The sequence below is a fragment of the Bradyrhizobium nivariense genome (assembly GCF_029846695.2).
Classification (GTDB): Bacteria; Pseudomonadota; Alphaproteobacteria; order Rhizobiales; family Xanthobacteraceae; genus Bradyrhizobium.
This window is the reverse complement of sequence record NZ_JARWCR020000050.1, coordinates 1-57,164: the sequence shown is the minus strand read 5'-3', so window position 1 is coordinate 57,164 and position 57,164 is coordinate 1. Positions and strand designations below refer to the sequence as shown.

The window sequence follows — 57,164 nt, the reverse complement described above, 5'->3', positions numbered from 1 at the left end:
ATCGGTTGCGAAATGAATTTGCGTTTCTGGCTTTTCTCCACGCTGTTGTCGGCCACCTTATGCGCGGCGCCTTGCGCGCAGGCGCAGACGCGCGTCGGTGAAGCTGTCGTGATTCAGAACGACGTGGTGCGCGTGGCCGCGACCTCGACGCCGATCAGCGTCGGCGACAGCATGCTGCGCGACGAGACCGTGCGCACCGGCGCCGACAGCGCGGCACGCTTCGTGATGGCCGACAGCACCAATCTGTCGCTCGGCCCGAGCGCCACGCTCAAGCTCGACCGCACCGTCTTCAACGACGAGCACAGTTATCGCGACGTCGCGATCCGCATGACGACCGGCGCATTCCGTTTCGTCACCGGACATTCCGAGAAGACCGCCTACAAGATCACGACGCCGCTCGCGACCATCGGCGTGCGCGGCACCACGCTCGATATCCTGTCCCAGCGCGGCCGCTCGGTCGTCGTACTGCAGGACGGCGCCGCCAGCGTCTGCACGCTGAGCTTCCAGTGCGTGCAGCTCACCCAGCCCGGCGACACCGCAATCATCACCTCGACCGGCGGCAAGGTCGGCATCACCAAGGCCAATACGCCGCCCTGGACCTTTGCCGCGACCTGCGCCGCGAACGCGGGGCTGTGCGCGGTCAACCAATATGCGGACGCGTCGCCGACCATCACGCCCACCGTCAATGACGACGGTATGCTGTGCGGGCGCTGATGATGGAGATATTCAACGTCAGGCGCTTCGTCCTCGTGAGCGTGCTGACCATCGTGGCTGCGTTTGCGTTTGTCGCGTTCGATGCCCGTCCGGCGGCAGCCCAGGCGGCGACGTGCGAATCCGGGTGCGGAGAGCCGACGCCCTCCCCGTCGCCGACCTATTCACCCTCGCCGACGCCAACCCCCTCGCCCTCGCCCAGCCCCTACCCGTCATCGTCGCCGAGCCCTTATCCGTCCTCCTCGCCGAGCCCGACGCCGACGCCGACCGGCGCGGATTCCAGCGGCAACTCGATCGGTGGCCTCGCCAACCAGCGCTTCAACCAGATGATCACCAACCGGGTGCTCGGCACGGTGCTGCTCGGCGTCAACGAGCAGGTCAATTGCAGCGACTGCATCAGCGCGTTCGGCTCCGCCGGCTCGTTCTCGGCCGGCATCCACGGCCGCAAGGAGCTGACCAACAATCTGTCGCTGCTCGCCGGCATTGCCTACACGCAGTACAGCGAGGGCGGCTACAACATCACCAGCGCACCGATCGGCGCATTCGCGCTGCGCTATGACTTCACCGACTGGGGCTCATCGCGCCCGTTCTTCGACATCGGCACGATCCTGACGCCGTGGGAGAGGGCACGCTACACCCGCAGCTACAATACCAGCCTCGGCCCGGTGAGCGTCACGAGTTCGACCAATGCCGCGAACTACGCCGTCTACGGTCGCGCCGGCTGGATGAGCCGCGTGTCGCCCCGCGACGAGGTCGCCGCCTCGATCGAGGTCTGGCAGCTTTGGCAGCGCGTCTCGGGCTATACCGACAGCGCGGTGGCATTCAACCCGTTCGATGCCAGCATCGCGACCGGCACCGACCGCACCAGCCTGGTCAAGATCGGCGGCCAGTGGACGCATCTCTACGGCAGCAATATCGAGGCCAACATCAACGGCGGCTGGGTGCAGTCATTCGCTGGCCATAGCGGCATCGTCGCCACCGTGACCGGCGATGGCATGGTGGTACCGACCATGGGCAATCAGGGCTGGTTCGAATATGGCGGCCGGCTCGGCTTCCGCGTGCAGAAGGGCTGGATCGTGGACCTCTTTGCCAACGGCACGCTCGGCCCGCAGCCGGTCGGCAATACCATCCATGGCGGCGTGGGGCTGCGGATCAATTATTAGCGCGAGATCTCGCCTCGAATTCCGCCGTCATGCCCCGGCTTGACATTGGCATCCAGTACGCCGCGGCGTCTCGGCTCGATTGCGAGCGTCTCTGGATACTGGATCGCCCGGTTCAAGCCGGGCGATGACAGCGAGTGTGTGGCAAGGCCCTAGGCATCACGCCGCCGACTTGCCCTCGAACGCCCGGCGCAAGATTTCCGCATCCAGCTTGACCATCTTCATCATGGCCTGCATCGCGCGTGCGGCAGCCGCCTTGTCGGGGCTCGAGAGGAATTCGAACATCACCTTCGGCACGACTTGCCATGACACGCCGTAACGGTCGTGCAGCCAGCCGCACTGCTCTTCCTTGCCGCCATGGGCCAGGAAGGCATTCCAGACGCTGTCGACCTGGGCCTGATCGTCGCAATGGATCATGAGCGAGAGCGCATGGGTGTATTCCATCTTCATGCCGCCGTTGAGCGCGACGAGAGGCTGTCCGGCCACCGTAAATTCGACGACGAGCACGGAGCCTTCCTTGCCGGATGGATTATCTGAAACGTTGCGTTGAACGTGCGTGATCGCCGAATTCGGAACGAGCGAGACGTAGAAGCTCGCGGCTTCCTCGGCGTCGCCATTGAACCACATGCAGGGCACGAGCTTGGACATCGTGAATACTCCTCTTCAGATTCTTGGTGTCGTGGGCTTAGATCAGGCGTTCGCCACGTCGGACTGCGCCGCGAAGGCTGCCATGTCCATCCAGTTCACACCCCACATGTGGCCATCCGGATCTTCGAAGCTGCGGCCGTACATGAAACTGTATTCGTCCTTCGGGCCGGGATCGGCCGCCCCGCCCGCTGCCGCGGCCCTATCGACGATATCATCGACCTCGTTGCGGCTGTCCGCGGACAGGCAGAACAGCGCCTGGTTCGATATCCTGGCATCCGAGATCGGCTTCGGTGTGAACTGGCGGAATTTGTCGTGGGTCAGCAGCATGGCGAAGATGGTCTCGGAAAAGACCATGCAGCTCGCCGTATCGTCGCTGAATTGCGGATTCCTGACCGCGCCGACCGCCTCGTAAAAGGCGGTGGCGCGCTTGAGGTCGGTTACCGGAAGATTAACGAAAATCATCTTGGGCATCGAAAGCTCCTTGGGCGGGGTTCTGCCCAAGGACGGATGGCTGGGCAGCCACCCGACATCGCTTCCGGATATTTTTCACCCCCTAACCTGCGGGGTTCTGTCGCATCGCCCCCCGCGCGGTCTTGGGCAGCCTTACTTCTTCTCGTTCGGATCGCGGTGAATGGGATCGACCCACAGCACGGTCTCGGGCTTCTCGACCGGTTCGATGTCGAGGTTGATCGCGACCGCCTCGCCGTCGCTGCGCACCAGCACGCATTCCAGCACCTCGTCCGGGCTGGCGTTGATCTCCTGATGCGGCACGTAGGGCGGCACGAAAATGAAGTCGCCGGGGCCGGCCTCCGCAGTGAATTGGAGGCTCTCGCCCCAGCGCATCCGCGCCTTGCCCTTCACCACGTAGATGACGCTTTCGAGATGGCCGTGGTGATGCGCGCCGGTCTTGGCGTCGGGCTTGATGCTGACAGTGCCCGCCCACAATTTCTGCGCGCCGACGCGCGCGAAATTGATCGCGGCCGCGCGGTCCATGCCCGCCGTCGACGGCACGTTGGTATCGAGCTGGTTGCCGGGAATGACGCGCACGCCGTCATGTTTCCAGCGATCGGCGTGATCGTGGTCATGGTGGGAATGCGAATGGTCATGGCCGGTCATGGGACTTGCTTTCTGTTGGTTCCGTGCGCGGCAAACTACCCCAAAGCCGCGTGCGCGAGCCATACCAAAATCGGAACCCTCATAGCCATCGGACGTTGTCTCAGCAAGCAAACCGCCAGGAGAGTTTCATGGGTAGCACGGCCGACAAAATCAAGGGCACCGCCAATGAGGCAATGGGCAAGGCCAAGCAGGGCATCGGCGAAGCCACCGGGTCCGACCGCATGAAGGGCGAAGGCGCAGTCCAGGAAGTGAAGGGCAAGGGCCAGCAGGCCATGGGCGATGCCAAGGAGGCCGCAAAGGACGCGGTCGATCGCGCCGCGGCTGCGGCCAAGCGCGGGACGGAATAACACGTCCAGGCATCGAGACAAACACGACTGAAAGCGAAAAGACCGGCCGAGAGGCCGGTCTTTTTGTTTGCGGGCTTACTTCACCCCGAGCAATTCCACGTCGAACATCAGCGTCGCGTTCGGCGGGATCACGCCGCCCGCACCGCGGGCGCCATAGCCGAGCTGCGGCGGAATGATCAGCGTGCGCTTGCCGCCGACCTTCATGGAGGCAACACCCTCGTCCCAGCCGGCGATGACGCGACCCTTGCCGATCGGGAATTCGAACGGCTCGTTGCGGTCGACCGACGAGTCGAATTTCTTGCCCTTCTGGCCGTTCTCGTAGAGCCATCCGGTGTAGTGCATCACGCAGATCTGGCCGGGCTTGGGCGAAGCGCCAGTGCCGGCGACGCTGTCGGTGATCTGCAAACCTGAAGCTGTGGTCATGGTCTTTCCTGCGGTCTGGGCCGAGGCCGTGGTGGAAACGAAATCGGACACGCCGGCGATCACGGTGATCGCGAGGGCCGACATGATGGCGAGGAGCACGCGCTGTAAACGCTGCATAAGACACCTTACGTTTGAGGCGGAAGGGGTCTAGCGCAACGTCGACGCCGTTTCCACCCCTCAGGCCTCGATATTTTCCAGCCGCACGGGCAGCTTGCGGATGCGCTGGCCCGTGGCGTGATAGATCGCATTGCAGATCGCCGCATTGGTGCCGACATTGGCAAGCTCGCCGAGGCCCTTCACGCCTGCCGGGTTGATGTGATCGTCCTGCTCGGAGAGCAGGATCACTTCGACACCGGGCACGTCGGCATTCACTGGCACGAGATAGTCGGCAAGATTGTCGTTGACGTAGCGCGCGTTGCGCTCGTCGATCTCGGTGGCCTCCAGCAGCGCCGAGGACATGCCCCAGATCAGGCCGCCCATGAGCTGGCTGCGCGCCGTGCGCGGATTCACGATGCGGCCCGCCGCAAAGGCGCCGACCAGCCGCGGCGCGCGGATTTCATGCGTGAAGCGGTTGACGCGGACCTCGACGAACTCGGCACCGAAAGCATAGGCGATCTTGTCCTGCATGGCGTGACCGCCGACGAGCCGCGCGTGCCCGCTGTGCATGGCCTTGAACGAATCCAGCGGCGCGCCTTCCGGCTTCCACTCGCCATATTCCTCGACGACGCCGACACCGAGCGCGTCGAAGGCCTTCTCGAGATCGAGCGGACGATCGCTCTTCGCCGCCTGCGTGCTCGGCGTCTGACTGATGCCGACAGTCTCCTTGGCCTTGTCGGCGAGGCTGTCGCTCGGCATCACGGCCTTGAACAGCCTTTGTCGAATCTGATCGCATACCATCATCACCGCCGAGCAGGTGCTGGCGGTCGAATTCGAGCCGCCGGCAACCGGCGCGGGCGGCAGGTCGCTGTCACCCATGAAGACCGCGACTTTCTCCAGAGGCACGCCGAGCCGCTCCGCCGCGGTCTGGGCGATGACGGTATACGCACCGGTGCCGATCTCGTGACCGGCGATCTCGACCCGGGTACGCCCGTCGCGCTGGAGGCGGACGCGCACGGCAGACGGCGCCATCTGCGTCGGATAACAGGTGGCGGCGCAGCCATAGCCGACCAACCAGTCGCCGTCCGACATCGATTTCGGCTGCGGTGAACGCTGCGACCAGCCGAACGCCTTGGCGGCCTCATCGAAGCACGCCATCAATGACCGCGACGTATAGGGCTTGCCGCCGATCGGCTCTTTGGTGGTGTCGTTGATGCGGCGGAGCTCGACCGGGTCCATGTTCAGCTTCACCGCGAGCTCGTCCATCGCGCTCTCCAGCGCGAAGAGATACGGCACCTCCGGCGGTGAGCGCATGAAGCCCGGCGTGTTGCGGTCGGCGCGCACGATCGACACCAGACTGGCGACGTTTGGGCAGGCATAGAGCCGCGTCGTCGTCTTGGTCCCGCCGACGCAATAGGCATCCGGACGCGACGAAACCTCCGCGCCGTCATGCCTCAAAGCCATCAGCTTGCCGTCCCGACCAGCACCAAGCCTGATCTCATGGCGCGTTTCGGCCCGGTAGGTCGCGATGGTGAAACCCTGATCGCGGGTCGGCACCAGCTTGATCGGCCGGTTCAGGTGTTTGGCGATGCCGGCGATGATGGCGGTGCGGGGCGTCATCGAGCCGCGCGAACCAAAGCCGCCGCCGACATAGGGATTGACGACACGGACCTTGTCGGCGTCGATACCGAGCTGCTCGGCGACGCCGTTCTTCAGGCCATAGACATACTGGCTGCCCTCGTAGATGACGAGGTTGTCGCCCATCCACGCGCAGCTCGTCGTAAACAGCTCCATGGGGTTGTGGTGCTGGGTCGGCGTGTCATAGGAGGCGGTGAGCTTGACCTCGGCCTCGTCGAACGCCTTGGCGAAATCGCCGACCGCCGGGTCTTCCTTGAACTGCGCGTTCTGCCCTTTCGCCGCGGCTGTGGTCGTTCCCGGCGATTCGAAGCTCGCGCTCGGCGCCATGGGCGTGTAGCTGACCTTGACGCGATTGGCGGCCTCGCGCGCCGCCTCGTAGCTCTCGGCGATGACCACAGCGATGATCTGGCCGTCATGGGCGATGTCGGCCGATTTCAGCGGCTGGATCGTGGTGCCGGCATAGCCGCCATTGCTGAACAGCTTCGACTCCTTCAGCTTCGGAGCGTTCTCGTGCGTGACGATGTCGATCACGCCGCGGACACCTCTGGCATCGTCGAGGTCGAAACCGTCGATGCGGCCCTTGGCGATGGCACTGGTGACCAGGAATGCATAGGCCGGATTGTCGAGCGGCATGTCGGACGCATATGTCGCGCGGCCCGTGACCTTTGCGGCGGCGTCATAGCGCGGCACGGGCTGGCCCATGTTTGCTTTCGGCTCGGGAGCTGCAGCGGTCATGATCAAATCTCCATCGTTGCGGCCTGCTGGAGCGCGCGCGCCACCACGCGCTTGCCGAGCGCGATCTTGAAGCCGTTGTGCTGGCGGCCTTTGGCGTCGGCGAAGGCGGCATCGGCCACACGCTGCGCCAGACCGTCATCGAATTTCTGTCCCTTCAGCAGCGCCTCCGCCTCGCGCGCCCGCCACGGCACGGTGGCGACACCGCCGAGCGCGACACGCGCGTCCCTGATCGTGCCATCCTGCACGTCGAGCGCGACCGCAGCCGACGACAGCGCGAACTCGTAGGACTGACGGTCGCGTGCCTTGAGATACACCGAGCGCGGCCAGCGGCCGGGGATGGAGAAGGCGGAGATCAGCTCACCCGGCCGAAGCGTGGTCTCGATGTCGGGCGTCCTGCCGGGTGCCTTGTGCAAGCCTGCGAACGGCATGTTGCGCGCGCCGGTCCTGCCGGTGATCTCGACCACTGCATCCAGCGCGATCAGCGCCTGGGCAAAATCGCCGGGATAGGCTGCGATGCACTGATCGGACGTGCCGAGCACCGCATGCATGCGATTGACGCCATCCATTGCGGCACAGCCCGAGCCAGGATTGCGCTTGTTGCAATTCTCATAGGAGACATCGCGGAAATAGCTGCAACGCGTTCGCTGCATCACGTTGCCGCCGAGCGTCGCCATGTTGCGCAGCTGGGCGCTGGCGGCGAGCTTCAGGGAATTCGCGATCACCGGATAGTTGCGCTGGATCTCGGCATGCACGGCCACGTCGGACATCTTCGCGAGAGCGCCGAGCCGCAAGCCGTCACTGCCCGGCTCGATCGCCGACCAGCCGCGCGCAAGCGGATTGATATCGACGATCGCGGTGGGCCGCATCACGTCCAGCTTCATCAGGTCGATCAGCGTGGTGCCGCCGGCGAGCGGCTGCGCCGTAGCCTGCGTCAGCGGATTGTTTGCAGCCGCGGCAGCGCTGAGCGCCTGCACGGCCATGTCAGGGTCTGTTGCCTTTTGATACGAAAACGGTCGCATGCGCCTAACCTTTCATGATCTCGGGCGCGGCCTGCTTCACGGCGGCGACGATGTTGGGATAGGCGGCGCAGCGGCAGATGTTGCCGCTCATATATTCGCGGATGTCGGCCTCGCTGCCCGCATGCCCCTCCTTGACGCAGGCCACGGCGGACATGATCTGGCCCGGCGTACAATAGCCGCATTGAAACGCGTCGTTATCGACAAAGGCCTGCTGCATCGGATGCAGGTGATCGTCGGTGGCAAGGCCCTCGATCGTCGTGATCTCCAGCCCTTCGGCCGCGAGCGCGAGCGTCAGGCACGACACCACGCGCCGATCGTCGATCAGTACCGTGCAGGCACCGCACTGGCCGTGGTCGCAGCCCTTTTTGCTGCCGGTGAGCTTGAGATGCTCACGCAGCGCGTCAAGCACCGTCGTGCGGGCGTCGATGTGCAGGCGCTTGTCCTTGCCGTTGACGCGTAGCGTGACATCGACGGGAAGCGCCGGATCCTGTGCACCGGGCGCTCTTGCATCCTGCGCGGCCGCACGCGCTGTCATTGGAACAAGCGCCGTGCCTGCGGCGCCCGCCATGAAGGCGCGCCGATCGAATCCGGATGATCGGGAACTTGAATTGTCGGACATGGGACGGCCTCCGCCACTTCAAAACAAAGCAGCGCACGCCTGCACCGCTCACCGCCGTCAACTTGGGGCAATGAGCTCCGTTCCGACCGGAAAGGGGCGACGCAGCAATTGCCGCGTCGCCGCTTCGTCAACTTTTCCTGATCCTGTGAGCGGAACTTCGTCCCGCGCCAAGATCAATGGCTAAGATCAATAGCCCAGCGCGCAACCGTCCTTGCGCGGATCGGAACCGCCGGTGAGCGTGCCCTTGTCCCAGTCGATCCAGATCGCCTGGGCGCCGCCGAGCGGACCGACCACGCTGGTGGTCTTGTGGCCGAGCTTCTTCAGGCCTTCGACGATATCGGCCGGCACGCTGTCCTCGAGCTGGTATTTGCCCTCGTAGTGCAGGCCGCGCGGCATGTCGATCGCCTCCTGCACGTCGCAGCCATAATCGAGGATGTTGGTCACCAGATGGGTCTGGCCGACCGGCTGATACTGTCCGCCCATCACGGCGAACGGCATCACGGACCGGCCGCCCTTGGTGAGCAGGCTCGGCATGATCGTGTGCAGCGGGCGCTTGCCGCCGGCGATGCAATTCGGGTGGCCGGGCTGGATGCGAAAGCCGCCGGCACGGTTCTGGAGCAGGACGCCGGTCTTGTTGGAGACGATGGCCGAGCCGAACGAATGCGCGATCGAGTTGATGAAGGAGCAGACGTTGCGGTCCTTGTCCACGACCGTGATGTAGATGGTCGAGGGATTCATCGGCGGCGCGACGTTCGGCAGGTCGAGCATGCCGTCCATGCGGATCTTGTCGATGTGCTCGTTGCAGAATTCCTTGGCGAGAATCTTCGAGACCTCGACCTGCATATGATCAGGGTCGGCGACATGCAGCTCGCGATGCATGTAGGCGATGCGCGCGGCTTCGGCCTCGAGGTGGAAACGCTCGATGCTAAGCGGCGCGTATTTCGTCAGGTCGAACCGCGACAGGATGTTCAACATCAGCAGCATGGTGAGGCCGGGTCCGTTCGGCGGGCACTGCCAGACGTCGTAGCCCTTGTACATCGCGCCGATCGGCGTCGTCGTCTCGGTGGTATGCGCGGCGAAATCGTCGAGCGTCTGCAGGCCGCCGATTCCGCGCAGGGTCTCCACCATGTCTTCCGCGATCGGGCCCTTGTAGAAGGCGTCGCGGCCGTCCTTGGCGATCGCCCGCAGCGTCTTGCCGAGCTCGGCCTGGCGGATGACGTCGCCGGCCACCGGCGGCTTGCCGTGCGGCAGCAGGTAACGCTCGGTGTTGGTGCCGCCCTTCAGCTTCTCGAACTGGTTCTTCCAGTCGAAGGCGATGCGGGGGGCAACGACATAGCCCTCTTCGGCCGCCTTGATTGCGGGCTGGAGCAGCCGGTCGAAGCCGAACTTGCCGTGATCGCGCAAGACGGTTGCAAAGGCGTCGATCACGCCGGGGATCGAGACCGCATGCGCCGAGGTCAGCGGCACGGAGTTGATCTTGCGTTCGAGATACCAGTCGGCGTTGGCAGCTTTCGGCGCCCGCCCGGAGCCGTTATAGGCGATGATCCTGCCCTCGCCGCGCGGCTGGATCAGCGCAAAGCAGTCGCCGCCGATGCCGGTCGATTGCGGCTCGATCACGCCGAGAATGGCTGAGCCGGCGACTGCCGCGTCCACCGCCGTGCCGCCCTCGCGCAGCACCTCGATCGCGGCGAGCGACGCCTGCGGATGCGAGGTCGCCACCATCGCGTTGGTGGCGTGGACCGTGGACCTGCCGGGGAAATGGAAGTTTCTCATCGAATTCTTGCTCTCGTTGGGCGTCTCGCGCGGATGGCGCGCCGGGGTCGGAAAAACCGGGCCTACATGACACATTCCGGTCCGCCGGGGCAATGCTGGCATACCAGGGAAATGGCAGCCATCCGCTGGGCGTATAGAGTTTTTGCTGCCCGAAACCATGCGGGTTTTCTGGGCGCCGGCCGCCTGCTAAACGAGCGCCATGCCGGACAAGAATTCGCTCACCCGAGTCGCCGCCTTCTACCAATTCGCGGCCCTGCCCGATTACCGCGAACTGCGCGAGCCGCTGCGCGCATTCTGCGCCGGCCTGGCGCTGAAGGGCAGCGTGCTGCTCGCGCAGGAGGGCATCAACGGCACGGTCGCGGGCGCGGGCGCGGCGATCGACGCTCTCACTCATGAGCTCGCGCACGGCGACATGTTCGGCGGCAGGTTGGACAATCTCGAATTAAAGTTCTCGACCGCCGAGGCGATGCCATTCGGCCGGCTCAAGGTGCGGCTGAAGAAGGAGATCGTCACGCTCGGCGACGAAGCCGCCGATCCGACCCGGCAGGTCGGCACCTATGTCGATGCGGCCGAATGGAACGCGCTGATCGCGGCCCCCGACACGCTGGTGCTCGACACCAGGAACGCCTTCGAGGTGGCGATGGGGACGTTCGACGGCGCGCTCGACCCCGGCATTAAGAGCTTTGGCCAGTTCAAGGATTTTGCCGCAATTGAACTCGACCCGGCAAAGCATCGCAGGATCGCGATGTTCTGCACAGGCGGCATCCGCTGCGAGAAGGCGAGCGCGCACCTGCTCGCCCGCGGCTTTGCCGAGGTCTATCACCTCAAGGGCGGCATTCTCAAATATCTGGAAGAGGTGCCGGAGGCGCAGAGCCGCTGGCGCGGCGAATGCTTCGTGTTCGACGAGCGCGTCGCGCTCGGCCATGGTTTGCAAGAACTTGGTTTACAAGAACTTGGCTTGCGCGAATTTGGATTGCGCGAACGGGACAAGGACACGGCACGTGACGAATGAGATCAAGATGCTCGGCGAGCGCATCGACACGTTGGAGACGCGCCTCGCCTATCAGGACGACGCGATCGAGACGCTGAACCAGACCATCACCGCGCAGTGGAAGCAGATCGACGCGCTGACGCGGAAGATCGCAGAGCTCGGCGAGCGGCTGCAGGAGGCCGAGGCGAATGCGCCGGGGGCGGCCAATGAGCGCCCGCCGCATTATTGAGCGGCGTTACTGACCGGACGCCCTGCGCAGGAGGTTGGTCACCTCGCCCGACATCATCAGCCGGTTGCGCCCGGCCTCCTTCGCGGCGTAGAGCGCCTGGTCGGCGGCCTCGACGAGCGAGGTCACGCCGGCCGTGCGCTCCAGCGCCGGCCGGCAGGCTGCACCGCCGAGCGAAGCGGTGACGCAGCCGGACGCATGGTTGCTGGTGTGGACGAGGCCCGCATCGCGGATCGCCCGTCGAATCCGGTCGCCGATCCGGGCGCAGCCCGCGGCGTCCGTGTTCGGCAACAGCACGGCGAACTCCTCGCCGCCGTAGCGCGCCGCCAGATCGCCGGAACGCTGCATCTCGGCGGCGATGATCTGCGCCACCAGCCGGAGGCAGGCATCGCCCGCGGGATGGCCGTATTCGTCGTTGTAGGACTTGAAGTGGTCGACGTCGATCATCAGCAAAGAGAGACTGGAGCGGTCGCGATAGGCACGCGCCCATTCCTCCTTCAGTCGTTCGTCGAAGCGGCGGCGATTGGCGAGCCCGGTGAGACTGTCCTCGATCGCGAGCGTTTCGAGCCTGGTCTCCAGCATCTTCTGCTCGGTGATGTCGCGCGAGATCGCGACCACGCCGTCGACGCGGCCATTGTCCTTGCGGGTCACCCGCATGGTCGATTCGAGCCAGACTTCGGCATTCTGCCGGTGCGCGTTGCGATAGGTGACGCGCGCCTCCTCCTTCTCGCCGCGTTTCATGGCATCAACGAGAGCCTGGACCTGCGGCCGGTCGTCCGCGTGAATGCCGGCGAGCGCAGGCGTTCCGATCAGTTGATTGGCGCGCCAGCCGACGACGCGAATCGACGACGGCGAGACATAGCGCAGCCGCTCGTCGAGCCCGATACGCGTCACCATGTCGCTGGAGCCTTCGGCAAGCAGTCGGAAATGCGCTTCCTTCTCGACCAGCGCGGCGGCCATGCGCTGGCCCCGCTGCAACTGCCGCACCAGCACGGCTCCGATGACTGCGATCAGAACGACCAGCGCGAGCACGTAGAGCATCCGGGAGATCGCGTCCGCGCGCCAAGGCGCGAGCAGCTCCGCCTTGTCGACGGTGGCAAGCAACATGAGAGGGTAACGGCTGCTGCGCTTGAAGAAGCTGACGCGTTCGGCGCCGTCCAACGGGGACTTGAAATGATAGGCGCCTCCCGGCCGCTGCAGGCTCGGGTCGCGAAGCAGCGGCGTGTCGGCGACGCTACGCCCGACGAACTTGTCGTTGCTGGGGTCGCGCGCGATGATCATGCCGTCGCCGTGCACGAGCGCCACCGAGCTGTTGCGTCCGATCTCGAACTGTTCGTAGAAGTGCGAGAGATAGTTGGCGCTGATGGTCGCGAGCACCACGCCGCCGAAGCTGCCGTCCAGCTTGTTGAAGCGCCGCGACAAGGTGACGACCCATTCGCCATCCAGCAGGCTCTTCACGGGACGGCCGACATGGGGCTCTCGTTTCGGGGAGAGCTGGTGATAGCGGAAAAACGCGTCGTCGTTGAACGTCGAGCTGATCGTTCCGGGCGAGGTCAACCAGTTGCCGTGGTCGTCGATGATGGCGAGGCTGTGCACGCGCTCCATCGCCGTCTTGCGCGCCTCCAGCAGGTTTCTGAGCTTGGCGATCGTGGCCGGCTCGGTGCCGTCCATCTCCAGCCGGCTGACGACGCCGACGACGCCTGAATCCAAGAGATCGAGGCTGTCCTCGGCATGCTGCGTCAGCGAGCGCGCAACGTTCGCCATCTCGGTTTCGGCACCCTTGAGCACCGCGTCGCGTGCCGCCCATTCGCGCCAGCCGCTGACGCCGAGGATGGTCACGCAGGTCAGCACGACGAACGCAGCCGCCCGCAGCGGCAGGCGGCTCCATCCGGCTCTTTGGGTCACAGCACTCATGCGGCAGAATTCTCCGATGACCGGAAACTCTGCTGCTTCTGTTATTGAACTCTGAAACGCCCGCAGGAATATGCGGTGATGTCCCCGGTTTCCCGTAGTCGTACGGATGCCGGGATCAGCGCATTGCTAACAAGGCATTAGCAAACCTATCGGAATCCGGCGCTCCGCACCGCTAGCCGAAGATGGCCTTAACCTTGTCCCAGAGCGAGAGATTGTCGGCATCCGCATCGGCCTTCGAGGGCGTCGGCTGGGCGGCGCTCACGGGATCGGAAGCCGGGAAGGTATCCCTCAGCCCGGCATCGAGCTTGGCGTGGCGGTCGGCAGCGAGCGCTTCGTGCAGATCGTCGGCGTGCTTGTCATGCGGGGCGGGGTTGAATGTCTCAGCCATGATCTCTCCTCCGTGTTGGCTGGTCAACGCGGTCCAATTGCGCTGGTTCCCCTGTTCCGCTCGGGGCCGCGGCGGTGTATCAGGAGCCGTAACAATCTTCAGGACCGTTCGTGCCCCAGTCTGCGACAAAACCCTTCATCGACGTCCTCTCCGGCCAGCGGCAAGTCATTCCCCCGGTCTGGATGATGCGGCAGGCCGGCCGTTACTTGCCGGAATATCGTGAGGTACGCGCCAAGGCCGGCGGCTTCCTCGATCTCTGCTTCAACCCGGAACTTGCCGCCGAAGTGACGCTGCAACCGATCCGGAGGTTCGGCTTCGATGCGGCGATCATCTTCTCCGACATTCTGGTGATCCCCTATGCGCTCGGACGTTCCGTGCGCTTCGAGGTCGGCGAGGGCCCGCGGCTCGAACCGCTGGATGATCCCGCCAAGGTCGCAACACTGGCGAAGCACGCCGATTTCGGCAAGCTCGCGTCCGTGTTCGAGGCACTGCGGATCGTGCGCGGCGCGCTCGATTCCAAGATCGCGCTGATCGGCTTCTGCGGCGCGCCATGGACGGTGGCGACCTACATGGTCGCCGGCCACGGCACGCCCGACCAGGCGCCGGCGCGGATGATGGCCTACCGGCATCCGGAGGCGTTCGCAGAGATCATCGACGTGCTGGTCGAGAACTCGATCGAATATCTGCTGGCGCAGCTCGCGGCCGGCGCCAACGCCTTGCAGATCTTCGATACCTGGGCCGGCGTGCTGCCGCCTGCCGAGTTCGCGCGCTGGTCGGTCGAGCCGACGCGCCGCATCATCGAAGGCGTGCGCGCCAAGGTGCCGGACGCAAGGATCATCGGCTTTCCGCGCGGGGCCGGTGCACAATTGCCCGGTTTCGTCGAGGCGACCGGTGTCAACGCCGTCAGCATCGACTGGACCGCGGAGCCGGCCTTCATCCGCGAGCGCGTGCAAAGCAAAGTCGCCGTGCAGGGCAATCTCGATCCGCTGGCGCTGATATCGGGCGGCGCCGCGCTCGACCGCGCGGTCGACAACGTGCTGGCGAACTTTTCGCAAGGGCGGCTGATCTTCAATCTCGGCCACGGCATCCAGCCGGAGACACCGATCGCCCATGTCGAGCAGATGCTGAAGCGCGTACGCGGCTGATTTATTTTGCGCCTGGGGGAGCGGAAAAACAAAAAACGCGAAAACAACCCCATGCACAGTAGACAAGTCATTGAAAAAGTTAGGCTGGCATGGCTCGAGCGCCCGCCACGAGGCCGTTTGACCCGTCGGGCAAAACAGGCGCATGATACCATCATCGCCCCCATGAGAATTTCGGTAAGAGCTTAGCGCGGCCGGCTACGCTCGATGATTTCCGCGGCGCCCTTGGCCAACAGATCCAGCCCTACCGCACGGCCGAGTTCGCGGGGGCGGTTGGCGGGACCCACTCGCGAAGCCTCGATGATGGTGTTTCCGGAGAGATCGAGCACGGACGCGGTCAGTGACATCTGATCGCCTGCGATGGTCGAGAAGCCCGCCACCGGCGAATTGCAATGGCCGTTGAGCACCCACAGCACCTCGCGCTCGGCATCGGCAGAGGCGTGCGCGGCGGGATCGTCGATCGATGCCAGGATCTGCCTTGTCTGCCAGTCCTGCACGGCGCACTCGACCGCGACGATGCCCTGGCCCGCCGCCGGCAACATCTCCGTCGCGGGAAATTCGTAGGCGATGCGCTGCGAAAGGCCGACGCGGTCGAGGCCGGACCGCGCCATGATCAGCGCATCGGCGGGACCGACCGCGCCGCCATCCGGCAGCTTCTGCTTCTCGCCATTGTCGAGTTTTCGCACGCGCGTGTCCGCGGCGCCGCGGAAGTGGATCACCTCAATCTCAGGAAACAACCGCCGCGCATAGGCGGCACGGCGCACGGCGTTGGTGCCGACTTTAAAACCCTTGCCGCGGGACTGGCGCAACGCGTCCAGCGTCACGCCGTCACGCAGCACCAGCGCGTCATTGGGAGGATCGCGCGAGAGCGTCGCACCAATCACGAGGCCCGGCGTGTCTTCGTTGCCGGGCATGTCCTTCAGCGAATGCATCGCCGCCTGGAGTTCGCCCGACAGCACGGCGGCGCGGATCTGCGCCACGAAGGCACCGCCTTTGCCGCCATGGGGCAACAGCTTGCTGGTCTGGTCGAGATCGCCCGTGGTGTCGAACTTGACGATCTCGACGTCGAGATCGGGCATGGCGGCGGTCAGGCGGCGCGCAATCTCTTCCGTCTGTGCCAGCGCCATCGCGCTCTTGCGTGTGCCGATCTTGAATCGCGTAGCCAAGCCCTGGTCCCTTTCAACGCGCGAATTACCGCGCATCCTCCAATATCATGTCGGAGGCCTTTTCGGCGATCATGATGATCGGCGCGTTGGTGTTCCCCGACACGAGGTCCGGCATGATCGAACCGTCGACCACGCGAAGGCCTTCGAGCCCCCTCACCTTCAGCCGCTGATCGACCACCGCGAGCGCATCATTGCCCATACGACAGGTCGAGGTCGGATGGTAGATGGTGCTACCCCGCTCACGGCAATAATCCAACAGCTCGGCATCCGTGGATACCTTCGCCCCGGGATCGTACTCGCCGGCCACGAACGGCTTCATCGCCGGCGCGTTCAATATCTTGCGCAGGATCTTCAGAGCTTCGACGTTGGTGGTGCGGTCGGTCTCGGTCGACATGTAGTTGATGCGGATCTCCGGCGGCACCGTCGGGTCGGCGCTTCTGATACGCAAGGTCCCGCGGCTTTCGGGACGGAGTTGGCACACCGACGCCGTGAAGCCGGAAAAATCATGCAGCTTCTCGCCCATCTTGTCGGTCGAGAACGGCAGGAAGTGGACCTGGATGTCGGGCGAAGCCAGCCGCGGACTGGTCTTGAAGAAGGCGCCCGCCGTGCCGGCCGCGATCGTCAGCCAGCCCTTCCGGAACAGCGCATAGCGCGCGCCAGCGAGCGTGCGGCGGAGCGGATGATTGACGGTGTCGTTCAGCGTGATCTTCTGCGAGCAGCGCATCACGATGCGGACCTGCATGTGGTCCTGGAGGTCGTGGCCGACGCCCGGCGCGTCCAGCACGATGTCGATGCCGTGCTTGCGCAGCAGGTCGGCGGGACCGACGCCGGAGAGCTGCAGCAGCTGCGGCGAGTTGTAGGCGCCGCTCGACAGCACGATCTCCTTGCGCGCGCGGGCGCGGCGTACATTCGCGCCCTGACGGTATTCGACGCCGACAGCGCGACGGCCCTCGAACAGCACGCGCTGGCCAAGCGCGCCAGTTTCGATCTTGAGATTGCCGCGCGTCTTGGCGGGGCCGAGATAGGCCACCGCCGTCGAGGCACGGCGACCGTTGCGCGTCGTGGTCTGGAACAGGCCCACGCCTTCCTGCGTGGCGCCGTTGAAATCAGCGTTGTAGGGCAATCCGTTCTCGACCGCGGCGTCGATGAAGGCTTTCGACAACGGATCGGTCACGACCATGTTGGACACCGGGAGCGGACCCCCGCTTCCGTGATATTGATCGGCGCCGCGCGACTGGTTCTCGGCCTTCTTGAAATAGGGCAGCACGTCGTCATAGCCCCAGCCGGTGTTACCGCGCTGACGCCAGCGGTCGTAGTCCTCGTGCTGGCCGCGGACATAGAGCAGGCCGTTGATCGAGCTCGACCCGCCCAGCGTCTTGCCGCGCGGCTGGAACACCCGACGGCCCTTCAGCTCGGGCTCCGGCTCGGTCTGGTACATCCAATTGACGGTCTTTTCCTTGAACAGCTTTCCGTAACCGAGCGGCACGTGGATCCAGATGTTGGAATCCTTCGGGCCGGCTTCGAGCAGCAGCACGCTGTGCGTGCCGTTCGCGGACAGCCGGTTGGCGAGCACGCAGCCGGCAGAACCGGCGCCGACGATGACGTAGTCGAACTCAGGGTCGGAGGGCGTAAGGGAGGAAGTTGCGGTCATCTGTTGCCAGGGCCTGTACTTGTAAACGTGACATGTCTCTGCTTCCAAGGTCAAGCAGACTTAGGCTGATCATTCCAGCCATTTCGCCTTTTTGACCCACACGCGACATTGGCTAGTTGTACGTAAAGTCGGCCACTCAGCCCATTGAATGCGGGATTCGTCCTGGCCGCGCCAGCCTGATCAGGAAGGCCCAAGAAAAAACGGCACTCAAGTTGAGTGCCGTTCTCTCGATCCCGCATAGTTCAACACCAATGCCACCGGCTCTCACGAGGCGAATGTTGCCGTGATACTCTCGAATATCATCTGCGTTGGAGTCCATCGCGAAAGGCAATCGCTTCAAGTTCGACCCGGACAGCGTCCATGACGGGAACCACGGGTCGTGCCTGGAATTCGAACGCAGGCAACATCGAGCAGAACTTGTGAACCGCCAACGGATCCTCGCAGTCCAACAGCATATATCCACCCCAGTCGCCTACTCGTACAACGAACGACTCGATCTTGAAATTGTCAGGCGCCTTCCATTGAGTGAAAACCTCCAGTATCCGCTTCTGGGCATTCTCGTACTCCATAGGCGATCCTTGCGGACGCTCGAACCAGCTGATCATGTACTTCATCGGCATCCTCCATTATTTGCGCTGAAATCCGAAGAATGACTTTTTCTTGTTGTTGAATAACAGCGTTGCGCGATTGGGCTTCGTTGACAAGTCAGCTCCTGGCTCTTGGCGCTTTGCACTTGGGGCATCGAGTAAGACGGGCCGGGCAAATGCGAGTTAAGGGTACGCGCCCGCGTGCGGATAGGTCAGGGCAGCTGCAGATACCGCTCAAGAAGAGACCAGTGGCGTCAGTGCAATTGCAGCGGAAGTTACTCCAGCGCGCCGTTGCGAGCGATGGAGCCGGCCGCAATTTGAAGCGAAGAACCAATCGCCCAACAGCATGCGATCAGAATGATCGAACCTTCGGACAGGACCTGATCAACGACAATCATGCTGACAGACAGAAATGCCGCAATCGCGGCAACGAATGTGCCTGCTGCACTGAAGATCTCAGCCGCATCCGTGCCGCGGTTTCGCTCTTCCGGTGGTCTCGAAGCCGATCCGTCAGCAGGACGCCCAGGCAAATCGATGCCGATATAGAAGCTGAAGGCTCCGTAGAGCATCATCAACAAGATGAACCAGCCGCTTCCAAACATTTGGTTTTCCAGGCGCATCAATGCTGCGGCCACATACAGGCCGCACGAGCCCCCAACCGCAGCAAGTCCGATCCTTTCAAGGAGATGTGCTGATTTGATGAGAGTGGAAGGAGCGACCCATATGGTAGCCGCGACATAAGTGGATTTTGCCACAGCTAATGCGCTGAGAACTGCATTGCTCGTCTTCATGTGGTTTCCTCTACAAAAGGTAACCCGCCGCGCGCGACGCCGTCAGCAGGCTGTGCTTGGCTGCATTTCATGACGTGTTTGGAGCAGCAATTTTTGAAAGAGTTTGCCTACCGACGGCACTGTGCTGCCATTTAAATGGAGGCGGTGACTTCGGTGCATCGCCGTCTTGCAGCTGTCAGGCAAGCGATCCGCTTGCCTGCTATAAAGAGTCCTACTCCGCTTCAGGTCCAACGCCTAATGAATAGCGACTGCTCATCAAGGCGGTGTGCAAATTCTGCCGGTGTTGTAATGCCACCCTATCGACGAAACTCTCTTCAAGGCATCGCGCCGCGAGTTCGCTCGCTTTGCACCCAGCGGCCGATCTGTAGGCTCGCTGCAATCCCCACGAGCGACATTGCCGCCCTTTGGCCTGCGGAATGGCAATACGGCTAGGCGGCTCAATCGCGCATTGACGCAATCGAGTCCCCGGCGTTGAATGCTCTTCTGGAGTGAGGCCGGAGAAGTTGCGGCGTCCGTCGCCTCGCGAGCCCGTTAAGGTCGCCGCCTCCGATCTTCGTCTTTGGAAAGAACAATTTGGCTTCCCCGACACGCACGGAGGTCGAGAGCCATGAGACTTTGCAATGCGCCTTTGGCGCTTTCGTTCGTATTGCTTGCCGCAGCGGCGTCGTCCGCCCACAGCGAAGACAGCCCACCGGCATGGGCCTATCCGGTGAACCCGCCGAATTTTCAACGCGCACCCGATGATGGCACGATCAGGCAAGTCCCGGACAGCACCGCCGGTTTTACCCTTACGCAACTGCGCGATCTGTTCGCCGCGCCCGATTGGCATCCCGAAGATCATCCGCCAATGCCGGCGATCGTGGCGACGGGCAGAAGGCCTGACGTGTTCGCCTGCGGCGTCTGTCACCGGGTGGACGGACCGGGCGGCCCTGAGAATGCCAGCCTGTTTGGTCTTTCCTCAGAATACATTATCCGGCAAACGATGGAGTTCAAGACGGGCGCGCGCACGAACTCGGTGCCGCGCGTCGCCACCGACCTAATGACCAAGGCGTCGAAAGGGCTGACCGATCAGGAACTCAGGGAAGCCGCGGACTATTTTGCGTCAATCAAGCCAAGATCGAATCTTGCGGTCACAGAAACCGATACCGTCCCGAAGACACATGTCAGGGACTTGTTTCTGGCTCGGATCGATGACGGCGAGAAGGAGCCAATCGGCCAGCGTATCATCGAGATTCCGGAGAACGTCGAACATTTTGTCAGCCGGGACTCGCGCGCTCGCTTCATCGCCTATGTCCCGCTGGGCAGCATTGAGAAAGGGCGGGCGTTGGCGGCAAGCAGCGATCTGCGCGTCCAGTGCGCGGCCTGTCACGGTCCTGACCTCAAAGGGACCGCCGCCGCGCCTGGGATTGCGGCCCGTTCGCCAACGTACATGTTTCGGCAGCTCTACGATTTCAGATCGGGTGCGCGGAAAGGGGCCAACAGCGAACTTATGAAACCGGTCGTTGAAAATCTCAGCATCGGAGACATGATTGCGCTGGTCGCCTATTCGGCGTCGCTTATGCCCTGACGTTGTCCACGCGTGCCGGATCGCGCGCCGCTATGTCTAAGATGTTGGCTGACTGTGAAGTACCTTACACGCCCGTGTTCCTGGCCCGGGCTAAGATGGCAACGGCTTCTTACTTTGAAGGAGGCATCCGATGCTCGCGATAATCAAATGGAACTCCCGATATAGGGCTCGCGAATGGGTGACGACAGCTGGGGCACTGGTCGTCCAGCTCAGCGCACTGAATGCAAAACGACAGAAGGGTGTAAGCGAGCCAGGGCGGCCGCCCTGGAAACACTTCGACGACACCCATCATTGGGACCCAACCGCGGAGGAATGGGTCCCCAACCATGACGTGATCGTGCAACGCACTATGCGTCCCGCAGGCCGAATTTAGAAAGCCGTTTGAAGGACGCGGATGAGAAGCGCGACCCTCTTTGCCCTTGGCTTGCTGTCTGTTGGTGTTTGGCTGCTGGGCAGCGCAAGAGGCCAGTCGGTTGCTCCGCCGATTTCGCTTGCTCCGCCGTCGACTGAACAAGGTGCGGCCAACAGCGCTTGGCCGCCAATGGCTGCGCCAAAAGCTCCGCCGCCACGAGCGACCGCCAAAAATTCCAGGCCCCCGGCAAAGCCCAATGGCGAGCCGTCATCAGCGACGAACAATGCTCTCCCGTCGGGGGCGTCCGAGGTTTCATCTGCACCGTTGATGAGCGGGCCTCCGCCGTCGCCCAAACCGGTCACCGACTACGATGGATTTAGTGCCGGCACCGTCGACGACGCTGACACGTCAGGCCAGGTAGCGCGCCCCATCAGGTCACGCGCAGCAAAAGCCTCCAAGCCCAGTGTGGAGACAAGCGGCGCCACGGGGCAGAAATCGGTCGACCAAGAAGATGAGGTCTTAAAGCGCAAGCTGACCATCTGCCGCGACTGCAAGTAGGAAAAGAGCGGAAAACTTGGGCCTCTTGCCCGCGGAAGCTACGCGCGACCTGGACGCTCAAAACCAAATAAGCTCGGCGACCACCGACAGGACAGTTGATGAGGCGCAAAACCAGGCTTGCGACTGCGATGGCCACGAGCAAGAGGCCATGGCGGGAGGCTGGTGGACTGCGCACAATCATGCGCGCAGGCGCAGCGCCTCGACCAGCGATTTGAACGCACGGGCATATTCCGCGCCTGCCCTTGCGATATCCGTGCGTCCGGCGCAGGCGACCGCGGCCTCCGTGACCGCGCCGAGCAGCAGCCGCGCCAGCGGCTCGACCGGCTGCCGCGCGATCAGGCCGGCCTCCATCGCGGCGGCAATCGCGCGCGGCAGCTTGCCACCGAAATGTTTGGCGTCGATCTCGCGCCAGCGCTCCCAGCCGAGCACCGCCGGGCCGTCGCGCAGGATGATCTGGCCGGTCGGGCCCTTGGCGGTCGCGGCGAAATAATGCTGGGTGCCGGCGACCATCGCAGCCAGCACATCCTTCTCGGCGCGTGCGGTGCGGTCGATCTCGGCGACGAGGTCGTGCGAGACCTGGTCGAACACCGCTTCGAACACCGCCTCCTTGGTTTTGAAGTGATGATAGACTGCGCCCTTGGCGACGTGGGCGGCTTCGGCGATCTCGTCCATCGTCGTCGCGGCAAAGCCCTGCGTCCCGAACAGGCGGCGCGCCGCCGTCAGGATCGCCTCAGATGTCGCTGCCCGCCGCTCCGCCTGTTTCGCCATGTCTCTGCTGTAGTCGAAATGGATGAGGGCAGCCAGTTGACTTTTCGACCAACGGTCGGTATTTACCGACTAATAGTCGGTTTTATTCGAGAGGTGTGCCATGCCGAGCCGTGATGTCGTCGAAGCTTTTGCGAAGCGGCTGGAGGACGGGGATTTCGTCGGAGCGATCCTCGACTACTACACCCCGGACGCCGCGACCCATGAAAACCAGGCCGAACCCATGGTCGGGCGCGACAAGCTCGCGGCCAAGGAGCGCGGCGTGCTCGCAGCCTTCAAGGAGGTCAAGGCGATGCGGATCGGGCCGAGCCTGATCGAGGGCGACAACGTCGCCACAGGCTGGAAATTCAGCTTTACCAATGCCGAAGGCGTCACGCGGACGCTGGAAGAGATTGCCTGGCAGACCTGGCGCGGCGATGAGCTCGTCGAGGAACGCTTCTATTACGACCCCAAGCAGTTGGGACGCTGAGCCGCGGACTGTCTCTACGAGACCAGCTTCACGCCCGGCGGCTGCCACGTCCCTTCGCCCGGAGGCAGGATCGACGGTGCTTCGGTCCTGGGCGAGTGGAGCCGCATCGCCATTGTGCTCGTGCGGTCGAACGCCGGCGCCAAAGCGCCGGCGCTCAAATCAACTTTATTGAGCCAAGCCCACCGTTCCGGCCTGCGTCTTCACGACCGGCGGCGGATTCCACTTTCCGGTCAGCGCATCGGACTTCGGGCTATAGAGGCGCATGGTCAGATTAAAGGCTCCCTTCGGCGCCGGAAGCCAGTTCGCATCCTTGTCCTTGCCCGGACTATCATTCTGGAAGAATATACCGAGCGACCCGTCTGCGTTGTACTTGAACGGCATCCAGCTGCTCACGGCAAAACGGTTCAGCGCATTGCCGACCTGGAAACCTTCCGGGTCGTATAGCGTGATCGACCAGAAGGCATCGACCGGCGGGGCAGCGACCTTCTCGAACGCAATTGTGTACTTGTTGGCTCCATCCAGCGGCTTGCCGGTCTCGTCGCCGAGATTGAGCGGATAGATGGCATCCTCAGGCAGGTTCGCGCCCAGCCCAAGTTGGGCGACGATGGCCCGCTTCAAATAGTAGTTGCCGTAGACACCCATCGTATCGGTGTTCATCGACCAGCCATTTGCGACCCGCGCCACTGTCGGCACTTTCCAGGCCATCAGCTTCTGGCCGTCCTGTGGGGCGGTCTCCACCGCCCGTTGCAACACCGGATCGAGCTTGCCGATGTCAAAACTCTTGCCGGGCTCGATGCCGATTTTCTTCATCTGCGCGATGATCGGCTCATCGGTAGCGTGCGGCGGGTGAAGCTTGAGCAGTTCTGCGGCGCCGGCGAAGTACACGCCGGCCGACATGGTATCGACCTGGACCTTCGGCGGCGTCTTCATGTCGACGCTTGGGTCCGGCTTGAACTCGACCGGCTTCGGTGTCTTGCCGTACTCGGAAAGCAGCGTGACCTTGTAACCGGCCTGAATCTTATGGACGGCATAGTAATCCGGCGGGCCATCCGTCTTGGTGCGGCCGATCACCCAGACATAGGGCGTCGGCGCTTCGATGCGCTGGGTGTCGCTCGGAAGCTTGAATTCTTCCGCGAACCTGTCGCGCAGATCGGGCCGCCAGCCCGCGGGCGTGATCAGGAACGTGCCGGCCTTGGTGCCCGTCGTTCGCCAGCCGGGCGATGCGAAGACGTCGGTCCACATGTCGAGCATCGGCAGCAGATAGTTGCGCCCACTTGTATCTGGTGCGGAGATGACGACGGGCTCCTTGGTCATGTTCAGCCAGGAGACGGAATACAGCGTGTCGAAGTTCGACCGCACCACGCCCTTGAAATTGGCCGGGGGGTATTCCGGCACGTTGACAAAAGTATTCATCGGACCTCTGAAATCGGTCGTGCCGTTGGTGAATTGCTTTCTCGAGATGTCCATCGACAGTAGACATAGGCATCCACTGCGATGGCATGCGCCTCTTGTTCGGTGATGGCCGGTGCAGCGCCCTGCGCCCGCGCGGCAGGCACGGCCGCCGCACCGAGGCAAAGAGAAATTGTCAGCGTCAGTATTCCCCGAAACATGTCGAATCCCCCTCTTCTGATTTGGTGACCTCTGATTTGCGACTTCGTTCAATTCACCTTGTTACCGTCGGAATGATCGCGTTCGAGGGTCTGAACATTGAAGGTCTCAGCGTATTGCCTTGCAGCGTGGCGCCACGGGAATTCAACACGAAGAGAAGAATGGCAGCAAAGCCGATGCCAGATGCGTTCACACCGCTCGCGGCGGTATTAATTGAAGCATTCTCGATCCAACGCGAGGGGTGCGTATTGCTTGCAAGAGAACGTGCATCACCGACCGCATCAAACGCCGCACGGCGTCTGCAGAACTCGAAACAGATTGCTAGAAACAGAGCTATAAAGCCTAGCAGTCTGCTGAAAAACTATGAAGTCGAGAGTTTTCTTGTCTTTGTTCGGTCGCTGTCGGGGCGGAGCGCTGGAGGTTGGATGTCGTGTTCGGCTTGGCGCCGGGTTACCCCGGCGCGGGGTGGCTATGTGGCAAGTAGTTTGGGAATGCGGATCAGGTTGTAGGCGATCAGATTGAGCAGGAAGTCGGCGGCGACCCGAGCGATGCCGCGATGTTTGGTCTTGCGCATTGTCCCGTGCTGCTTGCCCCAGCCGAAGATGCACTCGACCATGGCTCGGCGTGATTGCGACATGCCATAACCCTGATGCCGCGTGGTTCGTTCGTCGATCGCGCTGTTGCGGGTCTTGCCGGTCTTGGTGACGGCCCGGTTCTGTGTCACATGCGGCGTCACGCCGATGGCGCGAAGATTGGCGACATGATCGGCGGTATCGTACGCCTTGTCCTCACCGGCCGTGATGCGGCGGCCCGCGGCTTTGCGTCTTGCCTTCAGCATGGTCTCCGAAGCCCGGCGTTCGGCGGTGCCATTGGCATGCGTGACCCTGCCGCCCACCGCCAGCCCATGCCGATTCTCCATGGTGGCGTGGCCCATATAGCAAAGCTTGGCCTCCCGTCCGGCTGCCTTGCGATAAAGCCTGCTGTCCGGATCGCTGGTCAGTGTGTTTACTCGCGCAATATGGAGAGACAATCTCCTTCGTTCCCCTTGATTCAGATCAATACGATGCCCGCTCGGTTGTCGCCTGATGAAATTGCTTCAGTGAGATCTCAACCGGGGAGTTCTGCATGAAGATTGTATTACTGACCTTGGCGATGATAGGCGGCCAAACAACAATTCCAGTCAGCGAACGCGTCCCTCAACTCAATGTCGAGGCGACCTGCAAGGCAACCGTAGCCACTGATAAGGCGATGGGCCTGGATCTGGCGCAGTCCTACGACGATTGCATGCGCGACGAAAATTCCGCGCTGCAACAACTTCATTCCGTATGGCTCACGAATTCCGACAGCCTTCGAAACCGATGCGAAGGCGAAGCGACGGCTGGCGGCAGTGACAGCTATGTCGACCTGCTTACCTGCATGCAAATGGCAGATTGGGCGAAATCGACGCCGGACGCTCCAAAATTGAAGGGAGCGAGCAAGAACCGAAACAAGCTGTGAGATGGCGCCCCCGGAGATCCCAGTTTCCGACGAGGTCTAGCGGCGCCCTGATCATCACAGCTGATAGGCGGACTTTGGTGCCCATGAAATCTGCGCTGCGACGCCAGCTAAGCCCGGCCAGGACCCTGTGAAAGCCTCAGCGCCCCGAGTTCCGCGACCGCGGTAACGCCGGCGCTGCGCGTTTGTATCGATTTGTTATCGATATCGCGGCTTGGACACGCAGAAGTGGCCGCGGCGCGCCGTGCCAATGGGGATAATTCATAGTTCGTCAAAGGTTTGCAGCGAATTCTCAGGTCCGAGCCGGACGAACGGCCGATGCTGCTGCAGGCACTGGAATGCGGACCCAACTGACCTCCTATTTCGCGCGGCTGTTCGCCGGCGATCTGTCGGCCTTTGGCGGTCCAGCAACCGACGAAGCGGTGGCCGGCCATATCCGCGCCGAACAGATGTCGCTGGTGCTCGGCTATTCCGTCGGCATCATGCTCGCCAATGCCTGCAACGCCGCCGTGCTCGCCATCGCGCTGTGGCAGTCACCCGACCGGATGTTCGCCCTGATCTGGGCGGTCACTGTAGCCGGCGCCGCGATCGCGTTCGGCCTGCAATCCCACGCCGCGCGCCGCATCACCAAGCCGCAATTCGTCTCGCGCCGCGCCATGCATCGGCTGGTGCGGAATGCCTTTCTGCTCGGCGCCGCCTGGGGCATCGTCCCGGTCGCCTTCTTCGGAGACGCTTCGACCGGCGGCCAGCTCGTCATCACCTGCCTCTGCTCGGGAATGCTGGCCGGCGGCGCGCTCGCCTTCGCCACGATCCCGATCGCAGCGATCGCCTTCACGGCGCCCATCTTCGTCGGGATCGCCATCTGCCTCGGCAGGAACGGCGATCTCGCCTTTCTGCTGATCGCCTTTCTCGTCGTCGTCTACGGAAGTGTGTTGTTGCGCGGCGTATTCGTCAATTCGTTCGTGTTCGCACGGCGCGTGATGCGGCAGATCGAGGCGGAGCGCACGGTCCGGCAGGACCCGCTGACCCACCTGCCCAACCGCTTCGCCTTCAACGAGACGCTCGATGCCGCGCTGAAGCGACTGGCCCTGTCCGGCGAGGAATTCGCGGTGCTTCTGCTCGACCTCGATCGCTTCAAGGAGGTCAATGACAAGTTCGGCCACCCGGCCGGGGACGAACTCCTGGTCCAGATCGCAGGCCGGCTGCAACGCTGCACCCGCGCGGCCGAGCACGTCGCGCGCATCGGCGGCGACGAGTTCGCGCTGGTCATGGCCAATCTGGCACGGCCGGAGGATGCGCTGGAGATCGCCGAGCGCTTCGTCGCGGCTTTTGCCGAACCGTTCCCGATCGAGGGCCGACAGATCGTCGGCGCAACAAGCGTCGGCATCGTGCTGGCGCCGCGGGACGGCACCACGCCGCTCGACGTCATGAAGAATGCCGACGCCGCGCTCTACCGCGCCAAGAAGGCCGGGCCGGGCACGGTCTGCTTCTTCGAGGAAGCCGACGACCGCTCGTCCCGCGATCGCAAGGCGCTGCAATCGGACCTGGCCGGTGCCATCGCGCGCAACGAGCTGTTTCTGGTGTTCCAGCCATTCCTCGATCCCGGCGACAACCGGATCACCGGCTTCGAGGCGCTTTTGCGCTGGCAGCACCCGCAGCGCGGATTGGTGCCGCCAAGCGAATTCATTCCGATCGCCGAGGAGACCGGGCTGATCCACGAGATCGGCGAATGGGTGATCCGGCGCGCCTGCGCGACGCTGGCGGACTGGCCGGAGGAAATCCGCGTCGCCGTGAATTTCTCCGCCGCGCAGTTTCACAACAACGGCATCCTTCAGATCATCGTGCAGGCGCTTGCGGACGCGAAGATCGCCCCACACCGGCTCGAGATCGAGATCACGGAATCGATGCTGCTGTCGAAATACGGCTCGGCCGCGTCGGTCCTCAATGCGCTGCTGCAACTCGGCGTCACCGTGGCGCTCGACGATTTCGGGACGGGCTTCTCGTCGCTGACTTATCTGCGCAAGCTGCCGTTCAGCCGCATCAAGATCGACCAGTCCTTCATCCGCGACATGCTGGTGCAGCCGGACTGCGCCGCGATCGTGAAATCGGTGATCTCGCTGGCACGGGACCTGCGCATCGGCGTGGTCGCCGAAGGCGTCGAGACTGCCGACGAGCTCGAATATCTGCGCCAGATCAGTTGCGACGAAGTGCAGGGCTATCTCGTCAGCCGGCCGGTGCCGGCCGAGCAGGTTCTGGCGCTGCTGGACCGGAAGAAGCTCCGGGCGATCCACGCGGCGTAGGGCCTGTACTCATAAACACGGCTTCCAAGGGTAAAGCGGGAGCCGCCCCGCTTGGTCGTCATCGACCGCTTATGACCCTGATTGCGCGGTCGCCCCTAACTCCTGCCCTACTGGGTTTGATCGTAGGCCTGCAGGATCCGGACAAAATCAGCCATGCTGGATCGATCTCGGTTTTCAGCCATAACCGCAACCTGAGTATTGGACGCGGGCTGGCTTCCCTGCCAGAACCGCATTACGAGATCGGCGATGTTTCTCATGGCGTACTCTCTGCACCAACCGTGGCAGTAAGCATCAGTTGAGCGGCAAAGCGCCGCTAGATCGGAAAAAAGGCCGGTGGGCGCTACGCCGCCGGCCCTATCCCGCAACTGCCGGCTCGGAGGGCCGGTTCCGTCGCTTTTTCACTCTGGATTTATTGGTAACACCAAGCCCTTGGTCGCCGCCATCGCGCGCAGGTATGAAGTGACATACTTAGGTAGGCTAGGACACGCCTCGTTTGGTCAGACCGCATCCGCGCGCAGCAGCGTATCCACGGTGATGGTGCCGCGGGCGCGGGAGACGCAGGCGCAGATCTTCTGGTTGCTTTGCTTCTGATGGTCGCTGAAGAAGACGTCGCGATGGTCGATCTCGCCATCGACCTCGACGACGTCGATGGCGCACAGGCCGCATTCGCCGCGCTTGCAATCGTACATCACGTCATGGCCGCTGGCATTGAGCACGTCAAGCATCGAGCGCTCGCGCGGGATCTCGAGCTCGACATTGGAGCCCTTCAGGCGCACGCGAAACGTCTCGGTCGGCAGCGTGCCGCTGGAGCCGAAGGTCTCGTAACGGAGATCGGGAAGCGGATGGCCGGCGCCGATCCAGGCGTGGCGCGCGGCATCCAGCATCCGCATCGGGCCGCAGAACAGCGTGAGCGCATCTTTGGGCAGCGCGGCAAACAGCGCATCAAGATCGAGCCGCTGGCCTTCGTCGCCAGCATGAACGACGAGGCGCTCACCGAGCATGGAAGCGAGATCGTCGAGGTAAGCGGCTTCTCCACGCGAGCGCACGGCATAATGCAGCGTGACGTCAGCGCCGCGCCGGGCCAACGCCTGCGCGGCGCCGAGGATGGGGGTAATGCCGATGCCGCCGGCGATCAGGCAATAATGTTGGCGCGCCCAATCAACTGCGAGCAGCGAGGCGGGCTGGGTGATGTCGAGCCGCGCGCCCGGTGCGAGCTGCCACATGTAACGCGAGCCGCCGCGCGAATCCTCGGCGCGGCGCACCGCGATCTTCAAGCCGCGTGACGAGGCTTCGCCGACCAGCGAATAGGACCGCGTCTCGGGCTGCCCGTCGATGGTCACGCTGACATTGATGTGGCTGCCGACCGGATAGGCGGCGCCGTCGAACTGGTCCGGCCGGATCAGGAATTCGCGGATGCCCGGCGCAAGATCGCGCGTCGAGACGAGCGTGGCCGGAATCCAGGTTTCGATGAAGCGCATGGCACTCCCCTCAATCGGTTGCGGACTTGATCAGCGCGAGCGCCGGCAGGAGGTCGAGATGGGTCCGGTTGCGCAGCGCAAGCCGCAAATTGCGGACCGCGAGCCGCGCATGCTCGCGCATGATCGCTTCGGCGCGGGCGCCTTCGCGGTTCTCGATGGCGTCGATCACGACGCGATGATGCTCCTGCCCTATGATCAGGATCTGCTGCGCCTCAGGCAAGGCCGACTGCGCCATCACAAAACCGCTCGGGGACGCGAAAGGCAGCGCCGAGGCGCGGTCGATCTGGCGGATCAAAGGCGGACTGCGCGACAATTCCGTGAGCAGCGCGTGGAAGCGCGCGTTCAGCGTGACATAGGACGAGAAGGCGTCGACCGAGATCGGGACCTGGCGCAGCAACTCGTCGATCGCGGCAAGGCACTCCTTCAGCGGCTCGAGCTCGCGCGCGGAAACGCCGCGCTCGGCGGCAAAGCGCGCGGCGAGGCCTTCCAGCGTGCCACGCAGCTCGATCGAATCGGAGATGTCGCGCTCCGAAAATGCCTTCACCATGAAGCCGCCGGACGGGATCGCCTCCAAGAGGCCCTCCTCCTCCAGCCGCACCAGCGCCATGCGCACCGGGGTGCGCGAGGCGCCGGTCGTCTCCACCGCCTGGAGCTCGGAGATGCGCTCGCCCGGGCGCAACGAGCCCGACAGGAGCTGGTCACGCAGCGCGAGCTGCGCCTTCACGGTCTGCGAGACGGAGCGGTCGACCTCGCGCTCGGCCATATCGCTACTCCGCGGCCTGGAGGTGCTGCGGCGGGTTTTCCTTCGCCACCATCTTGTCGATCAGCTTGCGCGTCCACATCGCGCCGGCGTCGATGTTGAGGTTGTAGAAGATGCGATCGGGGTTCTCGTCCATCGCGCGCTGCTGCGCTTCGAGGATCAGCTCGTCCTCGTGGAAGATGCCGGTGACGCCCTCGCGGATCTCGGTGGTGATGCGCTGCTCGCCGATCTGATAGTTGCGCACGAAGGCCCAGAAATAATGGCAGGTCTTCTCCGTCTCCGGCGTGACGGTGTTGAGCACGAAGCCGTTGACGCCCTGCGAGCGGTCGCCTTCGGGCGCACCGGTGCCGGTCGGAGCGACACCGACGTCGATCGCGATGGTGCAGGGAGCCTCGAAACGGATGATCTGCCAGCGGTCGACGAGGCCGGATTTGCCGAGCTGCTTGGCCCAGAACGGCGGCGCCTCGATGCCGCGCATCCAGCGCGTCACCGTCACCGTCTTCTCGCCATGGGTGACGTCGAACGGCGCCTCTGCAACCGCCTCGTTGCCGATGGACGAGCCGTGCACGAACGTCTCGTGGGTGAGATCCATGAGATTGTCGAGCACGAGGCGGTAGTCGCAATTGACGTGGATGGTCTTGCCGTCGCCGGCCCAGGCCGGATCGTAGTTCCAGTGCATGTCGGGTACCAGCGCGGGATCGGCGAGCGCGGGATCGCCCATCCAGAGCCAGATGTAGCGGTGACGCTCGACCACGGGATAGGCGCGGACGCATGCCGACGGGTTGATGGTCTCCTGCGAGGGCATGAAGGTGCAGCGCCCTTGCGCATTGTACTTCAGGCCGTGATAGCCGCAGACGACGGTGTCGCCTTCGAGCCGGCCCTTGGACAGCGGCACCAGGCGGTGCCAGCAGGCATCCTCCAACGCGGCCACCGAGCCATCAGCCTTGCGATACATCACGACATGCTTGCCGCAGATCGTCCGCGGCAGCAGCGCCGGCTTGACGTCGGCATCCCAGGCGGCGGCGTACCAGGCGTTCATGGGGAAGGGCTTTGTCACCGGTCTCACTCCCAAGGCTTGCTGAATACGTTATGTATACAATAGCTGAGGGATGGAATCGTTCAAGGCCAGATGTTGCGTATTATAATACCTTAATGCTGGATCGTGTATACATGCTTGCTCCGCTGCCATTCCCCGCGAAGGCGGGGAATCCAGTACGCCGCGGCGATCATTGGTTCACTTAACTGACGCCACGGCGTACTGGATCACCCGCTTTCGCGGGTGATGACACCTGTTGATGCGGCGAGTCCCTCCCCTGGAGGGACGGCGGGAGCGGTGCTTTGGCTCGACGACTACGCCCCGAACACCTTCGCCAACCCTGCCTGAGCCTCCTGCTGAATCCGCTTCAGGTGCTCGGTGCTCCTAAAACTCTCCGCGTAGATCTTGTAGACGTCCTCGGTGCCCGACGGCCTGGCGGCGAACCAGCCGAAATCGGTCTCGACCTTGATGCCGCCGAAGGGCTGGCCGTTGCCGGGCGCCTTGCTGAGCGTGGCGCGGACCGGGTCGCCGGCGAGATCCTTCAGGCCGAGCTGCTCCGGCGTGACGGACTTCAGGATGTTCTTCTGCGGCGTGGTCGCGGCGACGTCGATGCGCGCATAATGGGGCACGCCGAGTTCGGCGGTGAGGTCGTTGAAGAGCTGGCTCGGATCGCGGCCGGTCTTCGCCATGATCTCGGCGGCGAGCAGGCCGAGGATGATGCCGTCCTTGTCGGTGGTCCAGACCGTGCCGTCACGGCGCAGGAACGAGGCCCCTGCACTCTCCTCGCCGCCGAAGCCGAAGCCGCCGCTCACGAGCCCATCGACGAACCATTTGAAGCCGACCGGCGTCTCGACCAGCTTGCGGCCGAGCTTCTTGGCGACGCGGTCGATGATCGAGCTCGACACCACAGTCTTGCCGATCGCGGCATCCTTGCCCCAGTTCGGGCGGTGCGCGAACAGATAGGCGATCGCGGTCGCGAGATAATGGTTCGGGTTCATCAGGCCGCCGGTGCGCGTCACGATACCGTGGCGATCGGCGTCGGTGTCGTTGGCGAAAGCGACGTCGAAACGGTCGCGCATCGCGATCAGGCTCGCCATCGCGTAAGGCGAGGAGCAGTCCATGCGGATCTTGCCGTCCCAGTCCACCGTCATGAAGCGGAAGGTCGGGTCGATCGCCTCGTTCACGACCGTCGCCTTCAGGCCGTAGCGCTCGATGATCGGATGCCAGTAGTGTACGGCGGCGCCGCCGAGCGGATCGATGCCGATATTGATTCCGGCGGATTTGACGAGGTCGAGATCGACGACATTGCCGAGATCGGCGACGTAGGGCGTAATGAAGTCGTAGGCGTGGACGTTCGCAGATTTGCGCGCCCTGGCGTAGTCGATGCGCTTCACGCCCTTGAGGCCATCGGCGAGATAGGCATTGGCGCGCTTCTCGACCACGGAGGTCGCGTCGGTGTCGGCCGGCCCGCCATGCGGCGGATTGTATTTGTAACCGCCGTCCTCCGGCGGATTATGTGACGGCGTGACGACGATGCCGTCGGCGAGGCCTGATGTGCGGCCCTTGTTGTAGGTCAGGATCGCATGCGAGATCACCGGCGTCGGCGTATAGCCGCCGTCCTTGTCGATCATGATGTCGACGCCGTTGGCCGCGAACACCTCGACGGCGCTGACCAGCGCCGGCTCGGCCAGCGCATGGGTGTCGATGCCGATGAAGAGCGGACCGGTCAGCCCCTTTTCTCGTCGGTAATCACAAATTGCCTGCGTCGTCGCGAGGATATGGCCCTCGTTGAAGCTGCTCTTGAACGAGGTGCCGCGATGGCCGGAGGTGCCGAACGCCACCCTCTGCGCGGGATCGGCGACGTCGGGCTTGCCAGCGAAATAGGCGGTCACCAGCCGCGGAATGTTGGTGAGCGCGTCCGGCGAGGCCTGCTTGCCCGCCGCGGGATGAACATCAGCCACTGAAATATCCTCGTTCTGTCGCAGAGATTGCAGAGCATCATAGCATCGGCCGGGCGTCCGCCAAACCTCAAGACGGGCGATGGGGACGGCGTTCCTTGGGCGGCGAGGAGCGTTCACGACATCAAGTCAGGCGGTCATGCTATGGTCGGCGCGATCGGGGTCTTTCGAATCATCCCATGGCTGTTTCGCGCAAGCTGCTTCTGCTGATCGCAGGTCTCGTTATGGCCGGCGCGCCGGCGCGCGCCGCGGAGTTCTACACCGAGGATCTGCGCATCCCGATGGCGGAGGCCGGGCCGCAAGGGCTGGAGGCGTTCCTGGTGCGCCCGGCGGGAACCAGGCGCTATCCGCTCGCGCTGCTCAGCCACGGCTCGCCGCGCAAATTTGACGACCGCGCGGCGATGTCCGCGCACAAATATTACGGTATCGCGCTCGAATACGCCCGGCGCGGCTTTGCCGCGCTGATCGTGATGCGACGCGGCTATGGCACCTCGCCAGGCGAGCGCGTCGACCGCGTCGGCGGTTGCGCCAATGCCGCTTATCTGCCCGCGGCGGCCGTTGCAGTCGCGGATTTGCACGCGGCGATCGATACGATGGCACGAAGGCCCGACGTCACGACATCAGGCATGATCGCGGCCGGCCATTCATCCGGCGGGCTCGCCACGGTCGCGCTGACCGCGCAGGCGCCGGCGGGTCTCGTCGCCGCGGTCAGCTTTGCCGGCGGTCGCGGCTCGCGCGACGACGATGACGTCTGCAATCCCGATGGGCTGGTACAGGCCTTCGCCACCTTCGGCAAGACTTCGCGCGTGCCGATGCTGTGGGTCTATGCCACCAACGATTCGTACTTCGGTCCCGATCTCGCGCGCCGCCTCCATGACGGATTTCGCACCAGTGGCGGCAATGCCAAATTCGTCGCAGCGCCGCCTTACGGCGACGACGGCCACTATCTCTATTCGGTGGTGGGCCGCCCGCAATGGACGCCGTATCTCGACGCCTTCCTGCGCGAGCGCTCCCTCGGCCATGATATCCTGAACCCGCCCGATCCGCTGCCGCCACCGAGCCAGCTCAATGAGGCCGCGAGGGGCGAGTTCGCGCGCTATCTCGCCAGCACGATGCCGCACAAGGCCTTTGCGGTGTCGCCGAACGGCGGTTACGGCTGGCGTTCGGGGCGCGCGACGGCCGACGACGCCCAGCGCGATTCGCTCGGCGCCTGCATGAAATGGTCGCCCGCCTGCACGCTCTATGCGATCGACGACAAATTGGCCGGCGCTGCGCAAAGGACATTGACGGACCAGAGCGCCCGCGCGCGATAGGCGCGAGGGCGATCAGATCTTTCGATGAAGCTAGAGCCGCTCGCTGAGCGCGAGCTTGTAGCCGACACCGGTGACGGTGGTGATGACAGGCGTGCCGCTGCCGACGAGCTTGCGTCGCAGCCTCGCCACCAAGGCATCGACGGTGCGGATGTCGACCTCGGCCTGGCGGTTGCTGACGACCTCGATCAGATAGTCGCGGCTGAGCGGCCTGCCGTCGGCACCGACGAGGGCCGCGAGCAGGTCGAATTCGGCGCGCGTGAGTGCCACCGGCTTGCCGTCGCTGCCGAGCAGCTCGCGCCGCGTCAGGTCGATGATCCAGTCGCCGAAGGCGATCGAATTGTGGTTGCGCGCCGCCTTGCGGTCGATCGAGCGCCGCCGCAGCACGCTGCGCGCGCGCGCGAGCAGGTCGCGCAAATTGATCGGCTTGGTGACGTAATGGTCGCCCGCGATCTCGAGGCCGAGGATGCGATCGACGTCGGTGTCGCGGCGCGTCACGAAGATGATGCCCGCGTTGCTGGTCGCCTGGATCTCCTTGGCGAGATCGAAGCCGTCGCCATCAGGCAACTGCACGTCGAGGAAGACGAGATCGGTCCGCGCCCGCAGCGCCTGGCGGCATTCCGCGCAGGAGCCGGCGCCGACCACGTCGAAATTGTTCTCGCTGAAATAACCGACCAGCATCGTCCGCGTCACCGGATCGTCTTCGACGACGATCAGCCGCTCGCGGCCAGCGGCACGCAATTCCTGAAGTGCGGAATCAGCCACGACCTTGGATGTCCCGTGTGCCTGCGGCCCGACCTGAAAATTCAAGTCGTCGCGCAATGCGATGTCCTGTGAACGAACATTCACGACCTATTCGAGCCCCCCCGAAATTGCCTGCCGGAAATACTAGGCGTGTTGTGACGCCCAAACAATATTGGTCACGTTCTTGACGCATTAAGTATGAATTGGCCCACAATTCTCATCCCGCGCATTATGTGCGGCGCCATGCAGTACAAGCGGAAGTTGTGTGCGGGACAGCGTCCCGCGCCTCGGTGGCCGCACGGCGGCTTGCCCCGCCAACAGCTTCAAATCTACTGTGCGGCCCGAAAAGTCCGCACCAGGAGTAGGCGCCATGGAAGTCATACTGCTCGGCACCGGCGGCCCCCGCCCGGACCCGCGCCGCATGGCGACGACCACGCTGATCAGGCTCGGCGAAGAAAATATCCTGATCGACGCAGGCCGCGGCGTCATGCTGCAGCTCAGCAAGGCCGGCGTGCCGCTTGGCTCCATCAACACGGTCTTTCTCACCCATCACCATTTCGACCACATCGGCGACCTCTACGACGTGATGCTCAATTCATGGTTGCATGGGCGCAAGGACGATCTGCGCATCTATGGACCGCCGGATACCGAACGGCTCGTCAATACGCTGGTCACGCAGGTCTACGACAAGGACATCACTTGGCGCGATCAGGGCGAGCCGAGCTTCGGCGGCTGGAAACCGGTCGTGGCGACGGACATTATACCGGGCCCCGTTCTCGACACCGGGCGCTGGAAGATCAGCGCCGAGCTCGTCTCGCATGGCGACGGTCTCGACCTGCCGCCGGCCTTCCTCGCACGCTGGATGTGTCTCGGCTACCGCTTCGAGGCTGAGGGCAAGGTCATTGCGATTTCCGGCGACACGGTGCCCTGCCCTGGTCTCGAGCGGCTGGCAGAGGGAGCTGACCTGCTGGTCCAGTGCTGCTTTCTCGCAACGCCGGAGATCAACAACGAGCACTTGCGACGGCTTGCGAAATTCACGATCGCCTGCGGCGATACGGTCGGCAAGGTCGCGGCCAAGGCCGGCGTCAAGAAGCTCGCGCTGACCCATCACCGGCCGCGCACCAACGATTCCATGCTGAGCGCGCTGCTCGCGGACGTCAGGCGGGACTACTCGGGTCCTGTCGTGCTCGGCGAGGACCTCACGCGGATCGAGGTCTGAGAACTATAGATGCGCGAAGGCCGTCCGGCCTCAGGACGATCCGACCTCGATCCGGAATGACAAAAGCTCTTCTGCGCCGGCTGCGATGTGCATCAGGCCCGGCTTGTCGCTGAACTCGCCATCGAAGCCGGCGGGACTGGCATAGCCGCGCCAGGGCTCGATGCAGAGGAACGGCGCGCCTGTCGGTTTCGACCAGACGCCCAGCTCGCGAAAACCGCGCCATGACATTTTGAGCCACGGTCCGGCGTCCGGCCCGGCCGCATAGCGGACCGCATGGCTGTTGATGCGATCGAAGATCACGGCGTCGATGGTGAATAGGGATTCCGACAGAGGAAGCACAGCGCCTCGGACGGGGCTCGGATCCGTTGCCGCAAGCAGCAGCCCGCCGTCGATACGGCGAACCGGAGATGACTCCTCGTTGTCAAAGGTCAGCGCGTAGCTCTCCTTCGGCAATCCAGCCTGAAGCGGCCAGTTGAAGGCGGGATGGCCGCCGACCGACGCCGGCAGCGTCTCCTCGCCGGTGTTGACGATCTTCAGCGCCAAGTCGAGTCCGGCCTCGTCGAGCGTGTAGGTCACAACCAGGCGGAACGCGAAGGGGTAGAGCGCGCGCGTCGTCTCGCTGTCTTCGAGCACCAGGACACAGCGACTTTCGCCGCGTTCCGCCCACGCAAAGCGGCTGTCACGCGCGAAGCCGTGCTGGGTCATCCGGTAGGTCCTGCCCCGGTGCCGCAATTCGTCGTTGGCGAGACGCCCGACGATCGGAAACAGCAGCGGCGCATGGCGCGGCCAGGCCGGCTCCGCCTGCCAGACGAATTCGATGCCGGCATCGCTCGTCAGCGAACACATCTCGGCGCCTTGCGCCTTGATGGTCGCGGTAAGCCCGCCGCTGCGGATCGTGTGCGTGTCATCGGTCATGACCGTCCTCATCGCGTAAATCGAGGCTAACGGGCGAAGTGCCGCCGCCTCGTGCGAGCAGACCATACCGCATTGGAGAAGATTTCGCCCGCCCCGGGATGGGGCGAGCGAAGCTCAGCTCCGCATTGCCGCGCCAGGCTTAGCTGTCGGGCTTGCCTGTCAAGCTTGGGACGACCGTCCAATGCTCTCATAGACGAAGCCGGCCGCAGCCATGTCCTCGGGGCGGTAGATGTTGCGGAGGTCGACGACGACGGGCTGCGCCATGGTCGCCTTCAGCCGGTCGAGGTCGAGCGCGCGGAACTGCACCCATTCGGTGACGATGACGATCGCATCGGCGCCTTCCGCGCAGGAATAGGCATCCTCGCAATAGGTGATGTTGGGAAGCTCGCCCTTGGCCTGCTCCATGCCGACGGGATCGAACGCCTTCACCTTCGCGCCCATGTCGAGCAGGCCGGTGACCAGCGGGATCGACGGCGCATCGCGCATGTCGTCGGTGTCGGGCTTGAAGGTGAGACCGAGCACGGCGATGGTCTTGCCGCGCAGCGAGCCGCCGAGCGCCTGGCTGACCTTGCGGGCCATCGCCCGCTTGCGGTTCTCGTTGACCGCCAGCACGGATTCGACGATGCGCAAGCTCACGTCGTAGTCCTGCGCGATCTTGATCAGCGCCTTGGTGTCCTTCGGAAAGCACGAGCCGCCGAAGCCGGGACCAGCGTGCAGGAATTTGGTGCCGATGCGGTTGTCCAGGCCAATGCCGCGCGCGACCTCCTGCACGTTGGCGCCGACTTTCTCCGACAGATCCGCGATCTCGTTGATGAAGGTGATCTTGGTCGCGAGGAAGGCGTTGGCGGCGTATTTGATCATCTCGGCGGTGCGGCGCTCCGTGAACATCAGCGGCGCCTGGTTCAGCGACAGCGGCCGATAGATGTCGCCCATCACCTTGCGGCCGCGCTCGTCGGAGGTGCCGACGACGACGCGATCGGGGAACTTGAAGTCGCGGATCGCAGCGCCCTCGCGCAGGAATTCGGGGTTCGAGGCGACGACGATTTCGGCCTTGGGGTTGGTCTCGCGGATGATGCGCTCGACCTCGTCGCCGGTGCCGACCGGAACGGTCGACTTGGTCACGACGACGGTGAAGCCGGACAGCGACTGCGCGATCTCGCGCGCCGCGGCGTAGACGTAGGACAGATCGGCGTGGCCGTCGCCGCGGCGCGACGGCGTGCCGACCGCGATGAACACGGCATCGGCATCCGCGACCGGCTTCGACAGGTCGGTGGTGAACTCAAGCCGCTTGGCCTTGACGTTGGTCGCAACGAGTTCGTCGAGCCCGGGCTCGTAGATCGGGATCTCGCCGCGATGAAGTGCAGCGATCTTCTTCTCGTCCTTGTCGACGCAGGTGACGTCGTGACCGAAATCCGCAAAGCAGGCTCCGGACACCAGTCCCACATAGCCCGTTCCGATCATCGCGATTCGCATGAAAAACTCTTTCCGTTGAAGACGGATGTTCCACTGAACACCCTAGACATTTCTCTATCCGGCCGCACGCCCAACATTAGGGCAGGTTGCTTCTCGAACCGAATAAACCTTAGCCGCCGCGCGTGACAGGCGTTGCGGACAATTCCTGAAACCCGCGACATGCATTTGCTGCATTCTACGTATGCGACAGATACGCCGCGTAGGCACACTTCAAGCCATCGTGAAGCGATGTCGTCGCGCGCCAGCCGAGCCTGGCGAGGCGGCTGACGTCGAGCAGCTTGCGTGGCGTGCCATCGGGCCGCGAGCTGTCGAAACCGATCTCGCCGCTGTAGCCGACGATTTCGGCCACCACGCGCGCGAACTCGGCGATGGTGATGTCCTCGCCGGTGCCGATGTTGACCAGCTCGGCGCTCGAATAGGTCTTCATCAGGTGCACGCAGGCATCCGCCATGTCGTCGACATAAAGGAACTCGCGCCGCGGCGTGCCGGTGCCCCACACAATGACACGCTTCGCGCCCGAAACCTTCGCCTCGTGGAAGCGGCGGATCAGGGCCGCGACCACGTGGCTCATTTCGGGATGATAATTGTCGCCGGGGCCGTAGAGATTGGTCGGCATCACGCTGATGAAGTCGCACCCATACTGGCTGCGATAGGCCTCCGCCATCTTGATGCCGGCGATTTTTGCAATTGCATAGGGCTCGTTGGTCGGCTCCAGCGGGCCGGTCAGCACGGAATGTTCGCGCAGCGGCTGTGGTGCCAGCTTCGGGTAGATGCAGGACGAGCCCAGAAACATCAGCTTCTCGGCGCCGTTCTGATGCGCGGCCTGGATCACATTGGCCGCGATTGCGATGTTGTCGTAGATGAACTCGGCGCGCAGCGTGTTATTGGCGACGATGCCGCCGACCTTTGCCGCGGCGAGGAAGATCACCTGCGGCCGCACGCGCGCGAACCAGTCGAACACCGCGGCCTGGTTGCAGAGATCGACCTCGCGCCGGTCCACGGTGACGAGCTTGACGTCTTCCCGTTCGAGCCGGCGCGCAATCGCGCTGCCGACCATGCCGCGATGGCCGGCGACGTAGACGCTTTTGCCTGTCAGCTCAAACGGTGCGTTTGCCATGGCCCGCGTCCCGCTTTGCCTCCGCCAGATCGCTCGCCATCATCTCCGCGACGAGCTCTGCGAAGCTCCGCTTCGGCTTCCAGCCAAGCACCTCGCGCGCCTTGCTGGCGTCGCCGACGAGGAGATCGACTTCAGTCGGACGGAAATAGGTCGGATCGATCTTCACCACGGTCTTGCCGCTCGTCTCATCGACGCCGGTCTCGTCGACGCCCTTGCCGCGCCATGCGATGCGGCGGCCGACTTGCGCGAACGACAACTCGACCATCTCACGCACCGAGTGCATCTCGCCGGTGGCGAGCACGAAGTCGTCGGGCTTGTCGGCCTGCAGGATCTTGTGCATGCCCTCGACATAGTCGCGCGCATGACCCCAGTCGCGCCTGGCGGAGAGATTGCCGAGATAGAGCGTCTCCTCCAGCCCGACCTCGATGCGGGCGACGCCGCGCGTGATCTTGCGGGTGACGAAGGTCTCGCCGCGGATCGGGCTCTCATGGTTGAACAGGATGCCGTTGCTCGCGAACATGCCGTAGGCTTCGCGGTAGTTCACCGTGATCCAGTAGCCGTAGAGCTTTGCGACGCCGTAAGGCGAGCGCGGATAGAACGGCGTGGTCTCCTTCTGCGGGATCTCCTGCACGAGCCCATAGAGCTCGGAGGTCGAGGCCTGGTAGAACCGCGTCTCCTTCTCCATGCCGAGGATGCGGACCGCTTCCAGCAGGCGCAGGACGCCGATGCCGTCGGCATTGGCGGTGTATTCCGGGCTTTCGAAGGAGACGGCGACGTGGCTCTGGGCTGCGAGATTGTAGATCTCGGTCGGCCGGATCTGCTGCACCAGCCGGATCAGATTGGTCGAGTCCGTCATGTCGCCGTAATGCATCAGGAACGGCACGTTGCCGACATGCGGGTCCTGGTAGAGATGATCGACCCGCGCGGTGTTGAACGAGGACGAGCGCCGCTTGATGCCGTGCACGACATAGCCGAGCGACAACAGATATTCGGCGAGATAGGCGCCGTCCTGGCCCGTAATGCCGGTGATGAGAGCGATCCGCTCAGCCATGGGCCTGCGCCTGGTTCCCGTGAAAGTGGTTCAGAAGACGGGATAACCACCGTTCGCGCCAGCTGACAAGGTCACCGGCGGCCAAAAGCGCACGAACCAGCGCAAGAACCAGTGTAAGAACCGGCCTTCCCGGGCAACACGCATGTGTCGCCGGTCGCGGCATCACACGCCGTGGTACTTTCGATACCATTCGACGAAGCGGCCGAGACCGTCCGCGAGCGGGGTCGATGGCGCGAAACCGACGTCGCGCTGGAGGGCGGAAATGTCGGCGCGCGTCTCCAGGACGTCTCCGGCCTGCATCGGCAAGAGCTGGCGGATCGCCGGCTTGCCGATGATCTTCTCAAGCGTTTCGACAAACTCGATCAGTTTGACTGACCTGTTGTTGCCGATGTTGTAGACGCGATAGGGCGCATAGCTCGTCGAGTTTTCCGGCTGCTCGGCGTTCCACGCGGGATTCGGCGTCGCAGGCCGATCGAGGGTGCGGATCACACCCTCGACGATGTCGTCGACATAGGTGAAATCGCGCCACATATCGCCGTTATTGAAAATCTTGATCGGCTCATTCGCGAAAATCGCGCGCGTAAAGAGATAAGCGGCCATGTCGGGCCGGCCCCATGGACCATAGACAGTGAAGAAGCGAAGACCGGTCACCGGTAGCTTGTGAACATGCGCGAACGTGTGCGCCATCAATTCGTTGGCTTTCTTGCTCGCGGCATAGAGGCTGACCGGATGGTTGACCGAATGCTCGGTCGAATACGGCAAGGTGCGGTTGGCGCCGTACACGGAGCTCGACGAGGCGTAGACGAGATGCGCCAGACCGTGGCGCCGGCCGGCTTCGAGCACGGTGACAAAGCCATCACAATTGGCGCGGATGCTGGTGATGGGATCGTCGATCGACGCGCGCACGCCGGGCTGCGCCGCAAGGTGCACCATGCGATCGGGCGAGACCTCGTCGAACACACGCGTCACCGCGGCGAAGTCTGCAAGATCAATCTCGTAGAATTTGAACCCCGGACGGTGCTCGAGCGTTGCGAGGCGCGCACGCTTCAGCGCCGGATCGTAATATGGCGTGAGGGCATCGATGCCAACGACCTGTTCGCCACGTGCCAACAGCCGTTCACAAACGTGCATTCCGATAAAACCGGCAGCACCGGTAACGATCACTGGCCGCAAAGTTGTCATCTCGTTCATTCCGCGAAGCAATGTCAGACCAGGACATGAGAGACAAGGTTTGGACGATCACGACAATCATCAAACCGAGCGCATCCATGTAAGCGCATCGAAATGTGTAGGAAACATGATGGTGTCATGCATCCTCGCATGCTATCCGCCCACGAGGACGTTCGAACGATAGCGCCTGCCCGGCCGCGTAGCCGCTCTCGTGCCTGAGCGAGCACAATTCGGCGCCTTGCGCCTTGATGGTCGCGGAGAGTCGGCCGCTGCGGATCGTGTGCGTGTCGTCGGTCATAATTAGCGATCTCCAGACCTTCCGAACCCTTCATTCCAGCGCGTAAACAACGCTTGATTAGGCAACTTACCCTTTAGCCCAGCGCCGCAGGCTCGCTCAAATTGGGTTCGTTTTGCCAAATTTTGCGCTTGCTCCCTCAACTCCATCATCTATCGGTTCAGTGCCGCGAAGCCGGCCTATCGCTCGACGGCGTTGCCTCTGGGCTCGACATTCATAGCGTTCCAATGCCGCCAAGCGTTTTACCTGTTCAAGGGAAGGAGACTGCAGAGCCAGCTTTGCTAGCAAGGCTTTCCGTACAGCTGCAATCCGCAGCAACTGTGCTTGGGCCTGTGCCATTTCCAGCGCTGCTAGCCTCTGTAGCTGGCTGGCGCCTTCCGGCGTCAACAGTTCCGCTAATCCGTAAGCTTGCGTCCCGGCTGGAGGACTAATGGCTGCGGGAATTGAAAGACCATGGCGCAGGGCATTGCGGCTCGACTTTATCCGCCCGGCCAGACTTTTCGGCCCTGTACTCCGCTTGGCATTCTCGCGGTTAGCTCTGATCTGCTTTTCAGTGGCCATGATGATGCACGTCTTATTTACCGACCGTTTTTGCTCTTACTTCTTGGCGAGACCTATGCTCGTTCGAGTGATGCTCGCTCCATCCCGCTTCGCTTCCGACTTCACCTCTTGGCAAGGCCCGAATTGGCTAGTGTGAGGAGCATCTACTCTGTCGGTTGGTGCCGCCTCCTCTTGGGAAGGCTGGTCTTGGGAAGGCTGGAGGTGAACACGATGATGCGCATCATAATTCTCGTTCGCCCCCGTGTTCACCTCTTGGCAAGACCCCTGCAGACCCGCGCTTATATTTCCGAGCGCTTGCGTGTTCACCTCTCGGGAAGACCGGCGCGTTCTAATTTCTTTTTGGAGTTTTCGGCGGCTGCGTTCGCGGGTTGACATCATGCCCTCAAACGTCAAGATGGCGTCTATATTATTCTGTGCTGATCGGGCGAGTATTTCTGCTTCCGTGATTTCATACTTCGCAAGCTGCGATCGAGTTTCGTCACTTTCTTTCTTGTTTGCGCTGAAATACTTATTGGCTCTGCGTTCGGCTTTATTTGCCGCCGAATTCAATCCATCTTCGCCTGGGCGGATCTCAGTCAAGAACTGCTCCACTGCCAGCCGTTGGCCCCCACGGATAATGGCGTTGGTTGCGCGCCGCAAAACACGTTCTTCCCATAGTTTTGTGACAAGGTCGTTGAGTTCAATCCAATCCAACAAGCTCTTCGGCCGGTGCTCATCGATCATCGCGGAGACCATGTTCCAATAAAGCTTGGGGTCTTCGCTCTTGAGCAAAACTGGCTCGACAAACAATCCAATGATATGATCTGGGATCTTGGCGGCCAAAACGTGTGCAGCCTCAGTCTGCGCTTCGACTGGTACTTTCATTGTTACTCCGACTACTCGGCCCGTCGAATCAAACGATACAGTGATTCGCCGATATTCTAAGTGATAATGCGTTAATTTCGATTCACGAATGATTTAGCTGACCTGTTGTAGCGCAGATATTCCGTTATGCAGATCTTCTTGTTCTTCTGCTTCAACAAGTGACTGCAGTGCGCTGCATGAGTCAAAACCATGGAGGCGGTCAATGCGTTCGACAAGCGCGACGTGTTGTTGAGCGCACTTTGAAGCAAAATTCCTTTCTTAGGTGGAGCTTCAATTCGCTAGTGCGGGGGCAAAAATAACCGTCGACCCCATCGTTTATCTTTCGCGCTCGTGCAGCCTAGCCCTTACGAGTTCAGGTTCCTCCTCTGAATTCGGCAGTCATAAGCGAGATCGATCACCATCATCGCGCAAATCGCACCGACCTAGTCATGCAGCAAGAGAGGGCGCAGCTACGGCATCAGGTCGTGCACCAAGGGCGGCGAAATCTATCGACCCCTTCATGGTTTTGACCCCTTTTGCAGGGCCTAAGATCGGCTTTTGAAGTTAGAGTGGCTGACGACCGGAAGCGCCGTTGTGGGCTAAAGGTCGGACAATCACCAAGCCTGCGACGGTTTCCAGCGTCATGCAGCGGGCGCATATTTGATATCGTTTTTCAAGACTGATTGCGGCGGCTTGCGCGCCGCCGAACGGCCATGCCAGATATCTCCCCTGCCGGTCGCGAACAAGATATGGCGGCAAGTCCTGTTCACGCTGTAGCCAATCTCGCCATACCGGATCGCACGTCCCCGCTTGAGTCCAGGAAGGAGGCCCGTTCGCGATGACAAGGAAAAGCGGGATGCGACATGGCATCGGATTTTTAATCGCGAGCTTGGCGCACTACGCACTCGTGATGCTTGGCATACGCGCCTATGTTCACCGCATCGGACTGATTGGCGCATTGCCTACCGTCGCCGGATTTCTAACCAAGCAATAACAGGGAATTTTGCGAAAATTATAGGCCAAGAACAGGTCTTGGCGCGATTAATAGACGCGAGCCGATCCGAATTAGCACAAAGTTTCCGCCGTTTATTGGGCGCTTATGACAGTTTCCTGTTGATGCCGATAACAGGCCGCAAACAGGACGCAACCGGGTAACTGTCGTTATCAAACCGCTCGACCGTTGGCGTTTGAACGAAGTAAATAGATGCGGGCTATAGGCACGTCGGCATCGACGTTCCCGCGCTTCAGCTCAAACGGGCCGACCGCTGGCGACGTCCCGTTTGGCGTCAGCCAGATCAGCCGCCATCATCTCCGCAACGAGCTCGGCAAACGTCCGCATCGGCTTGGCTGCTCAAGCTGCCGCCGTTTCGCCCCGGCGGCGATCGCCGGAGTATCGTGACTTACGACGACGACTTCCAGGCGCTCCTACGAACCGAACCCTCGAAGGGCGTGACCGAGCTCGGCTTGGATCCTGCCGACTCCCACCTCGCAAATAAGTCCGCCGACGAATAACGTCTACGCCTCGCCCGAAATGACGCGGAGACGGAGGCGACGCCGAGTCGAAGGTGAACGTCCAGAGTGAAGCAGTGTACGAGAAATCTACGCGACCATTGTTCACGTGCGTCGTGAGATTCCGCCGGTAATCATGAACGACACACTATCTCGCGCTGGTTTCAAAGGTGAAAGCACAATGCTTGCCACGGACGAGAAACCCGCCCCTCGGCCCGCTATAGCGGCTGACCAGGCGCTCACTCGCAACCACGTTGATGCAGGAGCGGCGGCGGCCTGAGCGAAAGCTCCAAGCGGTGCAGCATAGAAATTAGCGCGAGGGCTTGCGTAGCCGGACCCCCGCGCCGCCACCATTCTCGTCGATAAATTCAACGCCTCCGATCTCCAGCGCTGAGCGGATTGCATCGATCGTTCGCTCCTTTAGCTCGTCCCCGCGCTCAAACCTCGCCACGGTGTCGATCGCCACTTTGGCCTCCGAAGCAAGATCGCGAACACTCCATCCTAGGGCCGCACGGGCCATACGGCACTGCACCGAGCGGAGAGTCATTCTTTTTTACTTATTTCAGTTGATTTTACTGATTTTAGTATTATCATGCTTTTATTCTGATTTCAGTTAAACACGCAGAATTCGAGGGCGGACATGACTTTTCGGATGCTACATGATTCAGGCAATCGCAGCAGCTTTATAGGTGGATCCGACGCCCGGATCATTATGGGAGGCGACCAAGACAGGCTGATCAGGCTTTGGCGTGAAAAGCGCGGGGAGGCCCTTCCGCTGGACCTCAGCAATGATCTGATCGTCCAACTCGGCAGCATCACCGAGCATCTCAATCGAAAGCTGTACGAGCGTACGAGTGGCCACACAGTTCAAGATGTCCGGCGAACCGTCCGACATCCGATCCACAAGTGGATGAGAGCTGACGTTAACGGTCGTGTCCGGGATACGGGGGCGGTCTTCCGCGCGAGCTTTTTGCCGTCCGGGCATTTCTCCGAGCCGGAAATGGCGAACCTACACATGGCGCAGCTGCAACATTCCATGTGGGTCATGGCTGCGCGGTTTGCGCTTCTCTCGATCATCACTGGGGATGGGAAGTGGATCGAAATGACCGTACCTGCCGATCCGCTCTATCAGCATCTTCTGCTGACGGCTGAGAAGAAATTTTTGCGCTGCGTTCAGATAGGCGAGCCGCCTGCTCTTTTCGGCATTGAAGCCCCGAGACTAAGAATGAATTTAATCAAGGTCATCGACATGTCTGCCTCCGCACAATGGGCGGACATCCCAGCCTCGCATCTCAGAACCCGCGATGCACACGGCGAGCAAGAGAGCGCATAGCGGGCCCGAAGATGATTGCACCGGGAAACAGAGAGATAGGTCACCGGATCAGACCCTAAACGTTCCGTGCGAGCTCAGCTTCGAAAAATTAGCCAAGAGAAGGTGATCATGCATCAGTCCAGTGAACACATCGAGACCATTGCAGCCGGTGTTGCCCGCGCTCAGGCCGAGCTCCTGAACCTGGAAAAGACGATGAATTCTACGATCCGATCCTCGCTCGTGCAAGCTGAGCACCGCACCGTGCGCCAGGCATCATTGGCCGCCGGCTTTGACATTGTTCGGAGAACACTCAGTCGGCAGGAGATTGCCGTCATTCAGGCCACCCGGACCGAGCAGGCGACGGGCCAAATGTACCTCAGGACCCTGCTCGCGCACGTTTCCGGAGAATGGATATCCTCTGACCTCCCAGTCTCCGTGGATGTCAAGACGCCGCACCAGATAGAACCGGTACTAACTGATGCTCGCCACTACGGTCTCCTCACCTTGGTCGGCTTCGTCGTAGAGGATGACGCGATAGGTTTGTCAGATGTGAACACAGAGTCACGGCCTTATGCCGATCCGACGAACTCTCCGGACAGCAAAAGTCGTCTGCAGGAGGCTCCATGCGAGGACCGCTGTTCTCCTCACCGCGCCTGCGAAGAAGATCGCGTTCTTGCCTGTCCCAAGGAGTCTCCGCGCAAGAGAAGCAAAGCTCATCTCGCCTTCGTCCGCGGACAAGGCTGTCTTGTTTGTCAAAGATCCCCAGCTGATGCCCATCATTTGAAGTTTGCCCAGCCAAGCACCTTAGGAAGGAAAGTCAGCGATGAATTCACCGTTCCACTCTGTCGGTCTCACCACCAAGCTCTGCATCGGCACGGAAACGAGCGCGCATGGTGGACCAATCTGCAACTAGAACCCTTGCAAGTTGCAAAAGAGCTATGGGTTACGAGCCCGGCCCATTCGGACGTCGGGGAGACGTCGTCTCTTGCTGAAACGGTCACCGTTGCGGAGGCGCGAAGACAATGAGTCGGGTTTCACGAAAGGAGGGAAGCCGGCTCAAAACCGCACCGCCCCGTAATTCCATCCGATTCTTTCGCATTAAGGCTGGCCTCAACAGAGCGGACCTGGGGAATAAACTCGGAACTTCCGGCGAGACCATTCGAAAATTGGAGCAATGCGACACATGGCTCGACGCCAATCGCGCCATGGAAATCGGTCGCGCGTCCTTCGCGTACCCTACGAACTGTTAGGCTTTAGCTACGCGCCGGATGCCTACGCTTGGGCAGCTAAGGCCGTCCCAGTAGTGGGTGAGATCACGGCAAACGACGAAGTCAAATTTGCAGAAACTAATCGTTGTGTCGCTGGTGGCGCGCACCTCGCGCTCAACGTCAGAGTCGGCAAAATGCGCGGCTCGTATTTGATTTACCGAGAAGGCGCACAACTAGAAATGTCCAGGAAAATTCTAGCTCAACAAGGCGACTGCGAAAACTTCTTGGTGCATCTCGTCAATGGCACCACATGGTGGAGAAACATCCAGCCATCTCCGTCGATCAACCTATATCACCTTCACTCGCAATATCTCGATACGATCAACGACGTTCGGATTGCGTGGGTTTCCGAAATCATGGGATTCGAGTTGGCGAGATATGATCTCCCAACGCGCCCAATTGGAGGGGGAAACACAGCCTGACCGTCTGGAAGCAGGACAGCCGGTCTCGACATCGAACCCGAATGGGAGAGTTGAATAAGGGTCAACGAAATAACACGTGCGCGGACATAGTGCAGAATGGTGCAGGACTGTTGCGCCTTATACAAAGCCATTTTTCCTAGATCCAAGCGGTGTCCGGCAACTAGCGGGGCGTCTAACTCGCCCGGAACGCCTCACATCACTAACAACGCGTATTTTTCCGATTTCGTAGTCTGCGCGACCACATCTGCGGGAAGTCGACGGAAAAAGAGGCCGATAAAGTGAAGGAATTGCCATGACTAAACGCAGCGGAGGAGATGAACCGCCGGCGGTCAAATTGGTCAGCCAAAACGCCGACTACGACATAAAACTCATGCGTGCGAAACAGCGAGTTGCTCGACTGTTGGCCAATCTTTCCGCAATCATTCTGCGCACGATAGCTGGAAGCACGTCGGCTGCACCGATCATGCAGAATGTGCTGGAGCTTGTCGACGCGCAGCAAGATCTACTGGCTTTAAGCGGAGAGCTTCTCGACCCCAACAACGAGAAACTAGCTTTGAGGCTCAAGGAAGCTCAATTTGATTCTCTCGAAGGCTATCGCGCGTTTGAGTACACAGCAGGGATGGAAAAAATCGTTAGGGGTGCCCTACGCCTGGCTGCTCATCAAATTCTGAAGGAACGCGAACATTTTGGCGGCAAGTATTCAAGCTTAGAGATCGAGAGGGGTATCGCCATGGTCACGAGGTCGAAAAACCCTCCGCCTCGGAAACGCAATCGTGTGGTTTTGTAAGGCCACTTCCGGTGCTGGAGCGAAAGGTCTTCCGCGCGGCCGCCTGGGATGGCGCTTTTGTGCTGCAGGTGCGTCGGAGGATCGGCGCGCTGTTCAAAGAGCTCTGCGCCGTTTGATCGACCCATGCCAAAGCACTGTTCCGCAGCCTAGCTCTGCCACAGCCGCGAACTCGGACGAGATATCCTCGAATATCTCGGGCTCTCGAAACCTCACGACTTTCTGGTTGCAGCCATTAACCCTGCCTGCTTCGAAAGCAGAAGCTCATTGAACAGTTTGACACTACCCAAGACGGGTCGGCAAACCAGTTCTCACCGAAGGCTGGCCACTGCGCCTGCGGCGAGCGCTTCGACAGCCTCGACCTCGGCGAAGTTATTTAACCATCCGCACGCTCAGCCGGCGCCGGAAGTGCGGCTACATCAATGATGCCGCGGATAATGCAAACAATTTCGACGTGACTTCCGATAATTAGGCATTACCGCAACGAAATGCGCCTTGCGGCATAAACGCCCCCCGAAGAATCACTTGTTTCCGCCCATCGCTCCCCATTTCCGTCAACTTTGATCGCCAAGTGAGCAATAGCTATTTCTCACCGAAGCGTGGCCAACAGAGTTGCGCGATCAATTACTTCGATCGAAACGATTTGTAGGACGCGAATGAAAAACGCCGCCCTATTTGCCTTTGGCTTGTTGTCTTCCAGTCTTTGGTTGCAAGACAGCGCAAGATGTCAAACTTCGCTTGCCTCGCCGCTTTCGCCTACGCCGCCGTCGGCTGAACAAGATTCGGCACCTCCGACCACCACCACCAACAGCGTTTGGCCGCCAATGGCGCCGCCCAACGTGTCGCCCCTGGCGACCAAAAGTTCTGCGCAATCTGCGAAGCCCAATGTTGAACCGTCATCGTCATCGGCGACGGATGACGTTCCGCCGCCAACAGCGACTGCCAAGCGTTCGGTACCACCCCCATCCGCCAAGGATGCGCGACCACGGGCGATCACCGCGGAAGCCCTGCCATCTGTCACTGCGAAGGACACACCACCGACGGCGTCCGACAACGTTTCGTCCGCGCAGGTCATCGGCAGACTCGCGCCGTCGTCTAAAGCAGGCACCGACTACGATGGCTTTAGCGTCGATATCGTCGACGACAGTGACACGTCAAGCCAGGCGACGCGACCGGTCAGGTCGCGCTCGGCAAAACAGTCCAAACACAGTCAAGAGTCAGATAGCATCGCAGGACACCAATCGGTCGATCGAGCGGAAGAAGAGAACTTGAAGCGCAAGCTCACGATCTGCCGCGGCTGCAAGTAGCAGGTTTCTGACAACCACCGGTCGCTCTCTGGAGCCGCCCAATGTCCGCTCTGGAACCTGTTGCCCAGCAGAAGCGGATATCCTCAGGCCGGTCCCTGCACTTCAGCGACCCTGCGTGTTTGCGTTTTCGAATAGCCACCCCAACGCTTCGGCGGGATTGAGCCAGCGCTCCTCGTCGATCCGTTCGGCGATCGTTAGCGCATGTGCAGTCAGAACTTCAATGTCCTGAGGATCGGCACCAGCTTTCTCCAATACGTCGATACATCGATTCACCGCTGCCAGATCACGTTGAAGTTGCTCGATGCTCGAGCGACGCCTTCCGGCCCCCACGACCTTCCATGTTGATCTCTGCGCGCGCATTTTTTCTCCCCGTATGCGGTCACGCATTCGTGAGTGTCGTTTGTGGCGACAACACGAAGTTGGGGAGACTGAATCGAGGATGTTTGATGTTAGCAGGCCGAAGGTGGCGTCCTGGCCGTAGATATGCATGATCCCGCTAATCACCTGTCGGTTGTCCACCCGATACGCACCGCGCCGTCCGCTTGGCAGTAAGAGTTGAAGGCGCTTCCACTCCGCGTCGCTCAACCAGTAAAGTTGCTCGCGCATCAAGGTCTCCTCCAGTCAGAGACCTTGATGCGCGATTGAGCCCGCGTGAGAATCCTTATTGAGTACGACCCCTAGGCCGACGGGCTGGCTTTGCTGCCACTCGCTCGTACGTTTTCCTAGAGCCGCTCAGTGATCACGAGCTTATAGCCGGTGACGGGTTGCGATGATGGGCGTTCAGTAATGACATCAGAAATCCGCATTTTCTGACTAGACATGAATCAACAGCCGGGGATCAAGCAAAGAGAAGGGGAGCAAGCAAGAGACATGGTTCAGAACGCAACCGGTGCCACGCCGTTTCCTCTCGGCGTCTTTGTCGGCAACCCAAACTATTATGATTCGAGTGAGGAGGCGAGTTTCGAAACAAACTTCAACGCCTTCTCGGACTTGATGAAAACGAAGCCGCAATTCCTCGACCAATATTGCGATCAGCGCCTGCCGGTCTCAGGTTGGGTTGGTCAGGCGAGTTGGAATGCAGCCTCAATGGCCCAGTCGCCCGTGCTTAAAGGCGTTACGCCGGTGATCGGGTTGCCGATGACTTCGACCGCGCCAGGCTCGGGAACTCCCGATCAGTTTTACAAGGACTTCGCGGCCGGAAAATACGATTCCGTTCTGAAAGGGATGGTCAAGACCTGGGCCGACCACGGTTTCGCGACACAGATCTGGCGGCCCGGCTGGGAGATGAATATCGACACCATGCCGTCCTATGCCGGCAACGACGCCGCGACACGCGCGGATTGGGTCAAGGCGTTCCAGCACATCTCCACGGTCTTGCACGCCGCGGGCAAGGCCGAGGGAGTGAGCGTCCAGGTAGCGTGGAATCCGAGCGTGCTCAACTACAGCCACGCCGGCAATGTCATCCAGACTGCTTACCCTGGGAATCAGTATGTCGATATCATCGCCGCCGACGTCTATGGCGATGTCTTTCCCTACGGCTCGCCGACGCACCTCTATGACTGGGACAAGAGCGGGCAAGTCCTCAACTCGTCCCACCTGGTCTACGATTCGAGTGTCCAGCAATGGGCGTCGGATCCAGTCAACCTCCAACATTACTACACCTACCCGGCCGCCAACCAATGGTCGCTCGATGGCAGCGTGGGCCATGCGACCACGCTTCAGCAGCTGATCGATCTCGCCAAATCAACCGGCAAGCCGTTCGCGATTGCCGAAACCGGTGCGGGCAACACGCATGACGGCGCAGGTCTCGCCGACAATCCGACCTTCGTGCAGTGGCTCTCGCAGACTCTGCATCAGTCAGGGGTACCCGTCAGCTTTGTGAGCATTTGGGATTCCAATAGCGGCGGAAAATATCACTTTACGAATTCAGCCGATGCTAAGCCGCTCGAGGCTGCGGCGTGGGCGAAGGATTTCGGCGCATCATCCGCGTCTGCGCCGACTGCGTCATTGGCCTCGCCGGACAGCCAAGCGGTCGGCGACGGCATCACGAAGGCCAAGCATCCGGCCTCGACCGGAAGCGGGGCGGCCGGAAGCACCGCGGCAGTGTCCGATGGCACTACAAAGATCAGCAGCGGGGCCGCCAGCGGGCATGGCGGTAGCGAGGCAATCGATGTTTCCAACGGTACTTTTCATTTCGCTTCCGCGCCAGCGTTAACCACTAGACCGAGCCCCCTCTCGATCACGGTTGGAGGTATTGAAAGCGATACACTTGTTTTCCATCGGCATACTGGCGCGAATTCCGGAAGCTCGGACGGCTTCTCACGAGATGTCTTGGCGTCGGATGCTGCGGTCAGCCACTTGACCGCGCTCGTGAACGATGCCCAGTCGGAGCATCGGTCGATAGCGGCTGATCACGATCCAGTCCTCGAGCATTCCGCCGACACAAGTCTAGCCAGCGCTCGTTACATGGAGGCGCATTTCGGCGGCTTCGTCATTCACTAATTTTGCCAGTCGGCCATCGGGTACCAAACAGCGGTGTCGGGCAAGGTCTGGAGCGGTCTCCTCCGACATGTCAGCCGTTGGGTTCACCCCCTCGGCGTGATGCGGCCCATCGGGCTCGCCACGGGACCGGGGAGATATCCAGTCTCCGACCATGCCCCCCAGCGGCAATGCCTCGACGGCTTCCACGTCTGCCGAACACCCGCTACGGAGATCCTGGAGCGCAGCGTCCACTCACGAGCGACGATAGTCGTCTTCAATCCGGATGATATCGTCTTCCCTGAGATAGCTGCCGGTCTGAACTTCGATCAGTTCCAGCACGATCTTGCCGGGGTTCTCCATCCGGTGCACCGCGCCCATCGGGATGTAGATCGACTCGTTCTCGTGCACCGTCTTGACGGTCTCGTTAACGGTGACGCGGGCTGCGCCGCGGACCACGATCCAGTGTTCGGCGCGATGATGGTGCTTCTGCAGCGATAGACGTCCGCCCGGCTTCACCACGATGCGCTTGACCTGGTGGCGCTCGCCATTGTCGACCGACTGGTAGCTGCCCCAGGGACGATGCACCTTGAGATGCTCCTCGGTGACCTGCGGCGCCACGGTCTTGAGTTTCGCAACCAGGCGCTTCAGGCCGTTGGCATCCTTCTGGCGCGAGACCAGCACCGCGTCGGGCGTGGCGACCACGACGAGATTGTCGACGCCTTCGAGCGCGACCAGCGCGCGGTCGGTGGTGACGTTGCAGTTGCGCGAGTCCTCGAAGACGGCAGTGCCATGCGCAGCATTTCCTTCCGCATCCTTCTCCGACAACTCCCACACCGCATGCCAGGAGCCGACATCGGACCAACCGCAGGCGACCGGGACAACTGCGGCACGCGCGGTCTTTTCCATCACCGCGTAGTCGATCGAGACCGCTTTCGCCGAGCCGAACGCCTTTGGCTCCAGCGTCACGAAGCCGAGATCGCGCCCGGCATTGGCGACGGCCTCGGAGACGGCCTGCACGCTTGCGGTATCCACCTTGCGATATTCGTCGAGCAGGACAGCGGCCGGAAACATGAAGTTGCCGCTATTCCAGAGATAGCCCGACTTGACGTAATCCGCCGCCTTCACCGCATCCGGCTTCTCGACGAATTTCGTGACGGCCCGCACCTCGCCTGCGATCGCATCGCCCGGGTTGGTGTAGCCATATTCGGTCGCCGGCCGTTCCGGCTTGACGCCGAAGGTCACGATGCGCCCCGCGCCCGCGGCGACAAGGCCCTGGCGGCACGCAGCGACGAAGGCCGCATTGTCGCGCACCACGTGATCGGCAGCGAGCGCCAGCACGATCGCTTCGCGATCGCGGCTCTCTGCAAACACGGCGCCCGCTGCGATCGCAGGTCCGGAGTCACGCCGCATCGGCTCCAGCAGGATATCGGCCTCGATGCCGATCTCGGCCAGTTGCTCCAGCACCATGAAGCGATAGGCCGCATTGGTGATGACGATCGGACGGTCGAACAGCGAGGCGTCCGATACGCGCAGCAGCGTGTCCTGGAACGTCGAGCGCGTTCCGAACAGCGGCAAAAACTGCTTCGGCCGCACCTCGCGCGAAGCCGGCCACAGCCGCGTGCCCGCGCCGCCGCACATGATCAGGGGGATAATGCGTTTGTCCATCGTCATCTCAAACCTTGAAGTCGTCCCGATACCAGATGTCGAAACTGAGGCAGTCGAACGTTCACCGGGGATCTGCTCGGTCACCTTGGATACTACCCCGCCGATGCCGTCAATACAGGCAAAGTTGCGAGGCATCTTTCATGCCATGGCTAAAGAGCCGGATCGGCTGCATGATCGCGATTTACAAGCAGAGAGATTGACACGAAGGGCCGCCCGCGGACCGCAGACCGTAGAGGGATCATTCGTCGGGCTGTTTCTTAGCACCATGGGTGTATAACTTTCTACACTCAACCTTAAGACGAATCGTGGGCGCCGACTTCAACACCACGATGCTCGTCGTCGCAAAGCTACGAGCTGACGTCGCCGTTGACCGCCGCGGGCCCGCGCCAAACGATTTATCTTCAGTCCGGTCGGCTGGCCGCGCTGACCACGAACGGGGCATTCGGCCGAGACACCGTGATCTGGACGGTGGAGGTGCCCTCGTCGTGACGATTCTTGCCGACAACTACGAGCGTAAACTTGTCCGTCCCCGAGAAATCAGGTTTCGCGAAATAGCGGAATCCCGGCCCCACCATAACGAGTTCGCCACTCTCCGGCTTCTCCACAACCGAGACGCTGTAGATCTGCATCGTCGACCAGCGCAGGCCTTGAATACAATCCGCACCGGGGCCAATGGTCATGGACCATTCGATAGTGTCGCCTGCAAGCTTGTATGGCTTATTGTCGCGCAAGCAGTTAGGCGTGGCTTTCGTTTCAGACGCTGACGCGAGCAATATCAGCATCGCAGCGATAGATGCGCCGAATGAAATTCGTGACATGGTCCGCTCCCTTACGTGAGGAGCCAACTATGGACGATGGCGCTAAACGATATGTAAGAGAGCAGGGGTCGGCTTGCCCGTTGGTGAATCTCCCATTAAAGGGGTGGCGGATCGCCATCCGGAAGCGCCTGAAATTTAACTCTACCACAAGCTGCGATCTTAAACTCCACCACCGATATTCTAGGAAGGTGCCGAACGCCAAGACAGGCCCAGGCGTCAATTGGCCGTATTTGGCGCGCAGGTTAGAACCTTCGGGGGTAGCCAGCGTTGACATACTAGGCACATAACATTTGGCTATGTCGGTGCGGCCCAACCGGGTGCCGGAGCTGCGGCATTTGAACTTTCCGGTTGGTGGCGCGGAACTTGCTCCAGCTGGATTTGACGGATAGCCAACACCCGATTGGAGTGCTGTGTGCTCGGTCTCTTGATACTGTTTGTGGTGGCTGCATTGTTTTTCGGAGCGGGCTACGCCACGCGTGCAGCCGTCTCGCGGAAGCGGCACACTGAGTACCTCAAGTATGAGCCCTATCTCGGCGCCCCGCGAATGACCCGGCCGCCAGCTTTTCTCATACGTGGCAACACTCTCTCTGCCTTTGCACCGTCAGACAATTCCGACGACCGCTCGTCCCGGGGGGCTGGTAGTCAGCCTCCACAAAAGAGCGTCTCTGAGGACGCAGTGAGGCCTATCAATTCTTTGTCAGAGAGTGCGCAACTCAAGCCGCAAACAATGCGTTAGGCTGAAGCACTCCGACACACGCGGACCATTGCGTGGCTCTGCATGGCCAAAAAATGTGCAGGTTGATTTAGATTTGGGGGTTGAAGATTGTCGAAGCCTGCGTAGCTTGTGGTTGAGCGAATCGAAACTCTAGCGCTCCTCAAGAACGACCTGCAATGCCTTCCAGATCCATGCTCGACCGCTTGGCGTTAGGGTTAGGCACCTTGGCGCTCCGCCTGACATACAATAGTCCGGGCGACGGTAGTCGCGCGAGCTTACGAGGGCTACAAAGATTTTTGCCGCTAGTCGTACTGGCCGCTGTTGCAGGCGGCGCGGTCGTCTTGCTGGTCTTGCGCTTCGTTGATCCAGATTAACGTTCAGGCAATCCCGCGAGGTTATTCGGGAGAGAGCCCGCCTTCACACGGAAATCCCTTTGGGCCGCACCGCGGGTAGCTGGCCGTTACGCGAGGACATTTCCTGGCCTAGATCTCTTGGTGTATTCGCGCTCATTGCGAGCACTATGGCTTAGGGTCCATTGGCTGGCTCAATTCCGATATCACCTCGGAGTACACAGAGCCGGTCCCGATTGTCTGAACAAAAATTCCGCGTCGATAAGTGGAGACTCTGCCGGTGTTAGGCCGCCGCGCGGAGCGGAGGAAGATCGAAGTAGGCTTGATCCGGGGTGCGGTCGTCAAGGCT

The 57,164-nt window shown here is 62.1% G+C and carries 52 protein-coding genes and 2 pseudogenes; 19 read left to right on the top strand and 35 right to left on the bottom strand.

The genetic code is table 11. The features are described 5' to 3' along the window. Positions 1–12 precede the first annotated feature (12 nt). On the top strand, positions 13–714 hold the full coding sequence (locus tag QCM77_RS31380) for a FecR family protein (protein ID WP_347882400.1): 702 nt from the start codon (positions 13–15) through the stop codon (positions 712–714). 2 nt (positions 715–716) lie between these two features. After that, positions 717–1,874, top strand: coding sequence for a hypothetical protein (locus QCM77_RS31375; protein WP_279666563.1), 1,158 nt, complete (start codon positions 717–719; stop codon positions 1,872–1,874). 156 nt (positions 1,875–2,030) lie between these two features. Here the strand turns inward: QCM77_RS31375 and QCM77_RS31370 are convergent, their stop codons facing one another. The 3 genes from QCM77_RS31370 to QCM77_RS31360 all read right to left on the bottom strand — a co-directional run bounded on the left by QCM77_RS31370 (position 2,031) and on the right by QCM77_RS31360 (position 3,635). Then, complete coding sequence (locus QCM77_RS31370; protein ID WP_279666516.1) at positions 2,031–2,519, bottom strand: VOC family protein; 489 nt, start codon at positions 2,517–2,519, stop codon at positions 2,031–2,033. A gap of 42 nt (positions 2,520–2,561) precedes the next feature. Beyond that, a complete protein-coding gene (locus QCM77_RS31365; RefSeq protein WP_279666517.1) occupies positions 2,562–2,990 on the bottom strand; it encodes a VOC family protein in 429 nt (142 codons plus the stop codon). Positions 2,991–3,122: 132 nt separating this feature from the next. Beyond that, positions 3,123–3,635 carry a cupin domain-containing protein gene (locus QCM77_RS31360; protein WP_279666518.1) on the bottom strand — a complete coding sequence of 171 codons (513 nt, stop codon included), beginning with the start codon at positions 3,633–3,635 and terminating at the stop codon, positions 3,123–3,125. Between the two features lie 128 nt (positions 3,636–3,763). On the opposite strand from QCM77_RS31360, the gene QCM77_RS31355 reads away from it, so the two are divergent. After that, positions 3,764–3,982, top strand: a complete 219-nt coding sequence (locus QCM77_RS31355) for a CsbD family protein (RefSeq protein WP_279666520.1) — start codon at positions 3,764–3,766, stop codon at positions 3,980–3,982. Between the two features lie 75 nt (positions 3,983–4,057). Here QCM77_RS31355 and QCM77_RS31350 read toward each other — a convergent pair whose 3' ends face one another. The 5 genes from QCM77_RS31350 to ggt form a co-directional block, all read right to left on the bottom strand. Continuing rightward, a complete protein-coding gene (locus QCM77_RS31350) occupies positions 4,058–4,522 on the bottom strand; it encodes an FKBP-type peptidyl-prolyl cis-trans isomerase (RefSeq protein ID WP_007606926.1) in 465 nt (154 codons plus the stop codon). 60 nt (positions 4,523–4,582) lie between these two features. Then, entirely contained in the window at positions 4,583–6,874 is a 2,292-nt protein-coding gene (locus QCM77_RS31345; protein ID WP_279666524.1) for a xanthine dehydrogenase family protein molybdopterin-binding subunit, read from the bottom strand. A gap of 2 nt (positions 6,875–6,876) precedes the next feature. Further along, complete coding sequence (locus QCM77_RS31340; protein WP_279666526.1) at positions 6,877–7,893, bottom strand: FAD binding domain-containing protein; 1,017 nt, start codon at positions 7,891–7,893, stop codon at positions 6,877–6,879. Between the two features lie 4 nt (positions 7,894–7,897). Next, positions 7,898–8,461, bottom strand: coding sequence for a (2Fe-2S)-binding protein (locus tag QCM77_RS31335; protein WP_462676002.1), 564 nt, complete (start codon positions 8,459–8,461; stop codon positions 7,898–7,900). A 237-nt stretch (positions 8,462–8,698) separates the two neighbouring features. Then, on the bottom strand, positions 8,699–10,285 hold the full coding sequence (gene ggt / locus QCM77_RS31330) for a gamma-glutamyltransferase (protein ID WP_279686162.1): 1,587 nt from the start codon (positions 10,283–10,285) through the stop codon (positions 8,699–8,701). Positions 10,286–10,484: 199 nt separating this feature from the next. Between ggt and trhO the strand changes: the two genes are divergently transcribed. Further along, positions 10,485–11,297 (top strand): oxygen-dependent tRNA uridine(34) hydroxylase TrhO, encoded by an 813-nt coding sequence (gene trhO / locus QCM77_RS31325; protein ID WP_279666530.1) that lies wholly within the window; start codon positions 10,485–10,487, stop codon positions 11,295–11,297. After that, complete coding sequence (locus QCM77_RS31320) at positions 11,287–11,505, top strand: SlyX family protein (protein ID WP_279666531.1); 219 nt, start codon at positions 11,287–11,289, stop codon at positions 11,503–11,505. Before trhO ends, QCM77_RS31320 begins: the two co-directional genes overlap by 11 nt. Positions 11,506–11,511: 6 nt before the next feature. Here QCM77_RS31320 and QCM77_RS31315 read toward each other — a convergent pair whose 3' ends face one another. Then, a complete protein-coding gene (locus QCM77_RS31315) occupies positions 11,512–13,416 on the bottom strand; it encodes a sensor domain-containing diguanylate cyclase (protein ID WP_279666533.1) in 1,905 nt (634 codons plus the stop codon). A gap of 172 nt (positions 13,417–13,588) precedes the next feature. Next, on the bottom strand, positions 13,589–13,804 hold the full coding sequence (locus QCM77_RS31310; RefSeq protein ID WP_279666534.1) for a hypothetical protein: 216 nt from the start codon (positions 13,802–13,804) through the stop codon (positions 13,589–13,591). Between the two features lie 110 nt (positions 13,805–13,914). On the opposite strand from QCM77_RS31310, the gene hemE reads away from it, so the two are divergent. After that, the gene (gene hemE / locus QCM77_RS31305; protein WP_279666535.1) at positions 13,915–14,949 is read left to right on the top strand and encodes a uroporphyrinogen decarboxylase; all 1,035 of its coding nucleotides are present in this window, start codon (positions 13,915–13,917) and stop codon (positions 14,947–14,949) included. Between the two features lie 182 nt (positions 14,950–15,131). Here hemE and hemC read toward each other — a convergent pair whose 3' ends face one another. The 4 genes from hemC to QCM77_RS31285 all read right to left on the bottom strand — a co-directional run bounded on the left by hemC (position 15,132) and on the right by QCM77_RS31285 (position 19,141). Next, positions 15,132–16,112 carry a hydroxymethylbilane synthase gene (hemC, locus tag QCM77_RS31300; RefSeq protein WP_279686161.1) on the bottom strand — a complete coding sequence of 327 codons (981 nt, stop codon included), beginning with the start codon at positions 16,110–16,112 and terminating at the stop codon, positions 15,132–15,134. A 25-nt stretch (positions 16,113–16,137) separates the two neighbouring features. Next, positions 16,138–17,763, bottom strand: coding sequence for a GMC family oxidoreductase (locus tag QCM77_RS31295; RefSeq protein ID WP_279686160.1), 1,626 nt, complete (start codon positions 17,761–17,763; stop codon positions 16,138–16,140). A gap of 299 nt (positions 17,764–18,062) precedes the next feature. Beyond that, positions 18,063–18,377, bottom strand: a complete 315-nt coding sequence (locus QCM77_RS31290; protein ID WP_279686159.1) for a DUF3303 domain-containing protein — start codon at positions 18,375–18,377, stop codon at positions 18,063–18,065. A 248-nt stretch (positions 18,378–18,625) separates the two neighbouring features. Then, complete coding sequence (locus QCM77_RS31285) at positions 18,626–19,141, bottom strand: hypothetical protein (protein ID WP_279666540.1); 516 nt, start codon at positions 19,139–19,141, stop codon at positions 18,626–18,628. Between the two features lie 607 nt (positions 19,142–19,748). Between QCM77_RS31285 and QCM77_RS31280 the strand changes: the two genes are divergently transcribed. Then, positions 19,749–20,708 carry a c-type cytochrome gene (locus QCM77_RS31280; RefSeq protein ID WP_279686158.1) on the top strand — a complete coding sequence of 320 codons (960 nt, stop codon included), beginning with the start codon at positions 19,749–19,751 and terminating at the stop codon, positions 20,706–20,708. A 1,087-nt stretch (positions 20,709–21,795) separates the two neighbouring features. On the opposite strand, the gene QCM77_RS31275 is transcribed toward QCM77_RS31280, so the two are convergent. Next, positions 21,796–22,386, bottom strand: a complete 591-nt coding sequence (locus tag QCM77_RS31275; RefSeq protein WP_279686156.1) for a TetR/AcrR family transcriptional regulator — start codon at positions 22,384–22,386, stop codon at positions 21,796–21,798. A 100-nt stretch (positions 22,387–22,486) separates the two neighbouring features. Here QCM77_RS31275 and QCM77_RS31270 point away from each other — a divergent pair, with 100 nt between their 5' ends. Further along, a complete protein-coding gene (locus QCM77_RS31270) occupies positions 22,487–22,852 on the top strand; it encodes a nuclear transport factor 2 family protein (RefSeq protein WP_279686155.1) in 366 nt (121 codons plus the stop codon). 165 nt (positions 22,853–23,017) lie between these two features. Here QCM77_RS31270 and QCM77_RS31265 read toward each other — a convergent pair. Next, positions 23,018–24,462 (bottom strand): annotated as a pseudogene (locus QCM77_RS31265) (DUF1254 domain-containing protein). Between the two features lie 467 nt (positions 24,463–24,929). Beyond that, the gene (locus QCM77_RS31260; protein WP_279686154.1) at positions 24,930–25,490 is read right to left on the bottom strand and encodes a transposase; all 561 of its coding nucleotides are present in this window, start codon (positions 25,488–25,490) and stop codon (positions 24,930–24,932) included. A 95-nt stretch (positions 25,491–25,585) separates the two neighbouring features. Here QCM77_RS31260 and QCM77_RS31255 point away from each other — a divergent pair, with 95 nt between their 5' ends. Both QCM77_RS31255 and QCM77_RS31250 read left to right on the top strand, forming a co-directional pair. After that, entirely contained in the window at positions 25,586–25,957 is a 372-nt protein-coding gene (locus tag QCM77_RS31255) for a hypothetical protein (protein WP_279666545.1), read from the top strand. Positions 25,958–26,292: 335 nt separating this feature from the next. Beyond that, positions 26,293–28,254 carry a putative bifunctional diguanylate cyclase/phosphodiesterase gene (locus QCM77_RS31250; protein ID WP_279666546.1) on the top strand — a complete coding sequence of 654 codons (1,962 nt, stop codon included), beginning with the start codon at positions 26,293–26,295 and terminating at the stop codon, positions 28,252–28,254. 107 nt (positions 28,255–28,361) lie between these two features. Here QCM77_RS31250 and QCM77_RS31245 read toward each other — a convergent pair whose 3' ends face one another. From QCM77_RS31245 to pgm, 5 genes are all read right to left on the bottom strand, one after another. After that, positions 28,362–28,511, bottom strand: coding sequence for a hypothetical protein (locus QCM77_RS31245; RefSeq protein WP_279666547.1), 150 nt, complete (start codon positions 28,509–28,511; stop codon positions 28,362–28,364). Between the two features lie 240 nt (positions 28,512–28,751). After that, positions 28,752–29,732: a PDR/VanB family oxidoreductase gene (locus QCM77_RS31240; RefSeq protein WP_279666548.1), complete on the bottom strand. Its 981-nt coding sequence runs from the start codon at positions 29,730–29,732 to the stop codon at positions 28,752–28,754. Positions 29,733–29,742: 10 nt separating this feature from the next. After that, positions 29,743–30,495: a GntR family transcriptional regulator gene (locus QCM77_RS31235; protein WP_279666550.1), complete on the bottom strand. Its 753-nt coding sequence runs from the start codon at positions 30,493–30,495 to the stop codon at positions 29,743–29,745. Between the two features lie 4 nt (positions 30,496–30,499). Continuing rightward, complete coding sequence (locus QCM77_RS31230) at positions 30,500–31,549, bottom strand: aromatic ring-hydroxylating dioxygenase subunit alpha (RefSeq protein WP_279666551.1); 1,050 nt, start codon at positions 31,547–31,549, stop codon at positions 30,500–30,502. A 293-nt stretch (positions 31,550–31,842) separates the two neighbouring features. Continuing rightward, a complete protein-coding gene (gene pgm, locus QCM77_RS31225) occupies positions 31,843–33,489 on the bottom strand; it encodes a phosphoglucomutase (alpha-D-glucose-1,6-bisphosphate-dependent) (protein ID WP_279666552.1) in 1,647 nt (548 codons plus the stop codon). A 176-nt stretch (positions 33,490–33,665) separates the two neighbouring features. Between pgm and QCM77_RS31220 the strand changes: the two genes are divergently transcribed. Then, positions 33,666–34,799: an alpha/beta hydrolase family protein gene (locus QCM77_RS31220; RefSeq protein WP_279666553.1), complete on the top strand. Its 1,134-nt coding sequence runs from the start codon at positions 33,666–33,668 to the stop codon at positions 34,797–34,799. Positions 34,800–34,829: 30 nt separating this feature from the next. Here QCM77_RS31220 and QCM77_RS31215 read toward each other — a convergent pair whose 3' ends face one another. Beyond that, positions 34,830–35,645 carry a winged helix-turn-helix domain-containing protein gene (locus QCM77_RS31215; RefSeq protein WP_279666554.1) on the bottom strand — a complete coding sequence of 272 codons (816 nt, stop codon included), beginning with the start codon at positions 35,643–35,645 and terminating at the stop codon, positions 34,830–34,832. Between the two features lie 265 nt (positions 35,646–35,910). Here QCM77_RS31215 and QCM77_RS31210 point away from each other — a divergent pair, with 265 nt between their 5' ends. After that, positions 35,911–36,759, top strand: coding sequence for an MBL fold metallo-hydrolase (locus tag QCM77_RS31210; protein WP_279686153.1), 849 nt, complete (start codon positions 35,911–35,913; stop codon positions 36,757–36,759). 30 nt (positions 36,760–36,789) lie between these two features. On the opposite strand, the gene QCM77_RS31205 is transcribed toward QCM77_RS31210, so the two are convergent. From QCM77_RS31205 to QCM77_RS31165, 9 genes and pseudogenes are all read right to left on the bottom strand, one after another. After that, positions 36,790–37,674, bottom strand: coding sequence for an aldose 1-epimerase family protein (locus QCM77_RS31205; RefSeq protein ID WP_279686152.1), 885 nt, complete (start codon positions 37,672–37,674; stop codon positions 36,790–36,792). A gap of 159 nt (positions 37,675–37,833) precedes the next feature. After that, positions 37,834–39,147, bottom strand: a complete 1,314-nt coding sequence (locus QCM77_RS31200; protein WP_279686151.1) for a UDP-glucose dehydrogenase family protein — start codon at positions 39,145–39,147, stop codon at positions 37,834–37,836. Between the two features lie 175 nt (positions 39,148–39,322). After that, positions 39,323–40,264 carry a GDP-L-fucose synthase gene (fcl, locus tag QCM77_RS31195; protein WP_279686150.1) on the bottom strand — a complete coding sequence of 314 codons (942 nt, stop codon included), beginning with the start codon at positions 40,262–40,264 and terminating at the stop codon, positions 39,323–39,325. Continuing rightward, entirely contained in the window at positions 40,245–41,315 is a 1,071-nt protein-coding gene (gmd, locus tag QCM77_RS31190; RefSeq protein ID WP_279686149.1) for a GDP-mannose 4,6-dehydratase, read from the bottom strand. Before gmd ends, fcl begins: the two co-directional genes overlap by 20 nt. A gap of 162 nt (positions 41,316–41,477) precedes the next feature. Then, positions 41,478–42,497: an NAD-dependent epimerase gene (locus QCM77_RS31185; protein WP_279686148.1), complete on the bottom strand. Its 1,020-nt coding sequence runs from the start codon at positions 42,495–42,497 to the stop codon at positions 41,478–41,480. 190 nt (positions 42,498–42,687) lie between these two features. Next, positions 42,688–42,783, bottom strand: a pseudogene (locus QCM77_RS31180) (aldose 1-epimerase family protein); the annotation flags it as partial. A 96-nt stretch (positions 42,784–42,879) separates the two neighbouring features. After that, positions 42,880–43,341, bottom strand: a complete 462-nt coding sequence (locus tag QCM77_RS31175) for a hypothetical protein (RefSeq protein ID WP_279686147.1) — start codon at positions 43,339–43,341, stop codon at positions 42,880–42,882. A gap of 36 nt (positions 43,342–43,377) precedes the next feature. Next, on the bottom strand, positions 43,378–44,205 hold the full coding sequence (locus QCM77_RS31170; protein WP_279686146.1) for a hypothetical protein: 828 nt from the start codon (positions 44,203–44,205) through the stop codon (positions 43,378–43,380). A 1,798-nt stretch (positions 44,206–46,003) separates the two neighbouring features. Then, positions 46,004–46,213, bottom strand: a complete 210-nt coding sequence (locus tag QCM77_RS31165; protein WP_279686145.1) for a helix-turn-helix domain-containing protein — start codon at positions 46,211–46,213, stop codon at positions 46,004–46,006. A 120-nt stretch (positions 46,214–46,333) separates the two neighbouring features. On the opposite strand from QCM77_RS31165, the gene QCM77_RS31160 reads away from it, so the two are divergent. From QCM77_RS31160 to QCM77_RS31140, 5 genes are all read left to right on the top strand, one after another. Then, on the top strand, positions 46,334–47,026 hold the full coding sequence (locus QCM77_RS31160) for a YqaJ viral recombinase family protein (protein ID WP_279686144.1): 693 nt from the start codon (positions 46,334–46,336) through the stop codon (positions 47,024–47,026). 108 nt (positions 47,027–47,134) lie between these two features. Then, complete coding sequence (locus QCM77_RS31155) at positions 47,135–48,031, top strand: DUF968 domain-containing protein (protein WP_279686143.1); 897 nt, start codon at positions 47,135–47,137, stop codon at positions 48,029–48,031. 277 nt (positions 48,032–48,308) lie between these two features. After that, entirely contained in the window at positions 48,309–48,695 is a 387-nt protein-coding gene (locus tag QCM77_RS31150) for a hypothetical protein (RefSeq protein ID WP_279686142.1), read from the top strand. 292 nt (positions 48,696–48,987) lie between these two features. After that, a complete protein-coding gene (locus tag QCM77_RS31145) occupies positions 48,988–49,482 on the top strand; it encodes a hypothetical protein (RefSeq protein ID WP_279686141.1) in 495 nt (164 codons plus the stop codon). Between the two features lie 653 nt (positions 49,483–50,135). After that, positions 50,136–50,786 carry a hypothetical protein gene (locus tag QCM77_RS31140; protein ID WP_279686140.1) on the top strand — a complete coding sequence of 217 codons (651 nt, stop codon included), beginning with the start codon at positions 50,136–50,138 and terminating at the stop codon, positions 50,784–50,786. Positions 50,787–50,888: 102 nt separating this feature from the next. On the opposite strand, the gene QCM77_RS31135 is transcribed toward QCM77_RS31140, so the two are convergent. Next, positions 50,889–51,392, bottom strand: a complete 504-nt coding sequence (locus tag QCM77_RS31135; protein ID WP_279686139.1) for a hypothetical protein — start codon at positions 51,390–51,392, stop codon at positions 50,889–50,891. 264 nt (positions 51,393–51,656) lie between these two features. On the opposite strand from QCM77_RS31135, the gene QCM77_RS31130 reads away from it, so the two are divergent. Then, positions 51,657–53,288: a glycoside hydrolase family 26 protein gene (locus QCM77_RS31130; protein WP_279686138.1), complete on the top strand. Its 1,632-nt coding sequence runs from the start codon at positions 51,657–51,659 to the stop codon at positions 53,286–53,288. A gap of 231 nt (positions 53,289–53,519) precedes the next feature. Here the strand turns inward: QCM77_RS31130 and QCM77_RS31125 are convergent, their stop codons facing one another. Then, positions 53,520–54,932: a mannose-1-phosphate guanylyltransferase/mannose-6-phosphate isomerase gene (locus tag QCM77_RS31125; protein WP_279686137.1), complete on the bottom strand. Its 1,413-nt coding sequence runs from the start codon at positions 54,930–54,932 to the stop codon at positions 53,520–53,522. Here QCM77_RS31125 and QCM77_RS31120 point away from each other — a divergent pair. Further along, on the top strand, positions 54,925–55,209 hold the full coding sequence (locus QCM77_RS31120) for a hypothetical protein (RefSeq protein ID WP_279686136.1): 285 nt from the start codon (positions 54,925–54,927) through the stop codon (positions 55,207–55,209). The two genes, QCM77_RS31125 and QCM77_RS31120, sit on opposite strands and share 8 nt — an antisense overlap. Positions 55,210–55,333: 124 nt before the next feature. On the opposite strand, the gene QCM77_RS31115 is transcribed toward QCM77_RS31120, so the two are convergent. Continuing rightward, positions 55,334–55,750, bottom strand: coding sequence for a hypothetical protein (locus QCM77_RS31115; protein WP_279686135.1), 417 nt, complete (start codon positions 55,748–55,750; stop codon positions 55,334–55,336). Positions 55,751–57,164 lie beyond the last annotated feature (1,414 nt).

Bases quoted from the DNA above. Each gene is read 5' to 3' on its own strand.
- QCM77_RS31365 (WP_279666517.1), bottom strand. From the start codon at position 2,990: ATGCCCAAGATGATTTTCGTTAATCTTCCGGTAACCGACCTCAAGCGC.
- QCM77_RS31355 (WP_279666520.1), top strand. From the start codon at position 3,764: ATGGGTAGCACGGCCGACAAAATCAAGGGCACCGCCAATGAGGCAATG.
- fcl (WP_279686150.1), bottom strand. From the start codon at position 40,264: ATGGCAAACGCACCGTTTGAGCTGACAGGCAAAAGCGTCTACGTCGCC.
- QCM77_RS31315 (WP_279666533.1), bottom strand. From the start codon at position 13,416: ATGAGTGCTGTGACCCAAAGAGCCGGATGGAGCCGCCTGCCGCTGCGG.
- QCM77_RS31145 (WP_279686141.1), top strand. From the start codon at position 48,988: ATGACTAAACGCAGCGGAGGAGATGAACCGCCGGCGGTCAAATTGGTC.
- QCM77_RS31170 (WP_279686146.1), bottom strand. From the start codon at position 44,205: ATGAAAGTACCAGTCGAAGCGCAGACTGAGGCTGCACACGTTTTGGCC.
- QCM77_RS31210 (WP_279686153.1), top strand. From the start codon at position 35,911: ATGGAAGTCATACTGCTCGGCACCGGCGGCCCCCGCCCGGACCCGCGC.
- QCM77_RS31245 (WP_279666547.1), bottom strand. From the start codon at position 28,511: ATGAGAAACATCGCCGATCTCGTAATGCGGTTCTGGCAGGGAAGCCAG.
- QCM77_RS31345 (WP_279666524.1), bottom strand. From the start codon at position 6,874: ATGACCGCTGCAGCTCCCGAGCCGAAAGCAAACATGGGCCAGCCCGTG.
- QCM77_RS31205 (WP_279686152.1), bottom strand. From the start codon at position 37,674: ATGACCGATGACACGCACACGATCCGCAGCGGCGGGCTTACCGCGACC.
- QCM77_RS31350 (WP_007606926.1), bottom strand. From the start codon at position 4,522: ATGCAGCGTTTACAGCGCGTGCTCCTCGCCATCATGTCGGCCCTCGCG.
- QCM77_RS31290 (WP_279686159.1), bottom strand. From the start codon at position 18,377: ATGAAGTACATGATCAGCTGGTTCGAGCGTCCGCAAGGATCGCCTATG.
- gmd (WP_279686149.1), bottom strand. From the start codon at position 41,315: ATGGCTGAGCGGATCGCTCTCATCACCGGCATTACGGGCCAGGACGGC.
- QCM77_RS31165 (WP_279686145.1), bottom strand. From the start codon at position 46,213: ATGGCCCGTGCGGCCCTAGGATGGAGTGTTCGCGATCTTGCTTCGGAG.
- QCM77_RS31360 (WP_279666518.1), bottom strand. From the start codon at position 3,635: ATGACCGGCCATGACCATTCGCATTCCCACCATGACCACGATCACGCC.
- QCM77_RS31375 (WP_279666563.1), top strand. From the start codon at position 717: ATGGAGATATTCAACGTCAGGCGCTTCGTCCTCGTGAGCGTGCTGACC.
- QCM77_RS31310 (WP_279666534.1), bottom strand. From the start codon at position 13,804: ATGGCTGAGACATTCAACCCCGCCCCGCATGACAAGCACGCCGACGAT.
- QCM77_RS31140 (WP_279686140.1), top strand. From the start codon at position 50,136: ATGAAAAACGCCGCCCTATTTGCCTTTGGCTTGTTGTCTTCCAGTCTT.
- QCM77_RS31380 (WP_347882400.1), top strand. From the start codon at position 13: ATGAATTTGCGTTTCTGGCTTTTCTCCACGCTGTTGTCGGCCACCTTA.
- QCM77_RS31160 (WP_279686144.1), top strand. From the start codon at position 46,334: ATGACTTTTCGGATGCTACATGATTCAGGCAATCGCAGCAGCTTTATA.
- QCM77_RS31175 (WP_279686147.1), bottom strand. From the start codon at position 43,341: ATGGCCACTGAAAAGCAGATCAGAGCTAACCGCGAGAATGCCAAGCGG.
- QCM77_RS31280 (WP_279686158.1), top strand. From the start codon at position 19,749: ATGAGACTTTGCAATGCGCCTTTGGCGCTTTCGTTCGTATTGCTTGCC.
- QCM77_RS31250 (WP_279666546.1), top strand. From the start codon at position 26,293: ATGCGGACCCAACTGACCTCCTATTTCGCGCGGCTGTTCGCCGGCGAT.
- QCM77_RS31220 (WP_279666553.1), top strand. From the start codon at position 33,666: ATGGCTGTTTCGCGCAAGCTGCTTCTGCTGATCGCAGGTCTCGTTATG.
- QCM77_RS31270 (WP_279686155.1), top strand. From the start codon at position 22,487: ATGCCGAGCCGTGATGTCGTCGAAGCTTTTGCGAAGCGGCTGGAGGAC.
- QCM77_RS31235 (WP_279666550.1), bottom strand. From the start codon at position 30,495: ATGGCCGAGCGCGAGGTCGACCGCTCCGTCTCGCAGACCGTGAAGGCG.
- QCM77_RS31295 (WP_279686160.1), bottom strand. From the start codon at position 17,763: ATGACCGCAACTTCCTCCCTTACGCCCTCCGACCCTGAGTTCGACTAC.
- QCM77_RS31185 (WP_279686148.1), bottom strand. From the start codon at position 42,497: ATGACAACTTTGCGGCCAGTGATCGTTACCGGTGCTGCCGGTTTTATC.
- QCM77_RS31275 (WP_279686156.1), bottom strand. From the start codon at position 22,386: ATGGCGAAACAGGCGGAGCGGCGGGCAGCGACATCTGAGGCGATCCTG.
- trhO (WP_279666530.1), top strand. From the start codon at position 10,485: ATGCCGGACAAGAATTCGCTCACCCGAGTCGCCGCCTTCTACCAATTC.
- QCM77_RS31335 (WP_462676002.1), bottom strand. From the start codon at position 8,461: ATGGCGGGCGCCGCAGGCACGGCGCTTGTTCCAATGACAGCGCGTGCG.
- QCM77_RS31125 (WP_279686137.1), bottom strand. From the start codon at position 54,932: ATGGACAAACGCATTATCCCCCTGATCATGTGCGGCGGCGCGGGCACG.
- QCM77_RS31285 (WP_279666540.1), bottom strand. From the start codon at position 19,141: ATGAAGACGAGCAATGCAGTTCTCAGCGCATTAGCTGTGGCAAAATCC.
- QCM77_RS31155 (WP_279686143.1), top strand. From the start codon at position 47,135: ATGCATCAGTCCAGTGAACACATCGAGACCATTGCAGCCGGTGTTGCC.
- QCM77_RS31200 (WP_279686151.1), bottom strand. From the start codon at position 39,147: ATGCGAATCGCGATGATCGGAACGGGCTATGTGGGACTGGTGTCCGGA.
- QCM77_RS31240 (WP_279666548.1), bottom strand. From the start codon at position 29,732: ATGCGCTTCATCGAAACCTGGATTCCGGCCACGCTCGTCTCGACGCGC.
- QCM77_RS31115 (WP_279686135.1), bottom strand. From the start codon at position 55,750: ATGTCACGAATTTCATTCGGCGCATCTATCGCTGCGATGCTGATATTG.
- ggt (WP_279686162.1), bottom strand. From the start codon at position 10,285: ATGAGAAACTTCCATTTCCCCGGCAGGTCCACGGTCCACGCCACCAAC.
- QCM77_RS31340 (WP_279666526.1), bottom strand. From the start codon at position 7,893: ATGCGACCGTTTTCGTATCAAAAGGCAACAGACCCTGACATGGCCGTG.
- QCM77_RS31255 (WP_279666545.1), top strand. From the start codon at position 25,586: ATGAAGATTGTATTACTGACCTTGGCGATGATAGGCGGCCAAACAACA.
- QCM77_RS31370 (WP_279666516.1), bottom strand. From the start codon at position 2,519: ATGTCCAAGCTCGTGCCCTGCATGTGGTTCAATGGCGACGCCGAGGAA.
- QCM77_RS31130 (WP_279686138.1), top strand. From the start codon at position 51,657: ATGGTTCAGAACGCAACCGGTGCCACGCCGTTTCCTCTCGGCGTCTTT.
- QCM77_RS31135 (WP_279686139.1), bottom strand. From the start codon at position 51,392: ATGCGCGAGCAACTTTACTGGTTGAGCGACGCGGAGTGGAAGCGCCTT.